At 59.8% G+C, this 56108-nt stretch carries 54 protein-coding genes and 1 pseudogene (2 of these 55 cut by a window edge); 20 read left to right on the top strand and 35 right to left on the bottom strand.

From position 1 onward, the window contains the following. Window positions 1-566 carry the 5' end (the start) of a tetratricopeptide repeat-containing response regulator gene (locus tag CK911_RS09775; protein ID WP_098969787.1) on the bottom strand. Its footprint begins 1081 nt before the window's first position, so the window shows 566 of its 1647 coding nt (coding positions 1-566); its start codon is at window positions 564-566; its stop codon lies off the left edge, out of view. A 175-nt stretch (window positions 567-741) separates the two neighbouring features. Then, on the bottom strand, window positions 742-1782 hold the full coding sequence (locus CK911_RS09770; RefSeq protein ID WP_098969786.1) for an FAD:protein FMN transferase: 1041 nt from the start codon (window positions 1780-1782) through the stop codon (window positions 742-744). A gap of 335 nt (window positions 1783-2117) precedes the next feature. Between CK911_RS09770 and azu the strand changes: the two genes are divergently transcribed. After that, the gene (gene azu / locus CK911_RS09765; protein WP_042018827.1) at window positions 2118-2558 is read left to right on the top strand and encodes an azurin; all 441 of its coding nucleotides are present in this window, start codon (window positions 2118-2120) and stop codon (window positions 2556-2558) included. 117 nt (window positions 2559-2675) lie between these two features. Here azu and CK911_RS09760 read toward each other — a convergent pair whose 3' ends face one another. The 7 genes from CK911_RS09760 to alr all read right to left on the bottom strand — a co-directional run bounded on the left by CK911_RS09760 (window position 2676) and on the right by alr (window position 9606). Further along, the gene (locus CK911_RS09760; RefSeq protein WP_098969785.1) at window positions 2676-3233 is read right to left on the bottom strand and encodes a HutD family protein; all 558 of its coding nucleotides are present in this window, start codon (window positions 3231-3233) and stop codon (window positions 2676-2678) included. Between the two features lie 85 nt (window positions 3234-3318). Further along, entirely contained in the window at window positions 3319-3978 is a 660-nt protein-coding gene (locus CK911_RS09755; RefSeq protein ID WP_098969784.1) for a YceH family protein, read from the bottom strand. 138 nt (window positions 3979-4116) lie between these two features. After that, entirely contained in the window at window positions 4117-6255 is a 2139-nt protein-coding gene (locus tag CK911_RS09750) for a diguanylate cyclase (RefSeq protein ID WP_098969783.1), read from the bottom strand. Further along, complete coding sequence (locus tag CK911_RS09745) at window positions 6252-7439, bottom strand: extracellular solute-binding protein (protein ID WP_098969782.1); 1188 nt, start codon at window positions 7437-7439, stop codon at window positions 6252-6254. The genes CK911_RS09750 and CK911_RS09745 overlap by 4 nt, the downstream gene beginning before the upstream one ends. A gap of 162 nt (window positions 7440-7601) precedes the next feature. After that, window positions 7602-7817 carry a YdcH family protein gene (locus tag CK911_RS09740; protein ID WP_068977520.1) on the bottom strand — a complete coding sequence of 72 codons (216 nt, stop codon included), beginning with the start codon at window positions 7815-7817 and terminating at the stop codon, window positions 7602-7604. 160 nt (window positions 7818-7977) lie between these two features. Continuing rightward, window positions 7978-8247 (bottom strand): transposase DNA-binding-containing protein, encoded by a 270-nt coding sequence (locus tag CK911_RS21650; RefSeq protein WP_367576401.1) that lies wholly within the window; start codon window positions 8245-8247, stop codon window positions 7978-7980. Between the two features lie 132 nt (window positions 8248-8379). Beyond that, the gene (gene alr, locus CK911_RS09730; RefSeq protein ID WP_098969780.1) at window positions 8380-9606 is read right to left on the bottom strand and encodes an alanine racemase; all 1227 of its coding nucleotides are present in this window, start codon (window positions 9604-9606) and stop codon (window positions 8380-8382) included. A gap of 173 nt (window positions 9607-9779) precedes the next feature. On the opposite strand from alr, the gene CK911_RS09725 reads away from it, so the two are divergent. Continuing rightward, on the top strand, window positions 9780-10229 hold the full coding sequence (locus tag CK911_RS09725) for an isoprenylcysteine carboxylmethyltransferase family protein (protein ID WP_098969779.1): 450 nt from the start codon (window positions 9780-9782) through the stop codon (window positions 10227-10229). Window positions 10230-10321: 92 nt separating this feature from the next. Here the strand turns inward: CK911_RS09725 and tapW are convergent, their stop codons facing one another. Together tapW and CK911_RS09715 are read right to left on the bottom strand one after the other, a co-directional pair. Then, the gene (tapW, locus tag CK911_RS09720) at window positions 10322-11461 is read right to left on the bottom strand and encodes a type IVa pilus ATPase TapW (RefSeq protein ID WP_042018838.1); all 1140 of its coding nucleotides are present in this window, start codon (window positions 11459-11461) and stop codon (window positions 10322-10324) included. 58 nt (window positions 11462-11519) lie between these two features. Then, complete coding sequence (locus tag CK911_RS09715) at window positions 11520-11876, bottom strand: DMT family protein (protein WP_005353120.1); 357 nt, start codon at window positions 11874-11876, stop codon at window positions 11520-11522. A 113-nt stretch (window positions 11877-11989) separates the two neighbouring features. On the opposite strand from CK911_RS09715, the gene CK911_RS09710 reads away from it, so the two are divergent. The 3 genes from CK911_RS09710 to CK911_RS09700 all read left to right on the top strand — a co-directional run bounded on the left by CK911_RS09710 (window position 11990) and on the right by CK911_RS09700 (window position 14609). Beyond that, window positions 11990-12721, top strand: a complete 732-nt coding sequence (locus CK911_RS09710) for an ABC transporter substrate-binding protein (protein WP_098969778.1) — start codon at window positions 11990-11992, stop codon at window positions 12719-12721. 99 nt (window positions 12722-12820) lie between these two features. Continuing rightward, window positions 12821-13828 (top strand): vitamin B12 ABC transporter permease BtuC, encoded by a 1008-nt coding sequence (gene btuC / locus CK911_RS09705; protein ID WP_098969777.1) that lies wholly within the window; start codon window positions 12821-12823, stop codon window positions 13826-13828. Continuing rightward, window positions 13815-14609, top strand: coding sequence for an ATP-binding cassette domain-containing protein (locus CK911_RS09700; protein WP_172954097.1), 795 nt, complete (start codon window positions 13815-13817; stop codon window positions 14607-14609). Before btuC ends, CK911_RS09700 begins: the two co-directional genes overlap by 14 nt. Window positions 14610-14631: 22 nt before the next feature. On the opposite strand, the gene aac(6') is transcribed toward CK911_RS09700, so the two are convergent. Continuing rightward, window positions 14632-15096, bottom strand: a complete 465-nt coding sequence (gene aac(6') / locus CK911_RS09695) for an aminoglycoside 6'-N-acetyltransferase (protein WP_253860407.1) — start codon at window positions 15094-15096, stop codon at window positions 14632-14634. Further along, complete coding sequence (locus CK911_RS09690) at window positions 15097-16161, bottom strand: 3-deoxy-7-phosphoheptulonate synthase (RefSeq protein ID WP_098969776.1); 1065 nt, start codon at window positions 16159-16161, stop codon at window positions 15097-15099. A gap of 144 nt (window positions 16162-16305) precedes the next feature. On the opposite strand from CK911_RS09690, the gene CK911_RS09685 reads away from it, so the two are divergent. Next, on the top strand, window positions 16306-16686 hold the full coding sequence (locus tag CK911_RS09685) for a diacylglycerol kinase (RefSeq protein ID WP_098969775.1): 381 nt from the start codon (window positions 16306-16308) through the stop codon (window positions 16684-16686). A 179-nt stretch (window positions 16687-16865) separates the two neighbouring features. On the opposite strand, the gene serA is transcribed toward CK911_RS09685, so the two are convergent. From serA to CK911_RS09665, 4 genes are all read right to left on the bottom strand, one after another. Continuing rightward, on the bottom strand, window positions 16866-18098 hold the full coding sequence (gene serA, locus CK911_RS09680; RefSeq protein WP_098969774.1) for a phosphoglycerate dehydrogenase: 1233 nt from the start codon (window positions 18096-18098) through the stop codon (window positions 16866-16868). A gap of 207 nt (window positions 18099-18305) precedes the next feature. Continuing rightward, window positions 18306-18959 carry a ribose-5-phosphate isomerase RpiA gene (gene rpiA, locus CK911_RS09675; protein ID WP_098969773.1) on the bottom strand — a complete coding sequence of 218 codons (654 nt, stop codon included), beginning with the start codon at window positions 18957-18959 and terminating at the stop codon, window positions 18306-18308. Between the two features lie 161 nt (window positions 18960-19120). Then, window positions 19121-19717: a 5-formyltetrahydrofolate cyclo-ligase gene (locus tag CK911_RS09670; RefSeq protein ID WP_098969772.1), complete on the bottom strand. Its 597-nt coding sequence runs from the start codon at window positions 19715-19717 to the stop codon at window positions 19121-19123. Between the two features lie 132 nt (window positions 19718-19849). Then, window positions 19850-21184 (bottom strand): Na+/H+ antiporter NhaC family protein, encoded by a 1335-nt coding sequence (locus CK911_RS09665; RefSeq protein WP_098969771.1) that lies wholly within the window; start codon window positions 21182-21184, stop codon window positions 19850-19852. A gap of 331 nt (window positions 21185-21515) precedes the next feature. Here CK911_RS09665 and dapB point away from each other — a divergent pair, with 331 nt between their 5' ends. Then, on the top strand, window positions 21516-22328 hold the full coding sequence (gene dapB / locus CK911_RS09660; RefSeq protein ID WP_098969770.1) for a 4-hydroxy-tetrahydrodipicolinate reductase: 813 nt from the start codon (window positions 21516-21518) through the stop codon (window positions 22326-22328). Between the two features lie 334 nt (window positions 22329-22662). On the opposite strand, the gene CK911_RS21195 is transcribed toward dapB, so the two are convergent. Then, entirely contained in the window at window positions 22663-22989 is a 327-nt protein-coding gene (locus CK911_RS21195; RefSeq protein WP_157774551.1) for a hypothetical protein, read from the bottom strand. Here CK911_RS21195 and carA point away from each other — a divergent pair. The 3 genes from carA (at window position 22981) to CK911_RS09645 (ending at window position 28808) form a co-directional block, all read left to right on the top strand. Next, window positions 22981-24117: a glutamine-hydrolyzing carbamoyl-phosphate synthase small subunit gene (gene carA / locus CK911_RS09655; protein ID WP_098969769.1), complete on the top strand. Its 1137-nt coding sequence runs from the start codon at window positions 22981-22983 to the stop codon at window positions 24115-24117. The genes CK911_RS21195 and carA overlap by 9 nt on opposite strands. A 16-nt stretch (window positions 24118-24133) precedes the next feature. Then, entirely contained in the window at window positions 24134-27358 is a 3225-nt protein-coding gene (carB, locus tag CK911_RS09650) for a carbamoyl-phosphate synthase large subunit (RefSeq protein WP_098969768.1), read from the top strand. Window positions 27359-27656: 298 nt separating this feature from the next. Further along, complete coding sequence (locus tag CK911_RS09645) at window positions 27657-28808, top strand: DUF1615 domain-containing protein (protein ID WP_098969767.1); 1152 nt, start codon at window positions 27657-27659, stop codon at window positions 28806-28808. Window positions 28809-28865: 57 nt separating this feature from the next. Here CK911_RS09645 and CK911_RS09640 read toward each other — a convergent pair whose 3' ends face one another. The 3 genes from CK911_RS09640 to CK911_RS09630 all read right to left on the bottom strand — a co-directional run bounded on the left by CK911_RS09640 (window position 28866) and on the right by CK911_RS09630 (window position 31554). Beyond that, window positions 28866-29723, bottom strand: a complete 858-nt coding sequence (locus CK911_RS09640) for a nuclease-related domain-containing protein (RefSeq protein ID WP_098969766.1) — start codon at window positions 29721-29723, stop codon at window positions 28866-28868. A 27-nt stretch (window positions 29724-29750) separates the two neighbouring features. Beyond that, complete coding sequence (locus CK911_RS09635; RefSeq protein WP_052443811.1) at window positions 29751-30212, bottom strand: hypothetical protein; 462 nt, start codon at window positions 30210-30212, stop codon at window positions 29751-29753. Between the two features lie 418 nt (window positions 30213-30630). Then, window positions 30631-31554 (bottom strand): autotransporter domain-containing protein, encoded by a 924-nt coding sequence (locus CK911_RS09630; protein WP_253860418.1) that lies wholly within the window; start codon window positions 31552-31554, stop codon window positions 30631-30633. Window positions 31555-31818: 264 nt separating this feature from the next. Here CK911_RS09630 and CK911_RS09625 point away from each other — a divergent pair, with 264 nt between their 5' ends. Next, complete coding sequence (locus CK911_RS09625; RefSeq protein ID WP_172953994.1) at window positions 31819-32694, top strand: OmpA family protein; 876 nt, start codon at window positions 31819-31821, stop codon at window positions 32692-32694. 84 nt (window positions 32695-32778) lie between these two features. Here CK911_RS09625 and gloA read toward each other — a convergent pair. The 9 genes and pseudogenes from gloA to CK911_RS09580 all read right to left on the bottom strand — a co-directional run bounded on the left by gloA (window position 32779) and on the right by CK911_RS09580 (window position 43434). Next, window positions 32779-33191, bottom strand: a pseudogene (gene gloA / locus CK911_RS09620) (lactoylglutathione lyase). A 55-nt stretch (window positions 33192-33246) separates the two neighbouring features. Then, entirely contained in the window at window positions 33247-33888 is a 642-nt protein-coding gene (nth, locus tag CK911_RS09615) for an endonuclease III (protein ID WP_068977504.1), read from the bottom strand. A gap of 13 nt (window positions 33889-33901) precedes the next feature. Beyond that, window positions 33902-34654: an electron transport complex subunit E gene (locus tag CK911_RS09610; RefSeq protein WP_162511880.1), complete on the bottom strand. Its 753-nt coding sequence runs from the start codon at window positions 34652-34654 to the stop codon at window positions 33902-33904. Between the two features lie 24 nt (window positions 34655-34678). Beyond that, window positions 34679-35311 (bottom strand): electron transport complex subunit RsxG, encoded by a 633-nt coding sequence (gene rsxG / locus CK911_RS09605; RefSeq protein WP_098969763.1) that lies wholly within the window; start codon window positions 35309-35311, stop codon window positions 34679-34681. A 43-nt stretch (window positions 35312-35354) separates the two neighbouring features. Next, window positions 35355-36407, bottom strand: coding sequence for an electron transport complex subunit RsxD (rsxD, locus tag CK911_RS09600; protein WP_098969762.1), 1053 nt, complete (start codon window positions 36405-36407; stop codon window positions 35355-35357). Window positions 36408-36418: 11 nt separating this feature from the next. Beyond that, a complete protein-coding gene (rsxC, locus tag CK911_RS09595; RefSeq protein WP_098969761.1) occupies window positions 36419-38944 on the bottom strand; it encodes an electron transport complex subunit RsxC in 2526 nt (841 codons plus the stop codon). 2 nt (window positions 38945-38946) lie between these two features. Further along, window positions 38947-39525, bottom strand: a complete 579-nt coding sequence (gene rsxB, locus CK911_RS09590; RefSeq protein WP_042018875.1) for an electron transport complex subunit RsxB — start codon at window positions 39523-39525, stop codon at window positions 38947-38949. A gap of 2 nt (window positions 39526-39527) precedes the next feature. Continuing rightward, window positions 39528-40109: an electron transport complex subunit RsxA gene (gene rsxA, locus CK911_RS09585; RefSeq protein ID WP_005337600.1), complete on the bottom strand. Its 582-nt coding sequence runs from the start codon at window positions 40107-40109 to the stop codon at window positions 39528-39530. Window positions 40110-40290: 181 nt separating this feature from the next. Then, the gene (locus tag CK911_RS09580; protein WP_098972571.1) at window positions 40291-43434 is read right to left on the bottom strand and encodes a DUF3427 domain-containing protein; all 3144 of its coding nucleotides are present in this window, start codon (window positions 43432-43434) and stop codon (window positions 40291-40293) included. A 154-nt stretch (window positions 43435-43588) separates the two neighbouring features. On the opposite strand from CK911_RS09580, the gene CK911_RS09575 reads away from it, so the two are divergent. Then, the gene (locus tag CK911_RS09575; protein WP_098969760.1) at window positions 43589-44056 is read left to right on the top strand and encodes a hypothetical protein; all 468 of its coding nucleotides are present in this window, start codon (window positions 43589-43591) and stop codon (window positions 44054-44056) included. Between the two features lie 163 nt (window positions 44057-44219). Next, on the top strand, window positions 44220-44588 hold the full coding sequence (locus CK911_RS09570; protein ID WP_005347086.1) for a VOC family protein: 369 nt from the start codon (window positions 44220-44222) through the stop codon (window positions 44586-44588). A 117-nt stretch (window positions 44589-44705) separates the two neighbouring features. Here CK911_RS09570 and CK911_RS09565 read toward each other — a convergent pair whose 3' ends face one another. Next, the gene (locus tag CK911_RS09565; protein WP_098969759.1) at window positions 44706-46286 is read right to left on the bottom strand and encodes a carboxylesterase; all 1581 of its coding nucleotides are present in this window, start codon (window positions 46284-46286) and stop codon (window positions 44706-44708) included. A 345-nt stretch (window positions 46287-46631) separates the two neighbouring features. Between CK911_RS09565 and CK911_RS21585 the strand changes: the two genes are divergently transcribed. Both CK911_RS21585 and rluF read left to right on the top strand, forming a co-directional pair. After that, complete coding sequence (locus CK911_RS21585) at window positions 46632-46754, top strand: hypothetical protein (RefSeq protein ID WP_263053669.1); 123 nt, start codon at window positions 46632-46634, stop codon at window positions 46752-46754. Then, a complete protein-coding gene (rluF, locus tag CK911_RS09560) occupies window positions 46744-47778 on the top strand; it encodes a 23S rRNA pseudouridine(2604) synthase RluF (RefSeq protein ID WP_098969758.1) in 1035 nt (344 codons plus the stop codon). Before CK911_RS21585 ends, rluF begins: the two co-directional genes overlap by 11 nt. A 68-nt stretch (window positions 47779-47846) precedes the next feature. Here the strand turns inward: rluF and CK911_RS09555 are convergent, their stop codons facing one another. Continuing rightward, the gene (locus tag CK911_RS09555; protein ID WP_098969757.1) at window positions 47847-49088 is read right to left on the bottom strand and encodes a cyanate transporter; all 1242 of its coding nucleotides are present in this window, start codon (window positions 49086-49088) and stop codon (window positions 47847-47849) included. A 174-nt stretch (window positions 49089-49262) separates the two neighbouring features. On the opposite strand from CK911_RS09555, the gene CK911_RS09550 reads away from it, so the two are divergent. Further along, a complete protein-coding gene (locus tag CK911_RS09550) occupies window positions 49263-50105 on the top strand; it encodes a LysR family transcriptional regulator (RefSeq protein WP_098969756.1) in 843 nt (280 codons plus the stop codon). Window positions 50106-50162: 57 nt separating this feature from the next. On the opposite strand, the gene rsmS is transcribed toward CK911_RS09550, so the two are convergent. Both rsmS and CK911_RS09540 read right to left on the bottom strand, forming a co-directional pair. After that, entirely contained in the window at window positions 50163-50318 is a 156-nt protein-coding gene (gene rsmS / locus CK911_RS09545) for a pleiotropic regulatory protein RsmS (RefSeq protein ID WP_098969755.1), read from the bottom strand. 109 nt (window positions 50319-50427) lie between these two features. After that, entirely contained in the window at window positions 50428-50895 is a 468-nt protein-coding gene (locus tag CK911_RS09540; protein ID WP_021230653.1) for an acyl-CoA thioesterase, read from the bottom strand. A 148-nt stretch (window positions 50896-51043) separates the two neighbouring features. Between CK911_RS09540 and CK911_RS09535 the strand changes: the two genes are divergently transcribed. Together CK911_RS09535 and CK911_RS09530 are read left to right on the top strand one after the other, a co-directional pair. Then, on the top strand, window positions 51044-51682 hold the full coding sequence (locus CK911_RS09535) for a tellurite resistance TerB family protein (RefSeq protein ID WP_068977493.1): 639 nt from the start codon (window positions 51044-51046) through the stop codon (window positions 51680-51682). Window positions 51683-51836: 154 nt separating this feature from the next. Then, a complete protein-coding gene (locus CK911_RS09530; RefSeq protein ID WP_172953993.1) occupies window positions 51837-52295 on the top strand; it encodes a GNAT family N-acetyltransferase in 459 nt (152 codons plus the stop codon). A gap of 52 nt (window positions 52296-52347) precedes the next feature. Here CK911_RS09530 and CK911_RS09525 read toward each other — a convergent pair whose 3' ends face one another. Next, window positions 52348-53775, bottom strand: a complete 1428-nt coding sequence (locus CK911_RS09525; RefSeq protein WP_098972569.1) for a PLP-dependent aminotransferase family protein — start codon at window positions 53773-53775, stop codon at window positions 52348-52350. A gap of 122 nt (window positions 53776-53897) precedes the next feature. Here CK911_RS09525 and CK911_RS09520 point away from each other — a divergent pair, with 122 nt between their 5' ends. Continuing rightward, window positions 53898-55469, top strand: a complete 1572-nt coding sequence (locus tag CK911_RS09520) for a cytochrome ubiquinol oxidase subunit I (protein ID WP_098969753.1) — start codon at window positions 53898-53900, stop codon at window positions 55467-55469. Beyond that, on the top strand, window positions 55469-56108 hold the 5' portion of the coding sequence (gene cydB, locus CK911_RS09515) for a cytochrome d ubiquinol oxidase subunit II (protein WP_068977490.1). 500 nt of this gene lie beyond the right edge of the window; the window shows 640 of its 1140 coding nt (coding positions 1-640); it begins with the start codon at window positions 55469-55471; its stop codon lies off the right edge, out of view. The genes CK911_RS09520 and cydB overlap by 1 nt, the downstream gene beginning before the upstream one ends.

Below are 56108 nucleotides of genomic sequence, written 5' to 3'. Positions count from 1 at the left end.
TGATCCAGCTTGAGGTGGGTATCGGCCTGCACGCAGCGGCAGTAGTTGGCAAAACGGGGCACCGCATCGGCCCGCTCGGCGCAGGCGGTGATCAGGGCAGGCAGATTGTTCTCGGCCAGTGCAGTAAACACCGTGGCCAGGGCGTTGTGCCGGGCGAGGGCGCGTTTGAGGCGAAACGAGAACTGCTCCTGGGAGAAGGGCTTCATCAGGTATTCGTCGGGTTCGGCCTCCAGCGCGCTCAGCACCATGGCGCGGGAGCTGTCGCCGCTCACCATGATCACCACGCTCTGGGGCGGGATCAGGCTCTTGTCGCGCAGGCTCTCCAGCAGCTGGCGGCCATTTTCGCCGATCCCCAGATCGTAATCGATGAGATAGATGTCGAAACTGCCCTTCTGGCAGCGGCGTCGCGCATCCTCGGCAGTATTGGAGTAGGTGATGTTACTGATACCCAGATTGATCAGCATCGCCTTCATCATCACCTGAAACGAGCGCTGCTCATTGACCATCAGAATGCGTTGGGGCTTGGCTGGGCTCTTTTTTTCTGGCTCTTGTTCAGGTGTCTGCATCTGTCTGGGTCGAGGCGCTGCGGGCGGATGGGAGAAAGTGTGCCACCAAAGCGCCCGCAGAGGCAATTGGCCAAGTAGCTGATTGCATACGACACATCATGTTCCGGCGCATCCAACGAGAAGGCCCCGCTGACGGGGCCCCCTGTTCACGCGCTTTTTTCTGCCCGCATCTCTATCAGTTTTTCGCCAAATAGGGGGCAAATTGCGGGGTGTACTCGGCTTTGAATCCCTGTTCGGTTTTGATGATGAGATAGACCGCCAGTTTGTGCTGTTTGGCAAATGCCATCCCCGCTTCGGGCCCCATCACCATCAGGGCGGTATCGAGGGCGTCGGCCTCCAGCGCGGTCGGGGTGATGACGCTCGCCGAGACCAGCTTGTGAGTGACCGGTTGGCCTGTAGCGGGGTCGATGATATGGGAGTAGCGCTGGCCATCCATCTCGTAGTAGTTGCGATAGCTGCCCGCGGTGCTGAGCGCCATGCCGTTGGGGATGACGATATCGGAAAACGCCCCCGGCTGATCGGAGGGTTCGACGATGGCTACTTTCCACGGCGAGCCCTTGCTGTTGTTGCCCTTGCTGCGCACCGCACCGGCCACTTCGATCAGGTAGTTGTGTACCCCCTTGTACTCGAGCAGGGCGGCAATCTCGTCGGAGGCGGCCCCTTCACCGAGGGTGGATAGGTCGAGATAGAGATCCGGGATCGCTTTCTCTAGCAGGAAGTGATCCCCCTGCGGGGTCAGGGTCAGTTTGTTGATCCCCACCTTGTGGCGGGCAGCAGCGATGGCCGCTTCATCGGGCCGCTTGACCGGGCGTTTGTCCGGGCCAAAACCCCACAGATTGACCAGTGGCCCCACGGTCACATCCAGCTTGCCGTCGGTCAGCCGACCGGCATCAATGCCCTGCTGGACTATGATGGCCATGGCGGGCGGGACGGCAAACGGGGTGTTGGCTGGCCCCTGATTGAAACGGGAGATGAGCGAGCCCGGATCGTAGGTGGAGATCTCCTTGTTCATCCGGGCCAGCAGACTCTCTACGTCGCTTTTGAGGGAGGGCTCCCCACCGGGGTAGCTATCGCTCAGGGTTACCACATAGTAGGTACCCATGGTCTTGCCCTGAATACGGGTCTGGGCAGGCGGGGTGGGTTGGCAGCCGGCCAGCGCCAGCAGCAGGGTCAGCAGCAGGCCGCGCAGGGCCGCCACGGGGGTTATCGCAATCATCCGGCGCTCTCATCTGGAGAAGGTTCATATCGGGGCGCTAGCTTAGCCAAGGGGCGCCCGTCGGGCGAGCTCTGATAGGAGCAATCGGAGGGAAAAGAGCAGAAAAAATTAAACAGTTTTGAACCTGTGGCAGCAGTGGATCGTATCGTCCATCCAGAGGAGACTGATCGAAGAGTACGGCACCGTCTGGTGACCTGGCCCGCAGCTTTGGCCAAAAGCCATAGCCGATTGAAGACAATTGAGTAAAATGAAGGTCGATTTAGACGGCATCTTTGCGAAGCGCTAACCGCATCCGCCAAGTCGTTGCCATCCATTGCCAATCAAAGGAGAAGATGATGAAAAAGGCGATTACCCTGCTGTTTCTGAGTACCCTGGCTGCCCCCGTGCTGGCGGATGAGTGTGCACTGGTCATCGAAGGCAATGATGCCATGCAGTACAACCTCAAAGAGATGAGCGTGCCGGCTACCTGTAAAGAGGTGACGGTCACCCTGAACCACACCGGCAAGTTGCCGGCTGCTGCCATGGGCCACAACTGGGTGCTGGCCAGCACTGCCGACTATCAGACAGTGGCGACTGCGGGGATGAGCGCCGGTGCCGAGAACGGCTATCTGCCCAAGGACGATCCCCGTGTGCTGGCTCACACCAAGCTGATCGGCGGCGGCGAGAGCAGCAGCGTTACCTTCAAGACCGACGGTCTGGCGGGCAAGGATCTCACCTTCTTCTGCTCCTTCCCCGGCCACTTCGCCATGATGAAGGGCTCCTTCAAGGTCAACTAAGGCGGTTACCGGCATCGAGCCGGTTGCCTGAATAGCAAAAGCCGGGATTGCCCGGCTTTTTCATCTCTGTTGCTTGCGTTTGGCGTGGGGTGGCATGGCTGCGAGCCGACGCCAGCGCTATTTGGCCTGCAGGGTAAAGAAGGCGATGGCGGTCTTCTTCTGGCATTCGAAGTGAATGCTCTCTTCCCCGGTCACCACCAGCGTCTCGTTGATGGCCACCTCTTTGCCCTGCACGGTCAACTGGCCGCTCAGCAGGTGGCAGAGGTAGGTTTTCTCGGGTTCCAGCGTGAGGGTCAGCGGGAAGGGGAGGTTCAGCACCCGCACGTTGGCGCTTATGCGATCCGGGTGGTAGATAAGCCCCAGATCGGTCACCTCTTTTTTCAGCAACTCGCAGTGGGTCTCCTCATCGCCGCTAAAGTGCGCCGCCTCGAAGGTGGCGTAGGGGTGGCCGTTGAGCACAAAGCCTGCCCCGCTTACCGGCAGCAAAATGCGCTGATAACCGGGAAAGGGGGAGAAGGGGCCCGCACTCTTGATGGGGGCCGAGCTCAGTCGGTAGTCAAAGTCGAGTTTGGCAAGGCTGCTCCCTTTGGGGGAGATGAGGATCTGGCTGGTGGTGCCCTGCTGGTTTTTCCAGGGCATCTTCTGGTGGTCAGACTCTTTAATCAGGGAGATCACGGGCACTTCCTCACGATGAAAAAACGCAGGGAGCCGGGGACATCAGCCCCGGCTCCCTGATAGAGATTGGCGATGGTAAACGCGATCAGCCCTGACCATCCAGTGCCGCCAGCCGCGCTTCCATGGCGGCGAGGCGGCTCTTGAGCTCGCTCACCTCCTGCTCCAGCTCGCTCAGGCGATCGGCGGCAGGGGAGGCATAGGCCGCCGCGGGGGCCGCATCCATCATCGCCTGAATATCCACGTCGCCGCTAAACAGGTGGGCGTAGCGGGATTCGCGCTTGCCCGGCTCGCGCGGTAGCTTGACCACGAAGGGGCCCTGTTCGATGAGCTGGGCAAGTGTGGCATCCACCTCGGTGACATCATCGAAGCTGCAGAGGCGGTTGGTGCGCGAACGCAGTTCACCCGGGGTCTGCGGGCCGCGCAGCAGCAGCTCGCAGACGATGCCGAGTTCCTGAGTGCTGAACTTGAGCTCGCCAAATTCGGTGTTGCAGAATCTGTGCTGGTAGCGGGGCACCCGGGCGTTGAAACCGGCGGTGTTGACCACCAGCCGCTTGCGGATCAGCTCGTCTATGACGGCGCGGATATCGAGTTCGGAGAGCTCCAGCACCGGCTCGCGGTTGCTCTTCTGGTTGCAGGCGTTCACCAGCGCATTGAGGGAGAGGGGATATTGATCCGGGGTGCAGATCTCTTTTTCAATCAGGCAGCCGATGACACGGGCCTCCAGCGGGCCAAGTACTAACTCCATTTCCTACTCCCTATCACATCGCGATTTCAAGAGCCCCTATCTTAGCCATGGCCCGCGCTACGTCTAGCGTTGCGCGCCATTTTTGCGAGGTAATCAGGGCGTTGGCGAAAGGCTCGCCAACCACAGTGCCGGTGCTCGTCACGGCTGGCCGTGGTAGAAGCGTGCTTTATCGGCATACATGGCTTCGTCTGCCACCCTGCTGAGTTCGGTCAACGGGGTCTGGTCGCTGCTGCTCCAGCCGATGGCAAAGCGCAGCGGAAAGCGGTGCTCACCATGCTGTACAGTGGTGCTCTGCTGGCTCGCCTCCAGTCTGGCAGCCAACTGCTGACAGGCGAGATGATCTGCCTCCGCCAGCAACACGAACTCATCGCCGCCGATCCGGAAGATCTGCTCATCCTGACGGCAGAGGGTACGCAGCTGTTGAGCCATATGATTCAACAGGGCATCGCCGGCTTCGTGACCATATTGATCATTGGTACGCTTGAGGCCGTTGAGATCGAGCATAAAGAGGGCGAGATGGCGCTCGGGATGGCGTGCCAGCACCGCCTGATAGTGCTGAAATGTCTCTTCGAATGCTTGCCGGTTGGGCAGCCCGGTGAGGTTGTCGGTGCGAGCGACCCGCGCCAGTTCATCGGTGAAGAGGCGTCCCTCTATGCCCACCGCCAGCTGTTTGACAAATAGCCGCAGGATAGCTCTGTCTTCGGTTTCCAGTCCCTCTGCACTGACCATCAGATAGCCGAATCTGACACCGCTCTGACTGCCAGGCAGGGTCATGATCTTCCAACGCTCCTGCTGCCACAAACATTCGGAATATTTGGCATCCTCATCCATCAGCTGGGCCAGTTTTTCCTGAAATATTCCGCGCATGGCGATATCAACCCCCTGGGTCAGGGCGTAGCACTCTTGCCCGTCTTGGCGGATCACCAGTCCCCAGCTATGCCCGGGATAGAGCTCGGAGATCTGCAGCAGGGCTGAGCTGGCCAGCTCGGCGATATCCAAATCCAGCTGCTGGTGCAGGCCAAACTGCAGCCAGGATTGCAGGATATGGCGGCTACGCGCTTCCCGGCTCAGGGCCAAGCGCAGCGCTGTGGTCTGCGCGGCGACCTCTTGCTCCAGCTCGTCGTTGAATCCGACCAGTCGCTGGTTGAAGGTCTCCTTCTCGCTATTGGCGAGCTGCAGCTGTTGGTTCTGCTGATAGAGTGCGCGCACCTGAGCCGAGATGGTGTAGGCCATCTCCTGCAGCAGTTGTCGCACCTCGTCATACTCGACAAAGCGCAGCGGCGCCTGCCGTTGCTGATAGTTGCCCTTGCCATAACTACGTACCAGCTCAGCCAGCGAGCGCAGTGGTCTGGTCAACCAGCGAGTGAGCCAGACACAGCTGATGACCACCAGTAACAACATGACGGCGATACTGCCGGTCAGCAGTTGTTGGGATTTGTTGAGTTCGCTGACCCTGTCGGCGTTATAGCTGTAAAGGGTGATGGTGGGGGTGAGATCCTTCTCCAGCTGGGGCCAGCTGATGATCAGGGGCTGCGCCATCTGGCTTGGTGCCCGGTCATCCACCGCCTTGTCACCATGGTGGATGCCTTGGTAGAGACGAGACGCTCCCTGCGAAATCACCAGATACTCGCTTCCTTTGAGATAGGGCTCCAGCAGGTGGGCCATCTGTCGCCAGGGGAGGATAGCCATCACGAAGCCAGAGGGGGTCTGCATTACGCCAGCGCGCTGGTGGTTGCGATAGATGGGGGCCACCAGCGCCAGCCCACCGCTGTGCTCCTGCTCCATGTTGCCGACCAGCACGGGATCATCAACGGGCAGCAGCAGATGCTTGCCCTGTTTGGCCTCGCGGGTCTTGCTCCAGGCCATCAGCTGCGGCATCAGGTTGCTCGCTTCGAGGTGAGATGCCTGACCATGGATGTACTCCACCACCTGTCCCTGGTCATTGATCAGATAGGCCGAGGTCAGCAGGCTGTTGGACTTGATGAAGGTGGCCAAAGCCAGCCGGGCATGGCTGGAGAAGAGGAAGTTGTCGAGGGCCTGATGGAGCACCCGATCCTGGCTGAGCTGGTTGATCTGGGTGCCGGTCAGCTCGCTGCGAAAGCGCGCCTCGCGGGTCATGCTGGTGAGGGCACGCTCCAGTTGTGACTGTTCGCTCTGGGCGATGATCTGGTGCTGGCGGATCAGCAGTACCGTGCTGGCCAGCAGGGCGGGTAGCAACGCAACGGTAAACAGGATGATGATGAGGGCTGGGCCCAGACGAAAGGTGCGGCGATTCATGGTGACGTGACCTGCCGATATTGTTGATCTGCCAGTTGTTGCATATAGCGAGCAGTTTCGGGGGCGCCGAGCCCCTCCTTGAAACGCTCGAATCCCTTGTCCATCGCCTGCCAGGCAATAGACATGGCGCTGTCAGAGGGCATGGGAATGGTGACAGTGAACTGTTCCAGCAGCACTTTTGCCAGCGGGGTTGGGTGGCGGCTAATGGTGGTAAAGGCCTGCTGATTGACCGGTAGCAGTGCCCCCTGTTGATAGATGAACTGCTGGATATCCTGGCGCTGGATAAAGGTCAGCAGTGCCTGGATGGCATCCCGTCGATCCTTCTCCTCCATCGCTTTGCGGGAGGCGGTTATCACATAAGCACCACTCATGGAGTACATGGGACGGGTTTGCCAGTTTGGCAGCAGGGCAACTCCCAGCTGATCCCCCATGTTTTTCACCAGGTCATTGAAGGCCCAGTCCCCGTTGATGAGGTAGGCGCTCTTACCTTCATTAAAACGGGTGAGGGCGGTGTCATAGTCGCAGTCGGGGTCGATCCATTGCTCGCTGGCAACCGTGCGGTAGGCCTCCAGCGCTTGCACCATGGCCGGGGTATCGAGGGTGATGCGCCCCTTGCTGACCGGTGTACCACCAAAGGTGTGTAAAAATGCGGCGAAATAGTACATGTCGTTATATGGCCAACTGACGGGGTAGACCCCTTTGGCCTTGAGAGCCGGTGTGATGGCGGCCAGTTGCTGCCACCGGGTCACTGGGGCTGATACCAGCGCCTTGTTGTAAAACAGCATCAGATGGTTGCCCTGCATCATGGGCATACCCCAGCGCCGGGCATCGAGAGTGACATAGTGCAGAGCATTGCTCATCAGTTCGGATGAGAACCACTCATCAGGGATGGGCGATAGCCGCATCTGCTGATAGAGGCCGATAAAATCGGAAGGAACCAGCATCAGGTCGGGCAACCCTTTGGCCTGGGCCGCCAGCAGAATATCTGCCTTGATCTTGTCGGGCTCGAACTGGAGTGCCCGGACCTGGTGGCCGCTCTCCTGATTGAAGCGGGCTATCACCTGATCAATGACATAACCGGCCTGCTGGGAATGCCATAACTCCAGCTGCTGGGCTCGCAGAGAGTGGCAGCAAGAGAGCAGGCAAAGCAGCAACAGATGATAAAATGGCCGTTTTTTACGCATGCTATCATCGCCCTTATTGATTGCATCCCAAGGCAAAAATGTAACAAACAACGGACGCTGTCGATAGCGCTGTGGGTCAACTAATTGACAGGAATAACAAAAAGCCCGGCTCTTGAGCCGGGCTGGGGGATAAATTGCTTATCCGGGTAATCTTCGAGGCATCTAGTGTGGATGTTGTTTGAGGATGTCGTATATCTCCTCTTTCAGTTTAAGTTTCTGTTTTTTCAGATCCTTCACCTCAGAGCTAAAGTCGCTGGCGTGGTGCTTTTCCAGTTTCTTAATCTCCTCATCCAGGTCGTTATGCAAGTCAAACTTTTTCTGGAAATGGACATCACTGCTCTTCAGTTTAGAGATGAGATCTCTGTACTCCGGGAACATGTAATGGAACCTCCTTGGTTACGCTTGTCTGTGCCTGTAACACCAAGCTACCCCTTAGTGACCGGGATAAATGTGATCACGATCGGATTTAGGGGTAATCATTTGAAGTATTTGGGAGGATTTTTTTAACCTGTTGAATCAAAACAAGATAAGCGATTTATCAATCTGAAAGGCGAGCCAAACTGTGCGGCAAGTCACCACAGGGGATGCTCCGGCGTGAGGGCGCATGATCAACAAAAGGGCCCGTTGGCTGTCTCTTGATCACATCTATGGATGCCCAAGAGAGTGCGCCAGCAGGGCGAGACTGCGGCTCTGGTTGGTGAGCAAGGGCGGTGGCGAACGGGACCTTCCTTCTGGTGTGTCTGGGGTCGTTGAAGTTGGCGTGGTCAAACTGGGCCTGAGGCCATTGAGCAGGTTGAGTGAGGGGCATGTTAGAACCTTGATGGGGCGCTGACAGGTTCAGATCACGGAAGGGAACACAGTTCAAAAAAATCCCCAAGCGATGCTCGGGGATTTTTGTATAAGAGACAGGCCCGCGGGAGCCCTTATTCATGTCGCGTTATCAGCGTTTGATCTTCTTGGGGTTGGTGTAGCCCCAGATGGTGTACATATCCGCCAGCAGGGCGCCGTTGTACTCCTCCAGATCCGCCTGTTTCACCTCGGCCTCACCCTGACGACCAAACAGCACCACCTCATCGCCGGGTTTCACCCCTTTGAGATCGGTCACATCCACCATGATGGTGTTCATGGAGGTCTTTCCGACCACCGGCATCTTCTGACCCTGGATCAGAACATAAGCTTTGTTGCTCAGCGCACGGCGATAGCCATCGGAGTAACCCAGCGGCAGGTTGGCGAGCCAGGAGTCACGCTTGAGGGTAAAGGTGCGGTCATAGCCGACGGTGTTGCCCGCCGCATAGTGGTTGACCGAGGCGACCTGGGTCTTGAATGCCATCACCCGCTTGTATTCGGTGTAGGAGGGGATGGAGTCGCCGTAGAGCAGGCCGCCCGGGCGCACCATGTCGAAGTAGGCGTCCGGCACGGCCAGGGTGGCGAAGGAGTTGGCGGCATGGATGGTGATCTTGCTGCGATCCAGCTTGCCCGCTTCCAGCAACCACTGGGAGTCCAGTTTGAACTGGGCCAGCCCCATCTTGACGTCCTCTTTCTCCTCCACCGGGAAGTGGGTCATGATGCCGACCGGGGTGATCCCCTTGAGCTTGAGCATGGCCAGCGCATCCTGCTTGGCATCGGCCAGACGCAGGTCGATACCGTTGCGGCTCATACCGGCGGAGTTGAGCGCGACATGCACCGGAATAGTGGTGTGGTGGCGCTGGGCGATGTCGGCGATGCCCTGGGCACTCACCAGACTGCCGATCAGCTCTTCCATTTTGTAGGGCAAGGCCTGTTCCACTTCGGCCGGGGTGGCGGCACGCACCCGCATCAGACGACCGGTAAAGCCCTTCTCGCGGGCGACGCGCGCCTCTTCGTTGCTGGCGATGCCGATGCAGGGGATATTGGCTTTGACCACGGAGGGGACCAGCAGGTCGATGCCATGACCATAGGCGTCGGCCTTCATGATGGCGCAGATCTGCGGGCCCTTGTCGCCGAGGCGATCCTTGAGGGTCTGGATATTGTGTTCAAAGGCACCCAGATCCACTTCTAACCAGGCGTTGCTGGCGGTCTGCTCCTGACCGTTGCGATGATCTGTCGCAATGGGCAGGTAGGGAGCCGCAATGGCTTGGCCCGCGAGCAGGCCGAAGATCAGGGTAGCCAATAGCGTTTTCTTATGCATGGTGATTCCTTTTTGTTGTTCGCGTTGGATAGTGTGGATGAGAGCGTCAATATTGGCTGTGGTTTCACCACAACCTGTTGTTATTATTATGATCTTTGTCACTTTAAACAGGCGCTGACCGATTGCGAGTCTACCGCAACAAGGCATCAGCCGACACTCGTCAGGGGAAGAAAATGGTCAATCTTGAGTTACGTTTGCCACCACCACTGATCTTCCTGCTCTGTGCAGGAACCATGTGGTGTCTAGGGGGAGAGGGGCAACCCGGAGTATGGGTCATGGTACTGATGGCCGCGCTTTTTGTGGCAGGAGCCATCATGGGCTTTGGTGCCCTGCAACGGTTTCGCCACCACCAGACAACGGTCAGCCCCACCAAGCCCCAGCACACCAGCCATCTGGTGACCTGCGGTGTCTATCGCCTCAGCCGTAATCCCATGTATCTGGGGCTGCTCTGCTGGTTGGCCGCCTGGGGCTGTTATCTCGGTGGAGTATGGGTCTGGTTGGGGCCGATCATGCTGGTGGTTTGGTTGACTCGTTTTCAGATCATGCCGGAGGAGCGGTTGCTGCGCGCCCGCTTTGGCGACGAGTATGCTCGCTACTGCCTGCGTGTTCGCCGCTGGTGTTGATCGGTAGTTGAGCTGCAGTTGATCGGTAGGCGTGTGTCTCGAGAAAAGCGGTAGCCCCCCGAGCCGATTAAGGCTCGGGGGGCAGGCTGGCACTAGAAGTGATCGTTTTTCTCGTCTTTGGTGGGTTCGAGGCTCCAGCCGGTGGCATCGCTGCTGCTGGCAATCTGCCCCTTCTCTTTCCACAGCTTGATCTTGAGGCGCAGGTTGTTGGCCGAATCAGCGTTCTTAACTGCTTCTTCCTCCTCAATCACCCCTTCAACCACCAGATCGAACAGGGCGCTGTCGAAGGTGACCATGCCGAGGGCCTTGGATTTTTCCATCACCTCTTTGAGGCTGCCAAATTCGCCGCGCTTGATCATGTCGCGGATGGTGTGGGTGCCCAGCATGATCTCCACCGCTGCCCGGCGGCCGCCATCGGTGGTTTTCACCAGCCGCTGGGAGACAAAGGCCTTGAGGTTGTTGCCCAGATCGTTGAGCAGTTGCGGGCGGCGCTCCTCGGGGAAGAAGTTGATGATGCGATCCAGCGCCTGGTTGGCGTTGTTGGCGTGCAGGGTGGAGATGGCAAGGTGGCCGGTTTCGGAGAAGGCCAGCGCATGTTCCATGGTCTCGCGATCGCGGATCTCGCCGATAAGGATGACGTCCGGCGCCTGACGCAGGGTGTTTTTCAGGGCGGCGTGGAAGCTGCGGGTATCCACGCCAACTTCCCGCTGATTGATTATGCTCTTGCGGTGGCGATGAACGAACTCCACCGGATCTTCGATGGTGATGATGTGGCCGCCGCTGTTGCGGTTGCGGTGATCGATAAGGGCGGCCAGCGAGGTGGACTTGCCCGAGCCGGTACCGCCGACAAACAGTACCAGACCCCGCTTCTCCATGATGGTGTCGAGCAGCACGGGCGGCAGTTTCAGGTCTTCAAAGCGGGGGATCTCGGTCTTGATATTACGGGCCACCAGGGAGACTTCGTTACGTTGCTTGAAGATGTTGATCCGGAAACGGCCGATCTGGGGGAGGGAGATGGCAAGGTTCATCTCCAGCTCCTTCTCGAACTGCTGTTTCTGCTCGCCATCCATGATCTCGGCGGCGATCCTGGCCACGTCGCCGGGCGCCAGTGGCGTGTCGTTCAGAGGCCGCATGCCGCCGTGGAATTTGGCGCAGGGAGGGGCTCCGGTTGAGAGATAAAGGTCCGAGCCATCTTGCTGGGCCAGGATCTGTAGCATGTCTCGCAATTCCATTGTTTTGCCTCGTCTATCAAGGAGATGCCATAAGCGGGATGATATTGAGTGTACAGCCTCAGGCACCGGTCAGTTTCTCGCGAAAGACAAAAAAGACTGCACCGAGAATGCAGAGCCCTGCCCAGAGGTAATCCCATTTCAGATCTTCTTTGAGATAGAAGATAGAGAAGGGAACGAATACGGTGAGGGTGATCACCTCTTGCAGGATTTTCAGCTGGCCCACGCTCATCACTGTGTGGCCGATGCGGTTGGCGGGCACTTGTAACAGATATTCGAACAGGGCGATACCCCAGCTCACCAGCGCGGCAATGATCCAGGGTTTATGGTTCATGCTCTTGAGGTGAGCGTACCAGGCGAAGGTCATAAAAACGTTGCTGCACAGCAGCAGACCGATACTGGCGAAAATCGGGTTCATAGGGTTCTCCTTGAAAATCCGGCGCATTTTATCCCTGAACCACGGGTTTTCATACGTGGTGCGGGAGGGTATTTTTAACCAACAGGATCAAGCCGTGCGAGGTATGCGACGGGATGGGCAAGTTATGCGGGATAGTGTTGTTACTGTTATTTGCCATGCCGGCGCGTGCGACCCCGACGCTGACGGTGGCCACCGATCTCTGGCCGCCATTTCGCATCCTGCAAGCGGATGGCCGGTTGCAGGGGCTTGATATGGATATCTTGCGACGGTTGCAACAGGTGAGCGGCATTGAGTTGCAGGTACGGCGGATGCCGTGGGGCAGGGCGCTCAAGCAGATGCAGACCGGTCAGGTCGATCTGATGATTGGGCTCGCCTATACCGCCGAGCGGGCGCAGTTCATCGACTATCTGCAACCTGCCTACTACCAGTGCTGGCCGGCGTTTTATGGTCAGCCGGTCAATGTGGCCCGGATCCACCAATACCGCGATCTGCAGGGGGTGAAGGTGGGCTATGTGCTTAACTCCGTCTACTTTGAGCCCTTCAACTCTGACGGTCGTCTAGACAAACACGGGGTACCCACCGAAGATCAACTGCTGCGCATGGTGCAGCGGGGTCACTTGCCGCTGATGATCGGCACCGACTGTCAGGTGGACTATGCCCTGAGTCAGGGAAATACCAACCGGATAGGCAAGGCGGACTACCGACCCGCCACGCCGGTGACCCTCTATCTGGGGATGAGCAAGCACTCACCTCACCAGTCGCTGCGCCAGCCCTTGCTGGTGGCGCTGCAAAATCTGGTGGCCAGCGGCGAGATAAGCGTGATGGCCAAGCGTTACCAACCTTGACCTTGGGTGGCAAGCCACTGTTATCATGCCCTTTTCCTGCTTCCCCTCGGCGCTGCGACAGGGCCGGGGATGAAGCCTTGTTATTGTCGGGGATCATCCTTGTACCTCTCCCTTATCGCCCGCCAGCAGCGCTGGCAGCGGCGCTGGCTCTGTGGCCTGACGTTGCTGACCCTGTTGCTGTTTCTCTTCTCCCTCGTCTGGGGCGAGTTTGTGCTGCTGCCCTGGCAGCCCCTTGGCGATCTCGAACAGCGTATATTGCTGGAGTTGCGCCTGCCGCGGGCCTTGCTGGCTCTCTTGGCTGGCGCGGCGCTCGCCTGTGGTGGCGCCGTGTTGCAGGTGATGCTGCACAACCCGGTGGCGGAGCCTGGGCTGCTTGGCGTCTCGAGCGGGGCGGGGCTGGCCGCCATGGTGGCGATGGCGGTAGCCAAATCCCTCGGCCTCTATCTGCCCGGCTGGGGGCTGTCGCTGGCGGCCTTCGGTGGCGCCCTGCTGGTGACCATGGTGCTGATCCGGCTGGCTCGCCGCGCCCGTCTCGGCCATGCCCGCTTGCTGCTGTTTGGGGTGGCCATCGGCATTCTCACCAATGCTGCCATGACCTGGTTGATGTATTTTGCCGACGATGGCTCCTTGCGTGAATTCATGTTCTGGATGATGGGCAGCCTCTCTTACGGCAGTCAGCAGTTCGGCTTGTGGTGGCTGGTGTTGCCGCTCACCCTGATTTGGCTCTGCTGGCAGGGCAAGGCGCTGCAACAGCTGCTGTTGGGGGAGACCCAGGCCCGCCTGATGGGAATGGATGTGGACAGGATGCGGGTGCGGTTGGTGCTGGCGGTCTGCCTGCTGACTGGTGTGGCAGTCTCTCTGTGCGGCGTCATCGGTTTTGTCGGGCTGGTGGTGCCCCATCTGCTGCGGCTCTGTGGCGGCAGCGATCAGCGCTTCCTGCTGCCTGCCTCGGCGTTGGGGGGCGGGGCCCTGCTGCTGGCGGCCGATCTGTTAGCGCGCTCGGCACTCAGTGCCGGTGAGCTGCCCATCGGGGTCATTACCGCCTCGGTGGGTGCGCCGCTCTTTATCTATCTGCTATTGAGGCAAGATGCCGATGTCGCCCGCTGATCCCATCTCTGTTGCTCGTGCAACTGTGCCGTTGCTGGAGGCGCGCGCGCTCGCCATTGCAGGGCGGCTCTCCCCCCTCGATATCCGCTGGCATGGCGGCCAGCTGGTGGCACTGCTCGGCCCCAATGGCAGTGGCAAGTCGACCCTGCTCGGCGCGCTGGCGGGGATTTTGCCCGCCGAGGGCACAGTGCTGCTGGGGGGGGAAGTGCTCACTGACCTGAGCTGGCCAGAGCTGGCTAAACGGCGCGCCATGCTACCCCAGCGCCAGCCCCAGCTGTTTCATATTCCGGTGTTTCAGGTACTGAGCCTGGGTCTTGATCAAGGGGTGGCGCCTACCAGACAGAACGAGGCGATCAGGGCGCTGTGCGAGGCGCTGGAGCTGGAGGTTTTGCTGGCCCGGGATTTCAGCCGATTGTCGGGGGGCGAGCAGCAGCGGGTGCTGATTGCTCGCACCCTGTTGCAGGTGTGGCCGAGCCTCAATCCGACCGGCAAGGTGCTGCTGCTGGATGAGCCGCTGGCGGGGCTCGACCTGCATCACCAGCTAGCGCTGTTGCGTTTGCTGAAAAAGCTGGCCGGGCAGGGATTGCTGGTGGTGCTTGCCATCCACGATATCAATCTGGCCATCGACTGGGCCGACCGCATTCTCTGCCTGCAAGGGGGGACTGTGGTGCGTGAAGGGGGCGTCGAGCTGGTGGATGAGGCGCTGCTGGCGCAGGTGTTCCAGATCCGCACCGACCGCATCGAAGCGGCGGGTCGGGTCTGGTTTATGCCGAGCCTGTGAGAAACAAGAAAGGCCCTTGGCGTCAGCCGAGGGCCTTTTTGAAGAATACGACTCGCTCCGTTTCGGCAAAGCCGAGTCGCTGGTGCATCTGCTGCGAGGCAAGATTGTCGATGGCGGCATCGGAGGCCAGTTCGCGGCAACCCAGCTCGCGGCCCCACTGCGCCACCTGAGCGATCAAGGCTTGGGCCAACCCGCGCTGGCGCGAGGCCGGTTGCACATAGACTCCTTCCAGATAGACCACAGGGCTGCTGTTGCAGCCATTCACGTAATCGTGGCGCAGGGCTGCATCGGCAAAGCCCACCGCCTTGCTCTGCTCATCCAGCGCCAGAAAGGCGTTGAGATGTGCATCGGCCAACATATCGGCCCCTTCCTGCAGATGGGTCGAGAGTGCGTGGTGCGGCCATAGCTGCTGGCGCAGGGTTGCCCACTGCGCCAGCAGTGTCTCGTCGAGAGGTACTATTCGCCAGCCGACGTTCGTCATAAGCATTCAGGCCTGCAGCTTGTGAAGGCGCACCTGTGCGGCCTCTGCCAGCATCGCCAGCAGGGTTTCGGTGTCGTTCCACGACAGGCAGGCATCGGTGATGCTCTGGCCAAAGGTGGCGGCGCAGCCGTTCTCCACATCCTGACGCCCTTCCACCAGGAAGCTCTCGGCCATGATACCGGCGATACCGGTACGGCCGCGGCGCAGCTGATCGCAGATATCTTGCGCTACCAGCAGCTGACGACGGTGATCCTTCATGCTGTTGCCGTGGCTGAAATCGACCACCAGACGCTCGGGCAGGCCCACATCAGCCAGCGTTTCGCACGCTTCGTCGACGCTGGCGGTGTCGTAGTTGGGCCTGTGGCCGCCACGCAAAATCACATGACCAAAGGGGTTACCGGCGGTGCGGTAGATGGTCATCTTGCCGTCCTTGTCCGGCGAATAGAAGATGTGGCTGTGCCGGGCGGCGCGCACCGCATCGATGGCGATGCGGGTGTTGCCGTCGGTGCCGTTCTTGAAGCCGACCGGGCAGGAGAGGGCGGAGGCCATTTCACGGTGCACCTGGGATTCGGTGGTGCGTGCGCCGATGGCGCCCCAGGTGATGAGATCGCTAATGTACTGGCCGGTCACCATATCGAGGAATTCGGTGGCGGTGGGCATGCCGATCTCGTTGATGTCGACCAGCAGTTTGCGCGCCAGTTTCAGCCCTTCGTTGACGTCGAAGCTGCCATCGAGGCGGGGATCGTTGATCAGCCCTTTCCAGCCGACGATGGTGCGCGGCTTCTCGAAGTAGGTGCGCATCACGATGCAGAGGCTCTCTTTATACTGCTCACGCAGGGCATTGAGGCGACGGGCATATTCGTGGGCGGCGACGGGATCGTGGATGGAGCAGGGGCCGACGATGACCAGCAGGCGCTGATCGTCTCCGGCCAGAATAGCTTCCACTTCGCGACGGGCATCCAGCAGATTCTGGGCAGTGGTATCGGTGATCGGAAACGCGTGTGCGAGCTCGCTCGGAGTGATCAGTGACTCCAGGCGACGGGTGCGCAATTCATCTGTGTGAATGGACATACAACTCAAGTCTCGAGTGGGTGGTGTCAGCCGCAAGGGGCGAAAAAGCAAAGAGATAAAATAAAGCAAAAGTCCCCTGATTGAAACCTTGGGGGGCTCTGATAGGATGTGAGGCCAAAATCGATTCCAAATGAGGTAGATAGCGTGGCAAAGCCAGGGGCAACCGGGGTCACCCGCATCATCAACGCAACCGGTTACAGCATGAAGGGGCTCAAGTCAGCCTGGATCAACGAGGCGGCGTTTCGCCAGGAGCTGATGCTGATCCTGTTGCTGATGCCGTTGGCCTTCTGGGTTGGCGACTCTCTCAACCAGATCCTGCTGCTGGTTGTGATCAGCTGGCTGGTGGTGATCGTCGAGATCCTCAACTCTGCCATCGAGGCGGTGGTCGACCGCATCGGCGTTGAGCATCACGAGCTCTCCGGCCGCGCCAAGGATCTCGGCTCTGCCGCGGTGTTTATCGCGCTGGCCCTCAATGGGCTGGTATGGGGCGCGCTGGTTGGCCGCAATCTGTTGGGCTGGTGGTAAAGAGTCGGGCTATTCTCTGCGGACGATTACGCTTCGCTAATCGACCCTACTCTCTCCCGATCCCAAGCCTTGCCCCGCGAAGGGCGAAAAGGAGCAAAGCCGCGGAGGTGCGTTGAGCTCAGTACCATAAAAAGCCCGTCATCACGACGGGCTTTTTGCTGCATAGATAAACGGGTTTATCAGTGGAGGATGCGGGCGCGGATGGTGCCGCTGATCTCCTTGAGCTTGGCCAGCGCCTTCTCGCTGTGCTCGGTCTCCACGTCGATCACCACGTAACCGATATGGCTGCTGGTCTGCAGGTATTGACCGGCGATGTTGATCCCCTCTTCGGCGAAGATCTGGTTGATCTGGTTCATCACCCCCGGCTGGTTGCGGTGAATGTGCAGCAGGCGGCTGGAGCCCTTGTGGCCCGGCAGCGACACTTCCGGAAAGTTGACGGCGGAGAGGGTGGAGCCGTTGTCGGAGTATTTGATCAGCTTGTTGGCCACTTCCAGCCCGATGTTCTCCTGCGCTTCATGGGTGGTACCACCAATGTGTGGGGTCAGGATCACGTTCTCCAACCCACGCAGCGGGCTTTGGAACTCCTCGTCGTTGGACTTGGGCTCGATGGGGAAGACGTCGATGGCGGCACCGGAAATATGACCACTCTTGATCATGTCAGCCAGGGCATCGATATCCACCACGGACCCGCGGGCGGCGTTGATCAAGATGGCGCCCGGTTTCATCATCCGCAATTGTTCAGCGCCGATCATATCTTTGGTGGAGGCGGTCTCCGGTACGTGCAGGCTGATGACGTCGGACATATTGAGCAGCTCGACCAGGCTCGGCACCTGAATGGCGTTACCCAGCGAGAGCTTGTTCTCGATGTCGTAGTAATAAACCTTCATGCCGATGCTCTCGGCGATGATGCCAAGCTGGGTACCGATGTGGCCGTAGCCGATGATGCCGAGCTTCTTGCCACGGGCTTCCACCGAGCGGTTGGCCAGTTTTTCCCACACGCCGCGATGGCACTTGGCGTTCTTCTCGGGGATGCCGCGCAGCAGCAGCAGGATCTCACCCAGTACCAGCTCGGCCACCGAACGGGTGTTGGAGAAGGGGGCGTTGAAGACCGGAATGCCGCGGATCTGGGCCGCTTCCAGCTCAACCTGATTGGTGCCGATGCAGAAGCAGCCGATGGCGACCAGCTTGTTGGCGGCATCCAGCACCTTTTCGGTGATCTGGGTGCGGGAGCGCAGCCCGATGAAATGGACGTCGCGAACCTGCTCGATCAGCTCCTCCTCAGAGAGTGAGGTCTTGAGATACTCCACACTGGTGTAACCTGCGCCGCGGAGGGTCTCTACGGTATTGGGATGAACCCCCTCCAGCAGCAGCACCTTGATTTTATCCTTGTCCAACGAAAACGTGGCAGTCATGACGATCCCTCTATGTGTGAAGCGTAAGTGCAGATTTGGTGTGCGAAGAAAACCGTAAAGTAGCAAAAACGTTCGGGAGAGGGAATATTTGTGACGAAAGTCAAATTCTTTGAAGTTATCAACGATTGTTGTAAACATTCGTTTGCAACTTGTTGAGGGGTAAATAAAAACGGCGCCATCAGGCGCCGTGTTTCAGTCGATGGGCGATTATTGGATAACTACGCCGTCCGGGGTACCGATCACTACCACGTCTGCGCCGCGTGCGGCGAACAGGCCGTTGGTGACCACACCAACGATGGCATTGAGCTGTACTTCCAGCCCTTTGGCATCGGTAATGGCCATATCCTTCACATCCAGGATGATGTTGCCGTTGTCGGTGACCACACCTTCACGCCAGACCGGGTTGCCGCCCAGTTTGCGGATCTCGCGAGCCACGTATTCGCGGGCCATCGGGATCACTTCTACCGGCAGTGGGAACTGGCCCATCACCTCAACGGTTTTGGTGTTGTCGATGATGCAGATGAACTTGTCGGCCACGGCGGCGACAATCTTCTCGCGGGTCAGGGCCGCGCCACCGCCCTTGATCATGTCGCGGGTGCCGTTGATCTCGTCGGCGCCATCCACATAGACGGAGAGGGCGTCGATGTCGTTGAGATCATACACTGTGATGCCGAAGCCCTTGAGGCGCTCGGTGGAGGCCACGGAGCTGGATACCGCCCCCTTGATCTCGTCCTTCATGGTCGCCAGCGCGTCGATAAAGTGGTTGACGGTAGAGCCGGTGCCCACCCCGACGATGGTGCCGGGAACCACATACTTGAGCGCAGCCCAACCGGCCGCCTTCTTCATTTCATCTTGAGTCATGATCGTTCCTTAAGAAAAAAGCGGGCGCATTATATCCAACCCTGTACCCCGTCGCGACCTTGTTGCTCACGTTCCGGGGCAAAAAGCAGTGCTTGGTAAATCGTTTGCCTGTTTATTCTGCGTTTGCGCGCACAAAGCCGGGGCAGCCGGCCAAAAACAGCCTATTCAAAGCGCCAGCAGTGGCTCGGGGTGATGATCTGGGGTAGCGGCACGTCCCACTCCTCTTGCGGTACCGCATCCACTTGCTGGCAGTCGTGGGCAATGCCCAGGGGCTTGGGGCCCAGCTTGTGCTCATGCCAGCATGCCAGCGTGCGATCGTAGTAGCCGCCACCCATGCCAAGGCGATTGCCTGCAGCATCGAAGGCGACCAGCGGAGTGCAAATCAGGTCGAGGGTACTGTGGGGCACAACCTGCAGGATATCCAGCTCCGGCTCTTCGATGCCGTAGCGGTTGCGCACCATGGGGCTGGTGGCGGTGTAGTGCAAAAAGAGCAGGTGACCCGGAGTAAAGGGGTGGAGCACCGGCAGGTAGACCTCTTTGTGCTGGGCCCACAGCCAGTGGATGGTGGGCAGGGGGTTGATCTCCCCGTCATTGGCCAGATAGAGGGCAATGCGTTTGGCGGCGAGGATCTCGGGGTGCTGCTTGAACTGGGCCAGCAGCTGTTGGGCTGCCTCTTGTTGCTCGGCCGGACTCAGATTTTTGCGGCGTTGACGAACCAGTTGGCGCAGGGATTGACGTTCGGGTTGGGACTCATGCATGGGGAACCTCTGGTATAGCTGCGCATCGATGGCTTGAACGCGCTCTACCTTAGCACATTCACTCTGGACGTTAAGGGGGGTGACAGGGGCTGCGGTGCAGCCCCTGTTGATGGCATGCCTGCGTCGGATCGGTTACTTGTCAGCCTTGCTGCGCATCTGGTGCTTCACGAACACGGCAATCAGGGCCGCCACAGCCAGCGCCATCGGATAGAAGCTCATGCTCACCACTGCCAGCGGCGACATCGCGAAGATGGAGCCCAGCAGCAGTGCCTGTGCGCCCCAGGGGATCAGACCCTGTACCACGCAGGAGAAGATATCGAGCATGGAGGCTGCGCGGCGCGGGGTGACCCCGTGGTGTTCGGCCAGATCCCGGGCCACCTTGCTGGCGACGATAATGGCTACCGTGTTGTTGGCGGTGCAGAGGTTGGTGAGGCTCACCACCCCGGCGATGCCGAGCTCAGCCGCTTTCTCGTTCTGTTCACCGTTGTGCTCGCGAGTGAAACGGGCAATCAGGGCGCTGATGCGCTCGCTGATCCAGGCCAGCCCACCCTGACGTTCCATCAGGGCGCCGAGGCCACCGATCAGCATGGAGAGCAGGAAGATCTCCTGCATGCCGGTAAAGCCCTGATAGATATCCTTGCTGAACTGACCGATGGCGTAGCCGTTGACCATGCCCACAGTACCGGCTGCCAGAATGCCGATCCCCAGCACCACGAACACATTCACCCCGGTGAGCGCCAGCCCCAGAATGAGCAGATAGGGCATTACCTTGACCAGCTCGATGGCGTTGCCGTTGGCAGGGGCTTCACCCACTGACCCCAGGGTCAGATAGAGCAGGATCACCGCGATGGCGGCAGGAGCGGCAATCTTGAAGTTCTCGCGAAACTTGTCCTTCATCTCGCAGCCCTGACTGCGGGTGGCCGCAATAGTGGTATCGGAGATGATGGAGAGGTTATCGCCAAACATGGCGCCGGAGAGAATGGTGCCCGCCATCAGCACCGGATCGATACCGGCCGCCTGTGCCACGCCAAGGGCAACCGGCGCCACGGCACCTATGGTGCCCATGGAGGTACCCATGGCGGTGGCAATAAAGGCAGAGATCAGGAACAACCCGGGTAGCAGCGCCCAGCCGGGGATGAGCGAGAGACCGAGCGCCACGGTGGCATCAACGCCGCCGGTGGCCTTGGCCACACTGGCAAAGGCGCCCGCCAGCAGATAGATAAGGCACATCGCCATGATGTTGCTGTGGCCGACCCCCTTGAAGAAGGTCTCCAGATTGCTGTTGAAGCCCTCCTTGCCAAGCAGCAGGGCGAGCATCACGGCAGGCAGGGCCGCCACGGGAGCGGGCAGCTGATAGAAGGCGAACTCGACCCCTTGCAGGGTCAGCCAGGTACCGGTACCGATAAAGAGTGCGAGAAAAACCAGGAGTGGCAGCAAGGCCCTGGCACTGGGTTGGATCTGGATCATGTGTTCCTCTGAAATTGAACAATGACCTCCTGTCATGCGCTGCTTTATGCCGTTATCGAAGATAAAAAGGGGAAAACAGGGCGGGCATCCTGCCGCATTGGGAGGCCACAGTAGTGACTCACCCCTTTCTGGTCAAGGTAGACGTCCAGACGGATGGGTGTTTTTGTCTGGTGATTTTGTCACTTTGATTAAATCCGTTAAATGTTCGGATTAAATGAAATATCTCGTTGATTTGTCGGAACGCTTGGTTGACTCACTGTGGGCTTTTCAAAGCAGGCGCAGGCTGGTAAAACGGTCTCTTTCCATAATTAAAAGTGATGAGAGGGTGGAGATGGACAATCCGATCCGTGTGGCCGTGATGGGCTGTAATGGTCGTATGGGCAAGGTGCTGCTGGAGGCCATCACCCATGCCGATGGCGTGGTGGTCGGTGCGGCGCTGGAGCGGCCGGGCTCTGCGGTGATCGGTCTCGATGCCGGTGAGCTCAACGGGCTGGGCCATCTGGGGGTGGCGATCAGCGACAGTCTGGACAAGGTGCGCGATGAGTTTGATCTTATCATCGACTTCACCCGCCCCGAGGTGACCTTGGCCAATCTGGCCTTTGCGCTGGCCCACCACAAGCAGATGGTGATCGGCACCACCGGCTTTGACGAGGCAGGCAAGGCGGCGCTCAAAGAGGCGGGCCAGCAGATCGGCATAGTGTTTGCCTCCAACTATTCGGTCGGTGTCAATCTGGTGTTCAAGCTGCTGGAGCAGGCCGCCAAGGTGATGGGGGATTACACAGATATCGAGATCATCGAAGGGCACCATCGCCACAAGGTGGATGCACCATCCGGTACCGCGCTCTCCATGGGGGAAGTGGTGGCCAAGACCCTGGGGCGCGATCTCAAGGAGTGCGCCGTCTATGGCCGCGAGGGGATCACCGGCGAGCGGGATCGCAACACCATCGGCTTTGCCACCATCCGTGCCGGCGATCTGGTGGGGGAGCACACCGTGATGTTTGCCGATATCGGCGAGCGGGTGGAGATCAGCCACAAGGCATCCAGCCGTCTGACCTTCGCCAATGGTGCGGTGCGGGCGGGCAAGTGGCTTGGTCAGCAGGGTGCCGGTCTATATGACATGCAGGACGTGCTCAATCTGAAGTGATCGACCTGATACATCTGTTGTGAACCACCCCGGCTTGCCGGGGTTTTTACTGTCCAGCGATAGCATTAATGTAAAAATGGCGGTTTTTGTGCTCATTTTGTCTGAGTCGCAGTAAAGGCACTGTTTTGCTTGTTCTGCCAGATCGTCCCTCCCAAAATGTCATCGTCAGGTAACGAAGTTGAGTGGCATTTTGGCTCTCCCTGCGATTTTTTTACAGATCATCGAAAAGACTAAAAATTCAAACAAAGAAAAACGTTTTCTATTTTTTCGGTGCGATCTCTTGCCATTAAAATGGCGTTATTTTCCTTTTTATATTTTTTGTTTAAATTGTAACTCATTGTTTTAAGTTTAAAATTAATCTGATTTTGTTGTTATTGAAGGTTTGGTGGCCTCTTTTGATGGTGATTTTTTCTTTTCTTTCATCAATGGGGGTTGCAAAGGCGGTTAGTGCATAGATAATGGGTAAAGTTGCTTTTTTATTGAATTTAGATGCATTCAATCTGAGAAAAGACGTTGAATTGCCACTTTTTTTAAGTAAAATGCGCCCAATTTGCCAGAAATCTGCCGGTTTTGAGCCCTGTTTGAAACAGGGGTTGAGCCCGCAACACCCAGGTAAGTTGCTGAATTTAAAGCTAAATAACTGGAGGTTGTCTTGAATCACACTGCATTGCTAGTGCTGGAAGATGGAACTGTGTTCAAAGGCGTGTCGATAGGCGCCGAGGGATGTTCCGTTGGTGAAGTGGTTTTCAATACGTCGATGACGGGCTATCAGGAAATTCTCACCGATCCCTCTTATTCCCGTCAGATAGTCACCCTCACTTACCCCCATATAGGCAACACCGGCACCAACAGCGAAGATGAAGAGTCCAGTCAAATCCACGCTCAGGGATTGATCATCCGGGACCTTCCGATACTTGCCTCCAATTTCCGCAATCAGCAATCCCTCTCCGATTACCTCAAGTCTCACAACATCGTTGGCATCGCCGACATCGACACCCGCAAACTGACCCGCATCCTGCGCGAGAAAGGCGCCCTGGCTGGCTGCATTCTGGCTGGGAAACAGGTTGATGAAGCCTATGCCCTCGAACAGGCCCGCGCCTTCCCCGGTTTGAAGGGGATGGATCTCGCCAAAGAGGTAACGGTTGGTGAAGCGTACAACTGGACCGAAGGGAGCTGGCAGCTTGGCAAGGGGCACATCACCCCGGATGCCGACCAGCTCAAATACCACGTGGTGGCCTATGACTTCGGCGTCAAGCGCAACATCCTGCGGATGCTGGTTGACCGTGGCTGCCGCCTGACCGTAGTACCGGCCAAGACCCCGGCCGCCGAAGTGCTGGCGATGAATCCCGATGGCATCTTCCTCTCCAACGGCCCGGGCGACCCCGCGCCGTGCGACTACGCCATCGAGGCCATCAAGACCTTCCTCGGCACCAATACCCCGGTGTTTGGCATCTGTCTGGGTCACCAGCTGCTGGGTCTGGCCTCCGGTGCCAAGACCATCAAGATGAAGTTCGGCCACCATGGTGCCAACCATCCGGTCAAGAGCCTCGATGACAACACAGTGATGATCACCGCCCAGAACCACGGTTTCGCGGTGGACGAGCAGACCCTGCCGGATTGCCTGCGCGCCACTCACGTCTCCCTGTTCGACGGGTCGCTGCAGGGAATCCATCGCACCGACCGTCCGGCCTTCAGCTTCCAGGGTCACCCCGAAGCGAGCCCGGGCCCGCACGACTGTGCCGGTCTGTTCGACCACTTTATTGAATTGATCAAGCAGTATCGCGCTTAAGAGGAAAAGAGAAGCCATGCCAAAACGTAACGACCTACAGAGCATCCTGATCCTCGGCGCTGGCCCCATTGTTATCGGCCAGGCCTGCGAATTTGACTACTCCGGCGCCCAGGCCTGCAAAGCCCTGCGCGAGGAGGGCTACCGCGTCATTCTGGTGAACTCCAACCCAGCCACCATCATGACCGACCCGGAGATGGCCGACGCCACCTACATCGAGCCCATCACTTGGGAAGTGGTGCGCGAGATCATCAAGAAAGAGCGCCCGGATGCCGTACTGCCCACCATGGGCGGCCAGACCGCACTGAACTGCGCGCTGGATCTTGAAAAACACGGCGTGCTGGCCGAGTTCGGGGTCGAGATGATCGGTGCCACCGCTGACGCCATCGACAAGGCCGAAGATCGCCGCCGCTTTGACATCGCCATGAAGAGCATTGGTCTGGAGTGTCCGCGCGCCGGTATCGCCCACAACATGGAAGAGGCGTGGGGCGTGCAGCAGATGGTCGGCTTCCCCTGCATCATCCGTCCCTCCTTTACCATGGGCGGCTCGGGCGGCGGCATCGCCTACAACACCGAAGAGTTCGTCGAGATCTGCGAGCGCGGTCTGGACTTGTCGCCGACCAAAGAGCTGCTCATCGATGAGTCGCTCATCGGCTGGAAAGAGTACGAGATGGAAGTGGTGCGGGATCGCAACGACAACTGCATCATCGTCTGCACCATCGAAAACTTCGATCCCATGGGCATCCACACAGGTGACTCCATCACGGTCGCGCCAGCCCAGACGCTGACCGACAAGGAGTTCCAGATCATGCGCAACGCCTCCATGGCGATACTGCGCGAGATCGGGGTCGAGACCGGCGGCTCCAACGTCCAGTTCGGTATCAACCCGAAAGATGGCCGTATGGTCATCATCGAGATGAACCCGCGGGTGTCGCGCTCCTCTGCGCTGGCCTCCAAGGCGACCGGTTTCCCCATCGCCAAGATCGCCGCCAAGCTCGCCATCGGTTACACCCTCGACGAGCTGATGAACGACATCACCGGCGGTCGCACTCCGGCCTCCTTCGAGCCGGCCATCGACTACGTGGTCACCAAGGTGCCGCGCTTCAACTTTGAAAAGTTCGCCGGTGCCAATGACCGCCTGACTACCCAGATGAAGTCGGTTGGTGAAGTGATGGCCATAGGCCGCAACTTCCAGGAGTCCCTGCACAAGGCGCTGCGCAGCCTCGAGACCGGCAAGACCGGCTTCGACCCCATGGTTGACCTCAATGCCCCTGACTCCCTGACCCGCATCCGCCACGAGCTGCAGGACGCTGGCTGCGACCGCATCTGGTACATCGCCGATGCGTTCCGCGCCGGTCTCTCCATGGACGGCATCTTCAAGCTGACCAAGATTGACCCCTGGTTCCTGGTGCAGATAGAAGATCTCATCAAGCTGGAAGAGCAGGTGAAAGAGCGCGGCATGGCCGGTCTCGACGCCGACTTCTTGCGCGCCCTGAAGCGAAAGGGCTTCGCCGACGCCCGCCTGGCCAAGATCCTCGGCGTGGCCGAGGGCGAGGTGCGCAAACTGCGTGCCCGCCACAACATCTTCCCGATCTACAAGCGGGTCGATACCTGCGCGGCCGAGTTCGCCACCAACACCGCCTACATGTATTCGAGCTATGACGAAGAGTGCGAGGCCAACCCGACCAATCGTGACAAGATCATGATCATCGGCGGCGGCCCGAACCGTATCGGTCAGGGCATCGAGTTTGACTACTGCTGCGTGCACGCGGCACTGGCCCTGCGCGAAGACGGTTACGAGACCATCATGGTCAACTGCAACCCGGAGACCGTCTCCACCGATTACGACACCTCGGATCGCCTCTACTTCGAGCCGGTGACCCTGGAAGACGTGCTGGAAATCGTGCGCATCGAGAAACCCAAGGGCGTTATCGTCCAGTACGGCGGCCAGACCCCGCTCAAGCTTGCACGGGCATTGGAAGCCAACGGCGTGCCGATCATCGGTACCAGCCCGGATGCCATCGACCGCGCCGAAGACCGCGAGCGCTTCCAGTCCGCCGTCGAGCGTCTGGGCCTCAAGCAGCCGGAAAACGGCACAGTCACCGCGTTGGAGCAGGCAGTGCTGACCGCCGAGCGGATCACTTACCCGCTGGTGGTGCGCCCCTCCTACGTGCTGGGTGGCCGCGCCATGGAGATCGTCTATGACGAGACCGACCTGCGTCGCTACTTCGCCGAGGCGGTGAGCGTATCCAACGAATCGCCGGTATTGCTGGACCGCTTCTTGGACGATGCCACCGAGCTGGACGTGGATGCCATCTGCGACGGCACCGATGTGGTCATCGGCGGCATCATGGAGCATATCGAGCAGGCCGGTATCCACTCCGGTGACTCCGGCTGCTCCCTGCCACCTTATACCTTGTCCAAGAAAATTCAGGACGAGATCCGCGAGCAGGTGCGCAAGCTGGCACTGGAACTCGGTGTGGTCGGCCTGATGAACGTGCAGTTTGCGGTCAAGGGCGATGACATCTACCTCATCGAAGTGAACCCCCGTGCCGCCCGTACCGTGCCGTTCGTCTCCAAGGCGACCGGTGCGCCGCTGGCCAAGATTGCCGCCCGCGTCATGGCCGGCCAGAGCCTGAAAGATCAGGGCTTTACCACCGAGATAATCCCGCCTTACTACTCGGTGAAAGAGGTGGTACTGCCGTTCGCCAAGTTCCCTGGGGTTGACCCGCTGCTGGGGCCAGAGATGCGCTCTACCGGTGAGGTGATGGGGGTGGGCAGCAGCTTTGCCGAGGCCTATGCCAAGGCCCAGCTGGGTGCCAGCCATGCGGTGCCGAAAGAGGGGCGCGCGTTGTTGTCTGTACGTCACAGCGACAAGGCGCTGGTGGTGGATTTGGCCGCCAAGCTGCTGGAGCTGGGCTACGAGCTGGATGCCACTCACGGCACCGCAGTGGCGCTGGGTGAAGCGAGCATCAACCCGCGCCTGGTCAACAAGGTGCACGAGGGTCGCCCGCACATTCTGGATCGCATCAAGAATGGCGAGTACACCTACATCGTCAACACCGCCGAAGGGCGAGTGGCGATCCAGGACTCCAAGCAGCTGCGTCGCGCCGCCTTGCAGCACAAAGTGGCTTATACCACCACCATGAATGAGGCGTTTGCCACCTGCATGGCCATCAGCATGGATGCCACCGCCAACGTCAACTCGGTGCAGGAGCTGCATCAGCGCGTGAAAAACCGCTAAGGAGTTTGCAGCGGGCATCAGTCCGACTTGCCAGACGACCAACCCCCGCCAGCGATGGCGGGGGTTTCTTTTTATCCGCAGTTAACGGTTTTGGTCTCATGGCTTACCGGTCAGGTCATGGCTGCTGCATCGCAGACAGCGGATGGCGCGTGGGGCGGCAAAAGTGGGCAAGGGGAGGGCGCAGAGGCGAGCGCGGGTTTCAACTGCCGCAGGCAATCCTCTACAATGGCCTCACTTTGCTTGTCAGTGCAGTGCCACAGGCGCTGCCTGAAGTGGTCAACCCAAAATGGAAATGCTTATGACCGAAGTGCCTTCATGTCGTCTTATTGCCCTCAGTGTTGCCTTGCTGCTGGCCGGTTGTGCCAGTGATCCCGCCTCCGCCCCGACCAAAGAGGCGAGCGTTAGCGCCCCCAAGACACCGCCTGCCATGCAACCGCGCAAACCGGCTGATATGAAGAGCCGCATCGTGACATTTCTGCCCCGCAATGTGGTCGATAAACAGGGGTGGGCCAATGATGTGGTGACGGCGCTCACCACCCAAGGGGTGACGGTCAATGATCACAACGTCTGCTCCGTGCTGGCGGTGGCGGAGCAGGAGGCGACCTATCAGGCCGATCCCGTGGTACCTGGCCTTGGCAAGATCGCCTGGAAAGAGATCAACTCACGGGCGGCCAAGTTGCTGATCCCCGAGTTTATGGTGCGGGCCGCGCTCTCCATCAACTCGCCGACCGGCAAGAGCTATGCTGAGCGCATCGACAAGTTGCGTACCGAACGGGAGATGAGCGAGATCTTCGAGGACATGATCAGCATGCTGCCGATGGGCAAAACCCTGTTTGGCAACCTCAACCCGGTGCATACCGGCGGCCCGATGCAGGTGAGCATCGCCTTTGCCGAGGCCAACGCCCGTGGCTATCCCTATCCCATCAAGGACTCCATTCGCCACGAAGTTTTCACCCGCCGCGGCGGCATCTGGTTTGGCACCAAGCATATCTTCGGTTATCCCGCCGACTACCCGGATACCCTCTACCGCTTTGCCGACTTCAACGCCGGCTGGTATGCCAGCCGCAACGCCGCCTTTCAGGCCGCAGTCAGCCGTTTGAGTGGCAAAACTCTGGCGCTGGATGGGGATCTGATCCGCTATGACTCGGATCTGCCGGGCAACACCGAGCTGGCCGTCTACACCCTCGCCAACCGAGTCAATATGAGTAAACAGGCGATCCACCAGAGTTTGCGCAAAGGGGATACCGCCGAATTTGCCGAGACCGACCTCTACCATCGCATCTTTACCCTGGCCGACCAGCAGGCTGGCAAGCGGCAGCCCCGCGCCATCCTGCCCGGCATTCAGCTAAAGAGCCCCAAGATCACCCGCAATCTCACCACCGCCTGGTTTGCCAAGCGGGTGGATGACAGGGAGCAACGCTGCGTGCGGCAGATGGCGACCATTCGCTAAGAAGCATCAAGGGCGGCTAACTGGCCGCCCTTGATGCTTCCACAGGTGCAAGGAGGTTTATCTCTCCTCTGCTCGTAGCGTGATGATCTGCCGACATGTCGGATAACCGCTGCATCCCCAGAACTGCTCACCCTTGTTGCTGCCGTGGCGTGCTGTTCGTAGCACCATGGCATTGCCACATTTCGGGCAGTGTTGCTGAGTGTGGCTCGCTTCAGCAGGCTCGGGGATCATCTCTCTTGCCACGCTTGCTGGGTTGTTACGGGAAGAGGGCGTGGCAGGTTGGCTGTGACGCGCTTTTAGCTGCGCCACATGCTGTTTATGGGTCTGCCAATTGGCGGCCAGTCGTCTCCGCTGGATGGTGTCGATCACCCGAGTGACCTCGGCTGGGGTCAACACCTGTATGGTGTTGCCCTTGATATAGCGAATAAGCCCGCGGTTCATCACGTTCTCCGGCATCGGAGTTTTAAAGGTGCAGTCGCCAATAAAGTAGATGACCGAGTGGAGTTGCTGATCCGCCAGCCCGAAAAGGGATTTGAGTGTCATCAGATGCAGATAGTTCTGGCGCAGCGGGTTTTGAAAACTGTGCCTGCGGCGATAGAGCTGCTGGGTCCAGCTCTTATGGGCCGGATTACCAAATATCCACCCCTTGATGTTTTTGGTCTCAATGACAAACACCCCGAAGCGCGAGACGAGCACATGGTCGATCTGGGTGGTGCCCTGCGGGGTTGGCAGGGTGACATCCTTGAGCAGGTGGTACTCCCGCTTGTCGAGAAAGAGCCGGATACCGAGATTGATAAAGGCCTCCCCGATCATCCCCTTGAACCAGGGGGTTTTGATCAGGGTGGCAAGCAACAGCAGGGGCAGCAGATACCAGAGCTGGTTCAGCAGAACCGTAATAACGGGTGTGAAGTCCATTTCAACTCGCTTCTTTCAGATGCGCTATTACATCCCAGAGTAGCGATAGGTGCAGCCGCTCAAGTCACCCAGCACGGTTTTTGTGCTCTGTGGGGTAGGGGCAAAACTGGCCATTTTCTTATCGTCGACATAAACATCGAAGGCGCTTGCTTTGGTGATGACCTCAAGAAAGCTTGCCCAAGCATTGTCGCCGTTTCGCCAACCCAATTTCTCCGGTAGCCAGTAGCCGTTGCCATCGATCAGTAGCTCTACTTTGTGGTTGTCTGCAGGTGAGAGATCCTGTCCGTTTGCGAGAACAAAACTAACGCCAGTTAGATCGCCATTATCCGAATAACCGACGTCACAGCTGAGAGTGAAGGTGTCTCCTTGCTCATTCTTGATGACATGTTCCGCAATCCCCTGACCGAAACCGCTACTCCAGATATTAGGGATCGCCATTGCTGCTGGGGTTAGCAGGCTGGCGCTTAGCAACAAGACAATGGAACGCATGATATCTCCTGTACACATGGCAATAGGGCTTCGAACCGAACCATCTTACCAAGCCTATCGGCGTGAATATGTGACTGATTGCACTAACTGTGTGACGACGCAGGATTTTTGCGGGGGGAGGTGATAACCGCCAGGGCGGCGAGCTGTTTAACAGGAGAGTGATAACCAACCAGCATCCAGACAGGTCAGGGGCACGTTATCGAGTATGGCGTCCAACTAAAAAAGCTCGTGATAGGGCTTTGAGTCTGGTAATGGGGGCGTGGCGAGCAGAAGCATACTCGAACCAGCGGTTAGCCTGCTCTCTACTATGTGCCATGGGCGTTGCACTCATTATCTGAATTTACGATGTAGTGGCGATTTGGTTTGCTGTTGCGATATAGCCGGATATTTTTTGCCAGATAAGGCGTGAAATAACGGCTTAAAAACTCATGGCCAGTCCGATGGAATAACCGCTGGTGTTGTGGCTGAACATATAGCGGGCGACCAGACGGGTGCGGCTGACGATGATGTCGTATTTGCTGCTGTCGAGCTCCAGCCCCAGACCAAGGGAGTTGAGGGAGTTGAACCCGAGCAGGCCGCGCTGCTCGCCGAGGTATTCGGTGCGCGCCCCCTCCATCACATAGCGCAGCGGGCGATCTAGCAGCGTCCAGTCAAACACCGGGGCCCGGCGGCGCAGATAGAGGCCGAGGTTCTCCGCCTCGGCGCTACCGCGCACACTCTCCGAGGTGTTGCCAAAGCTCTGCAGGTGCTGGTAGGAGTAACGCACCTCGGCGTCGATATCCTGCGTGTTGGAAAAGAGCTCGTAGTCGAGCATTAGCGAGCCCCCCACTCCGTACATATTGAGCTGGCCATTTTCGAGAAAGTCGAGGGAGTAACCCTTGGTGCGCTCCAGCAGCCAGTTGCCGATCCGCAGATCGCTGGCCATGGTGCCCAGCGAGACGTTGGCGATGGGGCGCAGTACCCAGTGGCCGCCACGCTGGTCTTCATGGAGGGCGATATCCCAGCCGACCCCGCCCGAGGCGGTCACGCTGTTCCATTTGGTCGGGAGGGTGCGGCTCTCGGTGCCGTTGCTCACCACGAACTGGGGATCGTAGCGGCTAAAGCCGATCGCCCCTTCCAGATAGATGGGCACGGCTTCGCTCATGGTGGCGCCGCCACCGATCTGGGTCATGTTGAGGGCGGCAGATTGATTGGTGCCGCTGCCGATATCGAGGTTGCTGGCGGTGATGTCGGGTACCACGGTGAAGGTCATCAGCGAGAGCACCGCATTGGCGCGCTCTTGCGCCCACTCCTGCTCCTGGGTTGCCCCATGGACGGCACTGCCGGATAGCGCCAGCAGCATTGGCAACAATATCTGCAATAAAGAGGAGAAGGGTCGGAGCATGAGCGTGATTCCCGATAAGCGGCGTCTGGTTGCCCTGGCTTTACTGTAGCGAGCTTCCCGCCGGTTGGCACGGGGTAAAGAGGGGGAATGAGCGTCGCTTGCGGTCGGTTGCCGCTAGGGGGCAAGCCTTTGCCACACCGACGGCAGCGCTTTGCAGTTTGTCGCTAAAGCTTGCTGCCTGGCCGCCGATATCTCTGGTGAGATCGTGTGGAGGGCAGGCAATTGAACGCTTGGGTGTTAGGGTTGGTCAGCATATCCGTGAGTATGCAGTTACAGGCTGGGGTTACCGAATTCGGTGCCGGTCTGGATCAATCCGTCTGGCGTTTGACCTCCGATACCCAGATAGAGTGTCGCCTTGAGCACCCCATTCCCAACTGGGGAACGGGGGCCTTTGTCAGCCGTGCCGGGCGCAAGATCAACCTCGACTTCGAGCTCAAGGGCAAGCGGCCGCAGGCCCGCACCGAGACGGTGAGTCTTGGCATCATGCCGCCGATCTGGCGCCCCGGTATCGCGGGGCGGGAAGTGAGCCAGCTGCGCTTCTATCAGCAGTTTGACGGATTAGTTGAAGGGCAAACCGCCTGGACCATGCTCGACGAGCTGGAAGGGGGGAGCATGCCCACCTTCCAGTATCGGGACTGGTATCGCCAGAACCGCGCGGTGCGGGTGTCGCTCTCATCAGTCAACTTTCGGGTGAAATATCAGGCCTTTATCGACTGCCTGAGCGGGCTCTTGCCCTACAGCTTCAACGACATCGCCTTTAGCGTGCTCACCTATGACAAGAACAGCGATCAGCTCTCCATCGCCTCCAAGCGGCGGTTGGCGATGATCAGCGAGTTTATCAAGGCGGACAAGAGCATCGACGTGGTGGTGATCGACGCCTACAGCGACAGCTACGGCGGCCGCTGGCCGAACCAGAAGCTTTCGGAAAAGCGGGCCGATGCCATCAAGAAGGTGTTTGTCGATCTGGGGCTGGAGCCCGGCAAGGTCTCGGTGGAGGGGCACGGCGAGAAGCAGCATGTCTCCTCCAACGAAACCGAACAGGGCCGAGCCAAGAACCGGCGGGTGGTGATCAGCATGGGGCGCAATGGCGAGATCTAGCGCCGCCATCGGCAGCCGGGCATAAAAAAGAGCGCATCTGCGCTCTTTTTTGATCCTGCCATCCTGCAGCGGGAGTCGGGCTGCTTAGACGCTGTCGCCGAGGCCAGTACCGGCATCTTTCTTGGCGATCAGTTCAATCTTGTAACCGTCCGGATCTTCGACGAAGGCGATCACGGTAGTGCCACCCTTGACCGGGCCCGGCTCGCGGGTGATCTTGGCGCCGGCGGCGCGCAGGGCGTCGCAGGTGGCATAGATGTCGTCCGCTTCCAGCGCGATATGGCCGTAGGCAGAGCCCAGTTCGTACTCGCTCACCCCCAGTTGTAGGTCAGCTCGATCACCGCATCATCTTTCTCGTCACCGTAGCCCACGAAGGCCAGGGTGTACTTGTACTCGCTGTTCTCGCTCTTGCGCAGCAGCGTCATGCCGAGTACGCGGGTGTAGAAGTCGATGGAGCGTTGCAGATCGCCGACACGCAGCATGGTATGCAGAATTCTCATTGCTCAGTTCTCCGGGTTGGTGATTCGTATGCCGTGAGGCTAGAAAGTAGATCGGTCAGCTCTCTGGATAGACCTTCTCTTTGTATTCGCACAAGTCTTCGATGATACAGGAACCACAACGGGGCTTGCGAGCCAGACAGGTGTAACGTCCGTGCAGGATGAGCCAGTGGTGGACATCCAGCTTGAACTCGGCGGGCACCACTTTAAGCAGCTTCTCCTCCACCTGATCCACGTTCTTGCCTACCGCAAAGCCGGTGCGGTTCGATACCCGGAAGATATGGGTATCGACGGCGATGGTGGGCCAGCCAAAGGCGGTGTTGAGCACCACGTTGGCGGTCTTGCGGCCGACACCGGGCAGGGCTTCCAGCGCTTCGCGGTTCTCCGGCACCTCGCCGCCATGGCGCTCCAGCAGGATGGCGCAGGTCTTGATGACGTTCTCGGCCTTGGTGTTGAACAGGCCGATGGTCTTGATATAGCTTTTGAGCCCGTCCACCCCGAGATCCAGCATTGCTTGCGGGGTGTTGGCCACCGGATAGAGCTTGTCAGTCGCCTTGTTGACGCTGACATCGGTCGCCTGCGCCGAGAGCAGCACGGCGATCAACAGCTCGAACGGCGAGTTGAAGTTGAGCTCGGTGGTAGGGTGGGGATTGTTTTCCCGCAGCCGCTCCAGGATCTCTCTGCGTTTCTGGTTGTTCATGCCTTGCGTCCGGTCATAGCTCGGTCGCCCGGACGCGGGCCGGGGCAACGTTGCAGTGGGCTACGGTAGCGGCCTGTTTGCGATCACGCCAGTCGTTGATGGCGTTCTTGGCGGCGATCAGCAGCCCCAGCCCGATAAAGCCGCCCGGCGGCAGAATCGCCAGCAGCAGGCTGGCATCGGCGTGGAACAGCTCGATGCGCAGGGACTTGGCCCACTCGCCCAGCAGCAGCTCGGCGCCATCAAACAGGGTGCCCATGCCGATGATCTCGCGCATGCCACCCAGTACCAGCAGCACCAGAGTAAAGCCAAGGCCCATCATCAGGCCGTCGAGAGCCGCCAGCAGCGGCGGGTTCTTGGAGGCATAGGCCTCGGCGCGGCCGATGATGATGCAGTTGGTGACGATCAGGGCGATAAAGATGCCGAGCGCCTGATAGAGGCCATAGGTGTAGGCGTTCATCAGCAGCTGCACGCTGGTCACCAGCGAGGCGATGATCATCACGTAGACCGGGATGCGAATATCCTTCGGCACCCAGTTTCTCACCAGCGAGACGGCGAGGTTGGAGCAGATCAGCACCGCCATGGTGGCAAGGCCCAGCCCCAGCGCATTGGTAAAGGTGGAGGAGACGGCGAGGGTAGGGCACAGACCCAGCACCTGCACCAGTGAGGGGTTGTTCTTCCACAGCCCCTGACTCATCAGCTCCTTGAGCTCGCCCTTGCGGCTCTCCAGCTCGGCAATCGGGGCTGCGCCCGTTTCAATCTGTTCCATCTCGTTCATGATGGCTCGACTCCGTTAGTGCGCCGCCGGACAAGCCGGGGCGTTGCTGAGCAGTTCGGGTTGCTCCTGCTGCAGTTTCAGCAGGTTCTTCACCGCCTTGACCACGGCTCGCGGGGTGATGGTGGCGCCGGTAAAGGCATCGTACTCGCCGCCATCCTTCTTCACCGCCCACTGGGGCTCGTTGTCATGGGTCAGAAATTTTCCGGCAAAGCGGTTGATCCAGTCCGATTTTTTCAGCTCGATCTTGTCACCCAGGCCGGGGGTCTCGTTGTGAGCGAGCACTCGCACGGCGGTGATGGTGCCCTTGGCATCAAAGCCCGCCACGATGCGGATTGCCCCGCTGTAGCCATCCGGCGCGATCGCCTCCAGCGCATAGCCGGTCACCACGCCATGCTTGCTGGCGGTATAGAGGGCCTGCGGCTGATCACTGCCGAGATATTTCCTGCTGGTCACCTGCTTGCAACTGGCCACCAGATCGTTGTCATAGCTCCCCTCCGGCAACAATACCGAGAGGGTCTGCTGCTTCTCCAGCTGCTGCTGGTGGGCGATTTTATCCTTGGTCAGCTCGTTGGTCAGTACCACCAGCGCGGTACAGCCCAGCGCGAACATCGCCAGAATAAGGCCGTTCTTGCGCATGCTCTTTAACATGTCCGGGCTCCGTCAGCTGTGATGGGGAAAGAGGGCAGAAACATCATTGGCGACGAGCTCCATATACCTTCGGACGAGTCAGGCTGTCGATAAACGGTACACAAAGGTTGGCCAGCAGCACGGCGAAGGCAAAGGCATCCGGATAGCCGCCAAAGCGGCGAATGATATAGACCAGCACCCCGATCAGCACGCCATAGACCAGCCGACCGCGTGGCGTGGTGCAGGCACTGACCGGATCGGTGGCGATAAAGAAGGCCCCCAGCATGGTGGCGCCGCTAAAGAGATGGAAGATGGGGGTCGCGGTCGCATCCGGGCTCACCAGATAGCCGAGGGTTGCCGCCGCCAGCAGGGCACCGAGAATCGCGGTGGGAATGCGCCAGTTGATCACCTTCTGTTGCAGCAGGAAGAGGCCGCCCAGCAGATAGCCGAGGTTGACCCAGCTCCAGCCGATGCCGCCCCAACCCTCGAACAGCGGGCCGCTCAGGATCTCGCCGGTGGTGAGCCCCTGAGTCAGGCCGGTTTTCAGGGTATCGAGGGGAGTTGCCATGGTGAGACCATCCACCCCCTGCTTGAGCTGGGCCATGCTGTAGCCGTCGAGGCTAAAGCCAGTGAAGATGGCCGACGCCGCATCGCCAAAGCCTAGGCTGTAGGCGCGCACGCTCTCTGGCGGCAGCCAGCTGGTCATCTGCACCGGGAAGGAGACCAACAGCAGCACATAGGCGACCATGGCCGGGTTGAACAGGTTCTGGCCCAGCCCGCCGTAAAGGTGCTTGGCGACGATGATGGCAAAGGCAGTGCCCACTACCAGCATCCACCACGGCAGCAGAGGCGGCAGGGAGAGACCGATCAGCACGGCGGTGAGCGCCGCACTGCCATCCATCAGGGCAGGCTTGATGGCGCGGCCACGGAGTTTGAGCACCAGCGCCTCGCACAGCAGCGCGGTGACCAGCGCCAGCAGGATCTGGATAAAGGTGCCCCAGCCGAAGAACCAGGTCTGGGCCAGCAAGCCCGGCACGCAGGCCAGGATCACCAGCAGCATCAGGGTTCGGGTCTGTTTGCGGTTATGGGCAAACGGCGCAGTCGCAATATTGAACATGAGTCTGTCGGTTACCTTGTGGTTGTTCGGTCGGCTGACGGTGCATCTTCAGCGGCAGTCTCGGCGGCGCTGGCTGCCTCGGCCGCCAGCTTCTTCGCCTTGGCGCGGGCCACGGCAGCCGCAATGGCCGCTTTTTTCGGATCAACCGGGGCGTCAGCCGCAGGAGCACTCGCTTCAGGCGCGGCAGCGACGGCAAGTGGTTGTTCACTGCTGGCTGCGTCGGTTTGCATCGGCTCAACCGGTGCGCGCTCACCCCCAGCTCCGGCCCTATCTACCTGAGTAGCGGCACTCTCTACCTCAGCACTGGTACTTGCGCTCTGTTGTGCCAGCTTTTTGGCCTTGGCGCGGGCAATGGCTGCGGCGATAGCGGCTTTCTTGGGATCGACCGCTTCGCTTGCAGCCGTATCGCTTTGGCTGGTGGTTACTTCGCTCTTGGCTACCGTCATGTCGCGGGTCTCTGCGCTGGCAGCTGGTTCACTTTCCGCATTCTCGGCTCCGGCCCTTTCACCTTGCTGCGCCAGCTTTTTGGCCTTGGCACGGGCAATGGCTGCTGCAATTGCCGCTTTCTTGGGATCGGCGGGCGCATCGTTTTGGGTGTCTGCGTCGGCTGCCGCGCTGTTATCTGAGCTTACCGGCTCGCCACTGGCTTTGGCTTTTTTGGCCTTGGCACGGGCGATGGCAGCCGCGATCGCCGCTTTCTTGGGATCGGCGGGCGCATCGCTTTGGGTGCCTGCGTCGGCTGCCGCGCTGTTATCTGCGCTCACTGGCTCGCCACTGACTTCGGCCTTTTTTGCTTTGGCACGTGCGATGGCAGCGGCAATCGCCGCTTTTTTGGGATCGCTGGCGGGGTCAACCGCTTCAGCGGCGGCGGTTTCGCTGTTTGCGCTCTCCGCCAGCTTGGCGGCGCGGCGCGCTTCCGCTTCCCGTTTGCGGGCTTCGCGGGCGGCAATCACTGCGCTGTTGTCGGGCACGCCCTCGGCGGTGGCCGCAATGGCGGTGATGGGGGCATCCTGCTTGGCCTTGATACGAGCCAGAGCGGAGGCCACTGGATCTTCCCCCCCTGCGGCCGTCATGGTCTGACGGCGCTGGGCGGCGGCTTCGGCATGGCGCGCTTCGCGAGCCGCTTTCTCCCGCTCGAAACGGGCCTGCTTGGCCTCGAAACGCTGCTTGGCGCGCTCGGCCTTTTCGGCCTCGGTACGGGCTTCGCGAATGTCATCTTTGGCGATCTTGTAGTACTGCACCAGCGGGATCTCGCTTGGGCAGACCCAGGCACAGGCGCCGCACTCGATGCAGTCCATCAGGTTGAGCTTCTCGGCCTTGTCATACTCCTTGGCCCGGCTGTACCAGTAGAGCTCTTGCGGCAGCAGGGTGGCAGGGCAGGCATCGGCACAGGCACTGCAACGGATACAGGCTTGCTCCGGGCCGGGGGCGGGCAGTTCGGCCTGCGTCGGTGCCAGCAGGCAGTTGGTGGCTTTGACTACAGGCACCATGGCGTGGGGCAAGGTAAAGCCCATCATGGGGCCCCCCATGATCACCCGCTGCTCCGCTTCCGGTTGCAGCTCGAAACGCTGCAATAGCCAGCGCACCGGCGTACCGAGGCGTACCCAGGCGTTGCCGGGTTTTTTGAAGCTGTCGCCGGTAAGGGTGACGATCCGCTCGATCAGCGGCTCGCCGTCGATGATGGCGCGCTTGATGGCAAACACGGTGGCCACGTTGAGCACCATGATGCCGATATCGACCGCACGGCCCCCCTTGGGCACCTGACGGCCGGTGAGCAGCTCGATGGTCTGCTTGGCACCGCCGGAGGGGTACTTGGTTGGCACCGTTTTGACCAGCACATCCTCGTCGGTGGCGTGGCGGGTCAGCTGCTCGATCGATTCTGGCTTGTTGTCTTCCACCCCGATCAGGGTGAGTTTCGGTTTGAGCAGGTGCTTGAGCACCCGGATGCCATCCATGATCTCGCCTGAGTACTGCTGCATCAGCCGATCATCGGTGGTGATATAGGGTTCGCACTCCAGCCCGTTGACGATCAGGATCTCGGTGAGCTGGCCGCGGCCGTCGAGTTTGCTGTGGGTCGGGAACACGGCGCCGCCAAGGCCCGCTACCCCCGCCTGCTGGATGCGCTCAAGCAGCTCGCCCCGCTCCAGATTCCAGTAATCGGCTTTGCCATTGCGCTCGCCCCAGGCATCTTCGCCATCAGGGGTGAGGATGACGCAGAGATCGCCGAGCCCGGAGGGGTGGGCAACCGTGTGGTTGCCAATCTCGGTGATGGTGCCCGAGGTGGAGGCATGCACCGGCACCGTGCGCCCTTTGGCGTAACGGGTCAGCGGCTGCCCTTTTTTGACCTTGTCGCCCACCTGCACCAACAGATCGCCGGCGGGGCCAGCGTGCTGGCGCAACGGAATAATGAGGCGCGGCGGCAGACCGGCGTCCACCACCGGGCTCTGACTCGATTGCAGCTTGTTGTCGGCGGGGTGAATGCCACCGTGAAAGTCCCAGATATTCCCGGCTTTGATGCGTTCAAGTAAAGACTGCATGGTTACTCCAACATCTTGACCGGAATCTTGCCCGGAACATGCACGTTATTGAGATCCCACTTCCAGTTATCGACCGTGGTGGGCAGCGGGATCATCTCGATGCAGTCGGTCGGGCAGGGGTCAACACAGAGATCGCAACCGGTGCACTCGTTGGCAATCACGGTATGCATCGCCTTGGTGGCGCCGACGATGGCATCCACCGGACAGGCCTGAATGCACTTGGTGCAGCCGATGCACTGATCTTCGTGGATAAAGGCGACCTTTTTGACTGGCACGGTGGCCTCGTCACTGCCCCCCAGTGGCTGGGGCTCGACCCCCATCAGATCGGCAATTTTGCGCATGGTGGCCTCGCCACCGGGTACGCACTTGTTGATCTGATCGCCGTTGGCGAGCGCCTCGGCGTAGGGTTTGCAGCCGGGATAGCCGCACTGGCCACACTGGGTCTGGGGCAGCAGGGCATCGAGCTGATCGACGATGGGGTCTGCTTCCACATGAAACTTGACGGCGGCAAAGCCCAGGATAATCCCGAACGCCAGCGCCAGCAGGGTGAGCACCAGAATGGCAAAGAGAATATGGATCATGGTTATATCTTGATAAGGCCGGTAAAGCCCATAAAGGCCAGCGACATCAGACCGGCGGTGATCATGGCAATCGACACCCCGCGAAACGGCGCGGGCACATCGGCGGCGACCAGACGCTCGCGCATGGCGGCAAACAGGATCAACACCAGCGAGAAGCCGGTGGCGGCGCCAAAGCCGTAGATCACGCTCTGGATAAAGTCGTGTCGCTCATTGATGCTGAGCAGCGCCACCCCGAGCACCGCGCAGTTGGTGGTGATCAGCGGCAGGAAGATCCCCAGCAGGCGATAGAGGGTCGGGCTGCTCTTGCGCACCACCATCTCGGTAAACTGCACCACCACGGCGATCACCAGAATAAAGGCGAGGGTGCGCAGATAGGCGATATCCAGCGGCAGCAGGATATAGTGCTCCACCAGATAGGAGCTGGCACTGGCGAGGGTCATCACGAAGGTGGTCGCCAGCCCCATGCCGATGGCGGTTTCCAGCTTGCCCGAGACCCCCATAAAGGGGCAGAGGCCGAGGAATTTCACCAGCACGAAGTTGTTAACCAGCACGGTGCCGATCAATAAAAGCAGGTACTCAGTCATCAATTACCGTCACTGAAAGTCGGGTTATCCGGGTTTGAAGGCGGCCGGTATTATCTGATGTTAGGGCAAGTTAAACAACCGCAAGGCCGCATGGTTATTATGCAACTGGATAATTTAGCCGTGGTTCTGGGGCAGAACCCGGTGGGTTTTGCGTCATCTTCCCACCGGGCGACGCTCCCTACTAACCAACGGCCAGCTTGGCGGCCTCTTTCCACATGAATGGCGGCATCGGGGTTGTGAGACGCCATTTAATGTTCATCGGTTGGCTGCCGCTATGGGATACGTACTCCACCTCGCCAAAGTTCACAAAGCCAAGGGTGCGGCCAAATTCATCTTTGCTCTGCTCACGGACGAACAAAAACAAGCGCTTACCTTCTGCTCTGTGCTGAATGTAACTCAGGCCTTTACCGCGTTCGGGGCGAGCGCTGTTTTGGCTCTGCCAATGGAACAGTGACTCGTTGATGGCGTAGTCGTGATAACGGGTGGTGGGGGAGAAGTGCTGCTCCGTTTTGTTCAGGGTCACGAACAGCAACTCGATATTTTGCTCTGCGATGACATACACCCCCTCGCGCGCAGTGGGTTGTTGCGCGAAGGTGGTCGCGCCAAAGCCAACCAGTACCTGCTCTCTGGCATAGCGAGCATGCAGTTGCAGCGGATTGCCGGGAAGGTCTGGCATGGCGCTTTGTTCGTGCTGCACCCGGTTGATCAGCATGGGCAACAGGTCTGCCAGCTCGGCCCTTAACTCTGGTTGATTAAGTTGTTTCAGGCTGTGCGCCAAGGCGCTAAAGCCTGCGTTGGGGCCGCTCTGTTGCCAGAAGTCGTAATGGCACATCAAGGCCATGCGTTCATCGTGCTCGGCCGTTAAGGTAAAGGCGCTTTCCACCAAGGTTTGTAAGAAGTTCAAGTAATGGAGCGCATCGCAGCCCAATAGCCGGGTTTTGATGGCCCGGGTGTAGAGGGTAGATAACTTCTCATTGCTCATTTCAGAAACGGTATGGTTGTGTGCTTGTTTGACTAAGGATCTCCAATTGCCGCGCTTGTAGATCTCCTCAAGGCTGATATGAGGGTAGAACTTCAAAAAATTCGCCAGCGTCAGCGGTAAATCACAATCTTGTGAGAAACGGCGGATCAGGCCCATGAGGCGCGAGGTATTGAGGGTCGCCCTCTTGATATTGCTCAGAATGAACTCTTGGGTCTGTTTTGAGAGTTCGATGCGGCAACCCAAGGGGGCATGGGGAAAGCCTTGTTTGATTTCGTGGCTGATCGCCTTATTGGTTTTACCCACTAGTGCTCGGAATTTCTGAGCAAAGTCATACTCCGCGCGAGCATTGCCAACGAAATCCAACACGGTGCAGCACTCTTTATTGCTCGCCAGCCGTAGGCCGCGTCCTAATTGCTGCAAAAAGATAGTGAGGCTTTCCGTTGGTCGTAAAAACAGCAAGGTATCAACTTCCGGGATATCGACCCCTTCGTTGAAGATGTCTACTACGCAGAGAATATTGATAACCTTGTTGCGCAAAGCGTGTTGTTTGCTATACCGCTCGTCTCGGTTATCGCTTGTGAGGATGTCTGCCTTGATGCCCTTTAGTAAAAATGCCTTGCACATAAAATCGGCATGTTCACGGCTCACACAAAATGCCAGCGCCTTGATATTGGTAATATCGGTGACGATCTCATCGAGGCTCTGGACTATTTTCTGCACCCGCTGCTGATTGTGGGTGTAGATATTGGTGAGCTCACTAATGTCATAGCGGCCATTTTTCCAAGCGACTTGGCGCAAGTCAGTATCATCATCGATACCAAAATATTGGAATGGACAGAGATGGCGACGATTAATGGCCTCTGGCAAGCGGATCTCTGCTGCGATCACACCACAAAAGTCAGCGAGAATATCACCGCCATCATGGCGCTCTGGCGTTGCGGTCAATCCCAGCAAAATGTGAGGTTCAAAGGCGGCGAGCAGACCACGATAAGTGGCCGCCGCAATATGGTGAACCTCATCGATGACGATGTAATCGAAATAGTCTGGGCTAAGACGCAACGTAGCCAGTTGATTATTCAAGGATTGCACCGAGGCAAACAGTTGATGATAGTGGGTTGGCACGGCGCCACCGACTAACAGTTCGCCAAAATTGGATTGCTTAAGCACTCCGCGGTATGAGGCCAATGCTTGGCGCAAGATCTCTTCTTTATGAGCGACAAACAGAAACTTGGCATCGGGTTTGGTTTTTAGAAAACGCGCGAAATCAAAGGCGGAGATCAGGGTCTTACCTGTACCGGTGGCCGCAACCACCAAGTTACGAAAGCGCTGGTGTAAAGCGCGCTCCATTGCCAATTGCTCAAGGATCTCCTGTTGATGGGGAAACGGCGTGATATCAAAGAAATAGGCAGGACTATTTTTGTCACCATCCCCACGGGCCTCTTGCAGCGCATGCTGTAATTTTGTACGGCTTTCGAGCTTGCCATCAAACAGCTCAAAATCATCGGATTCCCAATAGGTTTCAAAGGTACTCAGGGATTTCTCGATAATATGCGGGATCTCTTGCGAGGTGATTTTTAGGTTCCACTCTAAGCCACTGGTGAGGGCAGAATGAGAGAGGTTAGATGAACCTATATAGCCGGTATGAAAGCCAGTATTTCGGCAAAAGAGATAGCTCTTGGCATGCAACCGCTCGCGCTGGGTGTTATAGCTGAGTTTGACTTCGGTGTTGGGCAGACTGGCTAAAAATTCGACTGCCTTGGCGTCGGTTGCCCCCATATAAGAGGTGGTAATCACTTTTAATTGGCGGCCGCTGCGGGTGAACTCCTCCAGCTCATGACGGAAAATACGGATACCTGCCCATTTGATAAATGAGACCAGCCAGCAGATACTATCTGCCGATAATATCTCCCGTTTAATCTCGGACTCCATCGACAAACCCGCATTGCTGCCGCAGAACAGCTCACTTTGCGTTAGACCGGTCAGAGGGAAAACATCTTCGGCATATTGCTTTAAATTGGCTGAGATGGGGTTATCCAACTGGTAGAGCGCGGTCAGAATTTTTCCCTGACTATCGATGAGGTTCTCGCCAATAAAGTCTGGGTCTTGGGTGCGATCCTTTAGCCAAAGCAATAACTGGTTAGCCAGTTCAATTTGCCGTTGCAGCTGATCCTCTCCAGTGACCGAACCCACCGCATACTCCAAAACCCGGCTCAGAAATCTGGATAACCAGACTGCCGCTTCGGCAGGTTCAAGCTGGCGTTCCCCTACGTAAAAACGCTCGCGGTCGAGTCGAGATGTCAGCAGTTGAGTAATGAGTTGTTCATAAATACCGCATTGTTGCATCGCACACTGGCCTTGAACGTTGTACATGAGGGTGGCGAGAAGAGTATCATTTTTTCCAACCAAATCAGTAAGCTGTTGTCGCCTGTTACTCGTTTGAAAATCGCCCCGGTTTTCGGTAATAGAGCCCGGCAGTGACAACCACAGGGAGGTGGTGATGGATCCGGTTTCCTATCTTTTTTCGGCTTATCTCAATCTGGTACAGCAGCAGGTTGCGGATATCTATGGCACCGAGGCCAAGACGCTGGTGGTGCAGTATGAGGGGGAGTCGGTCCCGTTCTCTTTTCAGCTGTGGCAGATCCAGCAGCCGAGCGTTTGCCGTCCTTATGAGCAAGATGTGCGGCGTTTTAGCCAGTGCACGGTCAAGGCGTCCGCCCTGTTTCACAAGCTGTGCGACGACCTGACCCGGCAGGATGACAGCAGCTGGCAACTGCCCAAGTTTCGCACCATGTACTGCTCGGCGGCTATCAGCTATCGGCCCCTTATCGCCGAAATTGGGGATGCCAAACAGAGTCCGGCCAAGCTGGCTGAGCGCGCCTGTAATCAGGCGATTCTGGCGGCGATGGATAGCGAAGATGAGACCCTTCAGGCCCAGCGTGACAAAGCGTGCGCTGCGGTGCAGTAACGCGAATTTATCTGACCAGACCATTTGCGCTCGCTTTGCGCGCCACGGCACACATGGGCTTCCCCTTGCCGGGTATGATGGGGTTACCCGCCGTGGCGGCAACAGTCGGATGCTTGCGGGTATATGCCGGTCACATCAGCCAGATCACCACCAGGAGGTAACCATGATCAGCCATATCGACCATCTGGTATTGACGGTCAGTGATATTGAACGGGCCGTGGCATTTTACAGCTCGGTGCTCAATATGGAGGCCATCACCTTTGGTGCAGGGCGCCGGGCGGTAGGGTTTGGCAACCAGAAGATCAATCTGCAACTGCTGGGGCAGGAGCCGCGCAACCGGGCGCAGGTGGGGTCGGGGGATGTCTGCCTAATCACCCGCTGGCCGCTGGAGCAGGTGATGGCACAGCTTGCCTGTCACGGGGTGGAGATTGTCGAGGGGCCGGTGACCAAAAGCGGGGCCTGTGGGCCGATAGAGTCAGTCTATTTCCTCGACCCGGATCAGAACCTGATTGAGGTCAGCATCTACCCCTAATCCCCCCTGAGCCATCACCCCCATCGCCATCATCAATAGAAAGGGGCCGTTAATTGACGGCCCCTCTCTCGTATCGCTATCGTGCCGGTGGCGCTTTGCCGATGTGCCAGAGACGCCCTAGAAAGGCGCGCTGCTCTCATCGCTCTCCTGTAAAAACTGCTCCAGCTCGGCCTGATAGGCCGCATCATGTTGACCACTGCTGGCAGGGATTACGACGGCAGGTCGGGCGACGGGAGGGGCGGTGAGGGTCTCCATTACCCGCTGCTGCAGATAGGGGTAGAAGGGGTTGGAGGAGGTGCGGGTGAGGGCGCCGGGGTTGACGATCAACACCCCGCGCTCGCCACGCAGGGCCAGACCGCCAAGATTGATGCCGTATTGCTCCCGCTGCTCCGGGCGCGCCGCCATGCCATAGAGGGGGTCGTCCATCGGGAAGGGGAGCGCCACGTGGGAGAGGGAGTAGATCTCCTTGGGATAGTCGATACCCAGCGGGCGGACTTGCTCAGGCTGGTCGGCGGTAGCCAGCGTTCTGGCCTGCGTCGCGGGGGAGGCGGGCTCGACATTGCCCACCACGGTGAGGCGATAGTGCTGGGGGGCGTTTGGCAGCAAACGGTGCAGCGCCAGCTCGGAGGCCGAGCTCATCAGCGGGCCAAACAGGGTGCTGCGGTTGATATCAAACAGCACCAGTTCGCTGCCGTTGGCCGGCAGGTAGTGGTAGAGATCGGCAATGATGGAGCGGGTGCTGACGGTGTAGTCCATCACCGACTGGAAGGTGAGGGTGGGCGGAAACGCCGCCAGCTTGCCACTGGCGGCCAGCTGGCGTACCTGCTGCTGGATGGCGTGAGTCAGGCGGTAGGACTGGCGCGCGCCATTGACCGGAAACGAGTTGTACTTGAACGGGTTGAACTCCGGCATGGTGTCGAGCCAGGCGGCGTTGGCAAAGGCGGGCAGCAGAGCGGGCACGGCCTTGAGCCCGGCGAAGCGGGCAAAGCGGGTCACCCCGATCATCGGGGAGATCAGCACCAGCCGATCCGGTTTTGCCAGCGCACCGCTCTGGTCTGTCAGCGCATCGAGCGCATATTTCACCGCCAGCGCGCCGCCGTTGGAAAAGCCCACCAGATGCAGCGGCCGCTTGCCCGGTGCCAGCAATCTGGCCTCCCGCACCGCCAGTCGGGTGGCGGCCAGCCAGGTCTCCCAATCCACATCCACCAGTCCGGCGGGCACAGTGCCGTGGCCGGGGATCCGCAGCCCCAGCGCGATAAAGCCCTGCTGCTGATAGCGTCTGGCCAGATGGCGCAGGCTGTAAGGGGAGTCGGTCAGGCCGTGCAGCAGCACCGCCACCCCTTTGACTTCCCCCTCGGGACGCAGCAGGTAGGAGCGGTTCCAGTTCTCCTGAAAGCGGGCGGGATTGATGGGGGAGTCCTGATAGTAGCGATTGCTGGCCAGTTGCTGCTCAGGCGGCGTCTTGGCAACCACCTCGGTGGCCACCAGCTCGAACAGCTGCGCTTCGCGGGCCAGATAGGCTTGCCAGTCGCTGCTATCGAGCTCATCGGCACTGAGTTCGGGGGGCACAACTGTGTGCCACAGCTGCAGCGGCGCTGCCTGCCAGGCGAAGTAGGCGATCACCGCCCATGCAGTCAGCAACAGCAGCAACAGGGTCAGCAGAGCACGGCGGATGAGGCGGCGAGTGTGAGCCAGCATGGCGCAATCCTTGGCGATAGAGGTGAAGCCGCATCTGGGCGGGCGAGTTCGGCGCAGCACCCAAGGCGCTGATAACCGGCTTAAAGCCTAATGGAAACAAGGTGATATGTATAGTTGATGGCGACTGGCTGCGCCGGAGTCGGGCGCCTGCTCCCGCCAGCAACGTCAGGCTGGCAGCGCCGGGGTTGTGTCGTGTGCTTTGTGTCGGCTTGAGCTTATCACCGGATGCCTGCCCGATAGCCGTTGCCCTGCAACTATCTGCCCCTGAAAGGGGCCAATTATGCTACTGTAGCGGCGTTTTTTGCGGGTTAGGCTGGCATTAGCCTTTTTTGAAGATGGAATGGTATGCAGAACTTTGATGCAGTGAATTGGCTGATCCAGCAGACAGCCTTCCCAGCGTGGCTGACGCTGGCAAATGGACAACAGGATGGGGCCAAGGCCCTGTGGCAGGTGACCCATGCTGGCTAATGAATCCATGCGTCTGAACAAGTACATCAGCGAGAGCGGCATCTGCTCGCGCCGTGAAGCCGACCGCTTTATCGAGCAGGGCCAGGTGTTTATCAATGGCAAGCGGGCCGGGATCGGCGATCAGGTGCAGGCTGGCGATCTGGTCAAGGTCAATGGTCAGGTGATCGAGGCCCGTGAGGCGGACAGTCTGGTGTTTATCGTGCTCAACAAGCCGGTGGGCATCGTCAGTACCACAGAGGCGGGCGAGAAGGACAACATCGTCGATTTCGTCAACCACAGCACCCGGGTCTTTCCCATCGGGCGGCTCGACAAGGATTCGCAGGGTCTGATCTTCCTCACCAACCACGGCGATCTGGTCAACAAGATCCTGCGGGCGGGCAACGATCACGAGAAAGAGTATCTGGTGACCGTCGACAAGCCGGTGACCGACGAGTTTGTGCGCGGCATGGCGGCCGGGGTGCCGATCCTCGGTGCCGTTACCAAGAAGTGCAAGGTGAAGAAAGAGGCGCCGTTTGTCTTTCGCATCACGCTAGTGCAGGGGCTGAACCGCCAGATCCGCCGCATGTGCGAGTACTTCGGCTTTGAGGTAACCAAGCTGGAGCGTATTCGCATCATGAACGTCAGCCTCAAGGGTGTGCCGGTGGGTGAGTGGCGCGATCTGACCGACGACGAGCTGATCGAGCTGTTCAAGCTGATTGAGGACTCCTCCTCCGAGGTGAAACCGGCTAAAGGCGACAAGCCCAAGGTGGCCAAGGCCCCGGCCGGACAAGCTGGCAAATTGGCACCCGGCAAGAAGCCCCGCCGCGATGACGATCACGAGATCGGTGGTCGCCCCAATGTGCCGGGCCCGGATGCTTTCGAGAATAAGAGCCCGGTAGGCAAGGGTGGCGCGGGTAAAGGGGCTGCCAATAAAGGCGGTGCCGGAAAAGCGGCCGCAGGTAAAGGGGCCCCCAACAAGGGTGGCAAACCGGCGGCAGGCAAGCCGCGCACCGCTAACGCCGGGCGGCAGAAGAAGGGGCGCTGAGTTGCAACCCTGAGTGGCGTCAGCCTCACCTTGTTATCCCCAACACGGTTATCCCCAACACACCGGCCTCAGGCCGGTGTGTTGTTTTGGGCCGTACTGCTGCCCGTGGCCGCAGGCGCGGGCAACCTCATCACCTTGGCATAGCCGCGCGGATCCAGGCGCAGCACCAGTAGGCTCATCAGCAGCAAGCCTCCCAGTTGCCACTGCCAGGCGGCCGCAAAGTCGCCGAAATGGTGATAAAGCCGCGCCGCCACCCAGGGGCCGGTGGCCGCCAGCATAAAGCCGAATCCCTGCATCAGGGCGCTCAAGGTGCCCACGCGGCGCGGGTCGGGCAGGTGATCCAGTGCAATCACCATGATCAGCGAAAAACTGCCGCCAAGGCCTGCGCCACACAGCATGCACCAGAGCATGGGGGCCGCCTGTGGCGCCAGCCAGAGACCGGCAAATCCCGCCAGTTGCATGGCGATGGCAAGGCCCATCCAGGGTCGTCGGTCCATCTTGCGGGCGGCCAGCAGCGGCAGGCCGAGGCCGCTGGCGGTCTGGGCCAGTGCCAGCCAGGCGACCAGCTCGCCCGCCTGCGCGGCGTTCCACCCTTGCGCCATATAGGCGGGGGCCAGCCAGGCAACCACTATGCCGTAGCCGCTGTTGATGATGCCAAAGCAAATGATCAGCAACCAGCTGCGGGGCAGGGCAATCAGCCGTTGCTCGCCGTGGGGAATTGCGACCGCGGCGGCGCGCGGCAGACGGACTTTCCACCCTAACCAGATGAGGGCCAGCAGCACCGGCAGGCTCCAGAGCGCCAGTGCCCGCGACCAGTCGAGGCTGGCCGCCAGCCTTGGTGTTAGGCTGGCCCCCAGCGCCCCGCCCCCCATCATGCAGGCGGAGAAGATCCCCATCACCAGCGGCACCTTGTGGGCGAACGCCTGCTTGATCAGCGCCGGCAGCACCCCCTGCACCAGCGCCGACCCCAATCCACAGAGCGCCGCACTGGCAATCAGCAAGGCGCCGCTCTGGGCATCGAAGCGCATGGCGCTGCCAATGCAGAGCAGCAGCAAGGCCGCCCCCAGCAGTTGGCGTGGACTGGCGTGCCGACGCAGGCTGGGGGTGAGCAGCACGCCAATCCCGATCAGCCACAACGGCAGCAGGGTGAGCCAGGCGAGGGTGTCCATCCCCAGCGCCAGACGCTGGTCAATGGCTTGGGCCAGCGGGCCGATGGCGGTGAGAAAGGGGCGCAGGTTCAGGCCAATCAGGATCACCAGCACCAGCAGGGCGGTGTGGCCTGCGGGTTGATCCGTATTTCGTTGATTCATCGGGTGCAGTTTCCGGTTCTGGGAGAGACAGAGAGCATTCGGGACGCGGAACAATCGGGGCAGAACATGGCAGATCACCGTCAAAGGGGCGAAACGCCAGCCTAACGGGGTCGAAAGTCATTTGGAAATTAAATGATAGAATGAGTTCCAGTGGTTTTATAAATGGAGCGCCCTATGCTGGATCCCTTGTTACTGCGCAGTTTTGTCGCCATTATCGACACCGGCAGCTTTACCCGCGCCGGTGAACGGGTCCATCTGACCCAATCCACCATCAGCCAGCAGATCCGTCGCCTTGAGCAGCAGCTCGGGTGTCCGCTGCTTGATCGCGCTGGCCGTCAGGTGGTGGCGACGGCGGAGGGGGAAAAATTGCTGGGGCTGGCCCGCCGTATTCTGGCGCTGCTGGCACAGGCCGAGGAGCAGGTGACCGAGGGGAGCGTGGCGCTCAGCCTTGGGGTGCCGGAGGATTTCGCCGCCGGCGCCATTACCCCAGTGCTGGCCGCCTTTGCCCGCGACTACCCCGAGGTGCGGCTGGAGGTGCAAAGCGGCCTGAGCCACGAGATCTGGCAGCGTTTCGAGGCGGGAGAGCTGGATCTGGCGCTGGTCAAGCAGACGCGGGGGCAGGGTTCGCCCCTTGCCCGCTGGCGCGAGCCGCTGGTTTGGGTCGACAGTCGCGACTGGCCCGCCCGGGAGCGGGAGCCGCTACCGCTGGTGGTGTTCCCAAGCGAAGGGCTCTATCGGCGCCAGATGACCGAGGCGCTCGATGGCCTTGGGCGGCGTTGGCGCATCGCCTATGTCAGCGCCAGCCTTGCCAGCTTGCAGGGGGCGGTGAGCGCAGGCATTGGTGTGAGCTTGCTGCCCAAACGGTTGATGCCTGCCGATCAGGTGGCCCTGACCCAGTGGCCCAAGGTGGCGCCGGTGGAGCTGGCGCTCCATGCCGGGGTTGGCGGGGGCGAGCCGCTCACTCGCTTGAGCACGGCCCTGATCGCCCTTTGCGACGAGGTGATGGGGCCGCAGTGAGTGGTTCTGTAGGGACAAATTGACGCCAGAAAAGGCGCCACAAAATGCGAGGGCAGATCAGTGATCCTGCCCCTCCGCCAGCTTGCGCTCGTAATCCTGTTTCACAATGGCCAGCGCCGCCAGCACCAGCTCGGGGGCAAGCCCGTTGGTTTCCAGTAGTTCAATCAGATCCACCGCGAGTTTCACCTCGGGCGGGGCAGTTTCCAGTGACATTCGGTGTGGCCTCGGTTGGTTCGGGTTACGGGAATAAGCGGGGAGTATACAGGGGCGCCGCCGTTGGCCGAAAGCGCCCCGCTGTGTCGGGGAGGGAGGTTGTGCAGGATCAGAGGTGCTGGCGCATCTCCTTGTCGATCTCCTCACGCAGGGCAATCAGCTTTTTGGCGTACTGCTGCAACTGCAGATCGCTCTCGCTCACCGGTTGCCACTGGGGCACCGGGGTCGGTTTGCCCTGCTCATCCATCGCCACAAAGATGATGATGCAGTGGGTGGTCTTGTGACGCTCGGTGTCGGTGGGGTGGCGGCTGTAGACATCCACCGCCAGATGCATGCTGGTGGTGCCGGTGTGGATCACCTGGGCGTGCACCTCCACCAGCTGGCCAATCTGGATGGGGCGCAAAAAGCGGATCCCCCCCACATAGACGGTCACCGCATAGCCGCCACACCAGCCAGCGGCGCAGGCATAGCCCGCCTGATCGATCCACTTCATCACCATGCCGCCGTGTACCTTGCCGCCGAAATTGACGTCAGAGGGCTCGGCCAGAAATTGCAGGGTCAGCTCGCGATTTGGCACAGTCACATCCTTATTGCCTGAAGAGTTTCCCTGAGCTTTGCCCCATCGGGCAGCCCGGTCAAGGGTTCATCCCCGATTCAGGAGGGTAGGGTCACTATCTTGTTTTACGTATCCCGATTTCAGATTTCTTACCCGCAGGAGTGACACCATGAAACAGATGCTGGAACAGTTGCTGGGGGCAGGCAAAGGCTTGCTCAACGACGGGGGCGACAAGCGCAAGGGGCAGATGCAGGGGGCGCTGGCCGGTGGCGCGCTCGGTCTGCTGCTGGGCAATAAAAAAGTGCGCAAATATGGCGGCACAGCGGCTGCCGTGGGCGGCGCCGCCGCCCTTGGCGGGCTGGCCTACAAGCTCTATCAGGATTGGCAGGCCAAGCAGTCTGATCCGGCCCAGCCGACCCATCCCATCAGCGCGCTGGAAGGCAATGCGCTGGATGCCCGCGCCACCCTGCTGGTGCGCGCCATGGTGGCTGCGGCCCGGGCCGACGGCCATATCGATGGCGCCGAGCGCCAGAAAATTCAGGAGTACCTGACCGAACAGGGCCAGAGCGATGCGGCCCGCTGGATTGACGCCGAGCTGGCGCGCCCCCTCGACCCCCACGCGCTGGCGCGGGAAGTGACCGACATGGAGCTGGCCACCGAGGTCTATCTCGCCTCCCTGCTCGCCATCGAGGTGGATCACTTTATGGAGCGCGGTTATCTCGACGAGCTGGCACGCGCCCTCAAGCTCGATGACAACCTCAAAGGAAGCATCGAGCGGCAGGTGGCCCAACTTAACGCCCCCGCCTGATACCCCTCACCGCCATGGATTGCCGATAACGCCCCGCTCAAGGGGCGTTGTTGTTTCTGCTGCTCGTCAAAAGATGCGGATGAGCCTATTTGGATTGCGGGGCATAACCCCTAAGATGGCGCAGAGTTATCAGCATTTTTGCAAGGAGCAACCGTTGGAGATACGCAAGGCAAGCGAACTGGATATCGACGCCATTGTCGAGCTGAACCGGCAGATAGGAGAGATCCACCATGAGCACTACCCCGAGGTGTTCTGCCCCCCGTCACCAGAGGAGCGGGCATTTTTACTGAGTGCCATCGGCGCGGAAGGGCGTCTATTCTGCGTTGCCGAGCAGGATGGCATGGTGGTGGGCTTTTTGACTGCGCGGATCGACATCAATGAGAGCGTGCCGTTTCTCACCCGTGCGCCGATTTGCCGCATCGGCTCCGTGGTGGTGGATGAGCAGCACCGCTCCCGCGGGATTGGCAAGGCGCTGATCGCCCATTGCGATGAGTGGGCCAAGACCCTTGATGCTCACCAAATCCGGCTGGAGGTGATGGCCTTCAACGAGCGCGCCAAAGCGCTCTACGAGGCGCTGGGCTTCAAGGTGCAGTCGCAGATCATGGCCAGATGATCAGTTTTTGATGGCGAGCCAAGGCGCGTCACTCCCCAACTACAAAGGCCCGTTACGGGCCTTTGTTCGTTTCGCCAAGTTGAACGGAGATAAGTGAAGCCAGCCGGGTGAGGGCTTGCTCCAGCTGCTCGCTCCAGGGATGGGAACTGTTGAGGCGTAGGCAGTGGTTGTGCTGCCCCTGACTGGCAAAGAGCGCGCCGGGGGCCACTGAAAAACCGCTGCCAAGGGCCTGGGCGTGCAGGGCGCGACTGTCGAGGTGGGCGGGAAACTCCAGCCAGAGGAAGTAGCCGCCATCGGGGGAGGAGATCCGCACTTCGCCCGGCAACAGCCGCAGCAGGGCCGCCCGCATCTGCTGCTGGCGCTGGGCCAGGGTGTGGCGCAGGCGGCGAAAGTGGGCATCGACCCCGCCTTGGCGCAGCATCTCGGCCAGCGCCAGCTGGCTCGGTACATTGGTGGAGAGGGTGGACATCAGTTGCAGCCGCTGCACCCGCTCGGCATGGGGTCCCGCCACTACCCAGCCGACCCGGAAGCCCGGCGCCAGACACTTGGAAAAGGAGCTGCAAAGCAGGCTGTCGCCGCGCTGATCCCAGTGCCAGATCGGCTTGGGGCGCTCGCGGCCAAAGTAGACCTCGGCATAGACGTCATCTTCCACCAGCGGCACCCCGTGGCTGTTGAGCAGCGCCATCAGCCGCGCTTTGTGGCCATCCGGCATGGTGTGGCCCAGCGGGTGCTGCACATTGCCCATCAGCCAGCACGCCTTGACCGGCATGCGAGTGAGGGCGTCGGCCAGCAGTTCGAGATCGATACCCACCCCCGGGATGACCGGGATCTCCACCGCCTTGAGTTTCAGCCGCTCGATAGCCTGCAGGGCGCCATAGAAGGTGGGGGACTCCACCACCACCCAGTCACCGGGCTCGGTCAGCACCTGCAGACTGAGGGAGAGCGCCTCCAGGGCGCCGGCGGTGATGATGATCTCCTGCGGATTGACCGCCACCCCGTCGCTGGCGTAGCGCTGGGCGATGGCACGGCGCAGCGCCTCGTTGCCAGGGGGAAGGTCGGCCACCGTGCTGAAGGGATCGAGCTTGCGCATGCAGCTGGCCAGCGCCCGCCCGAGCTGGGGGTGGGGGAACAGGGTCGGGTCGGCCACCGACATGCCAAGGGGCACCAGCTCACGCGACTTGCTCGCCTGCAACACTTCGAATACCAGATCGTTGATATCCACCGAGCCGCTGTAGTGGGTCTGGCTCGGGGTGTGCTGCACCACCTTCGGCGAGGCTGCTTTGACGTAGTAGCCGGACTGGGGGCGGGCGAGGATCCGCCCCTGACTCTCCAGCAGTTGATAGGCCTGTAACACCGTCATGGGGCTGAGCCCGTGGGTCTTGCAGCTCTGGCGAATGGAGGGGATGCGCTCCCCCGGTTGCCAGATGCCATCGTCGATCTGGCTTTGCAGGCGGTCGGCCAACTGCTGGTAAAGGGACATGATCTGGATCAACTGTTATAGGTGTAATTCAATATAACTGCATCTGTTATAGGTGTCATGCTCCGTGGTGTACTTGTCAGACACGAAACGTGTAGAGCAAATACAACAAAAGAGAGTGACGCATGATCAATCCGGATGACGTGGTCAGCCTGTCTCGCCTGCAATTTGGCGCCACGGCTCTGTTCCACTTCCTGTTTGTCCCCCTCACGCTGGGGTTGTCCTGGATCCTGGTGATCGCCGAGTCGGCTTATGTGATGACCGGCAAGGTGATCTATCAGGACATCACCCGCTTCTGGGGCAAGCTGTTTGGTATCAACTTCGTCATGGGGGTCACCACGGGGATCACCATGGAGTTTCAGTTCGGCACCAACTGGGCTTATTACTCCCAATATGTGGGGGACATCTTCGGCACCCCGCTGGCTATCGAGGGGCTGATGGCCTTCTTCCTCGAATCGACGCTGGTGGGGCTCTTCTTCTTCGGCTGGGACAAGCTATCCCGCGGCAAGCACCTGCTGGTGACCATGCTGGTGGCGCTCGGCTCCAACCTTTCGGCGCTGTGGATCCTGATCGGCAACGGCTGGATGCAAAACCCGGTGGGGGCCGAGTTCAATCTGCTGACCCAGCGGATGGAGCTGGTGGATATCGCCGCCGTGCTGTTTAACCCGGTGGCGCAGGTGAAGTTCGTTCACACCGTCGCAGCGGGCTATGTGGCGGCCTCCATGTTTGTGATGGGGGTGAGCAGCTGGTATCTGCTGCGCAAAACCGAGGTGCAGTTTGCCCTGCGCTCTTTCGCCATTGCCTCCGGTTTCGGGCTGGCGGCCATCCTCTCGGTCATCGTGCTGGGGGATGAGTCGGGCTATCGCACCGGTGAGGTGCAGAAGGTGAAGCTCGCTGCCATCGAGGCGGAGTGGGAGACCGAGCCAGCGCCTGCATCATTCACCCTGTTCGGCTTTCCGGATCAGGCTGCCGAGACCACCCACGCCGCCATCAAGATCCCGTATCTGATGGGGATCATCGCCACCCGCTCCATCGACGAGGCGGTGACCGGTCTCAAGGATATCAAGGTGCAGAACGAGGCGCGCATTCGCAGCGGCATGGTGGCAGCAGAAGCCCTCGACCAGATCCGGCGCGGTGATGACAGCCCGGCCAACCGCGCCCGCTTCGAGCAGCACGGTAAGGATCTCGGTTACGGCATGCTGTTGACCCCCTATGCCAGCAATATCGCCAAGGCCGGTGAGGCGGAGATCGCCAGGGCGGTGGATGACTCCATCCCGCCAGTGGCGCCGCTGTTCTGGGGCTTTCGGGTGATGGTGGGGCTCGGCGTCACCATGCTGGGGCTGATGGTGGTGAGCTTTGTCCAGCTCTGCCGCAACCGGCTGCAAAGCTCGCCACGGCTGCTCAAGACCCTGCTCTGGAGCATTCCACTGCCCTGGATTGCCATTGAGGCGGGCTGGCTGGTGGCCGAACTTGGCCGTCAACCCTGGACCATCAGTGACGTGCTGCCAGTCTCGGCCTCGGTCTCTTTGCTCCAGCCGGGCCAGCTCTGGTTCAGCCTGATCGCCATCTGTTCTATCTACACCCTGCTGCTGGTGGTGGAGCTGTTCCTGCTGCGCCATGTGATCCGCAAGGGGCCCGCCATTCTCCATACCGGCCGTTACGCTGGTGAACAACCCGAACTTGCGAGGATCGCCTGATGGATTACGCAACCCTGAAACTCATCTGGTGGGGGCTGGTGCTCTTCATGATGGTCGCCTTTATCGTGATGGATGGCTTCGATCTCGGTATCGCCATGCTGCTGCCGGTGGTGTCGAAAGACGATGCAGATCGGCGACTGGTGATCAACAGCGTGGGGCCGGTGTGGGAGGGTAATCAGGTGTGGCTGATCGCCGGTGCCGGTGCTCTGTTCGCCGCCTGGCCGCTGGTCTATGCCGCCGCCTTCTCGGCGCTTTATATCCCCATGGTGGTGTTGTTGCTTGGGCTCTTTCTGCGCCCGGTCGGCTTTGACTATCGCAGCAAGCTGGCCGATCCGGTGTGGCGTCGCTGGTGGGATCGCGCATTGGTGGCCGGTGGTCTGGTGCCAACCCTGATCCTGGGCGCAGCCATCGGTCTGGTGATGGAGGGGCTGCCGTTTCGTTTCGACGAGGGGCTGCGGTTGCACTACGGGGCGTTCAATTTCCACTGGGGCTGGCTGCTCTCGGTGCTCGCCACCGCGATATCTCTGTTGCTGCTCCATGGAGCCAGCTTTTTACAGGCCAAGGTGACGGGCACCCCAGCGCTGCGCTCACGGGGGCTGGCCATCTTGTTAGCCCCGCTGGTGACCCTCTGTTACCTGC

Source organism: Aeromonas sp. CU5 (assembly GCF_002586745.1).
GTDB classification, from domain to species: Bacteria; Pseudomonadota; Gammaproteobacteria; order Enterobacterales; family Aeromonadaceae; genus Aeromonas; species Aeromonas sobria.
This window is presented reverse-complemented; position numbering and strand designations above follow the sequence as displayed.

What these genes read in the sequence shown, in the direction of transcription:
- serA (WP_098969774.1), bottom strand. Translation starts at nt 18,098, where the DNA reads ATGACTGCCACGTTTTCGTTGGACAAGGATAAAATCAAGGTGCTGCTG.
- CK911_RS09755 (WP_098969784.1), bottom strand. Translation starts at nt 3,978, where the DNA reads ATGGAGTTAGTACTTGGCCCGCTGGAGGCCCGTGTCATCGGCTGCCTG.
- rsxC (WP_098969761.1), bottom strand. Translation starts at nt 38,944, where the DNA reads ATGCAGTCTTTACTTGAACGCATCAAAGCCGGGAATATCTGGGACTTT.
- CK911_RS09580 (WP_098972571.1), bottom strand. Translation starts at nt 43,434, where the DNA reads ATGCAACAATGCGGTATTTATGAACAACTCATTACTCAACTGCTGACA.
- CK911_RS09700 (WP_172954097.1), top strand. Translation starts at nt 13,815, where the DNA reads ATGTCGCCCGCTGATCCCATCTCTGTTGCTCGTGCAACTGTGCCGTTG.
- CK911_RS21650 (WP_367576401.1), bottom strand. Translation starts at nt 8,247, where the DNA reads ATGCCCCTCACTCAACCTGCTCAATGGCCTCAGGCCCAGTTTGACCAC.
- CK911_RS09570 (WP_005347086.1), top strand. Translation starts at nt 44,220, where the DNA reads ATGATCAGCCATATCGACCATCTGGTATTGACGGTCAGTGATATTGAA.
- rsmS (WP_098969755.1), bottom strand. Translation starts at nt 50,318, where the DNA reads ATGTCACTGGAAACTGCCCCGCCCGAGGTGAAACTCGCGGTGGATCTG.
- rsxG (WP_098969763.1), bottom strand. Translation starts at nt 35,311, where the DNA reads ATGTTAAAGAGCATGCGCAAGAACGGCCTTATTCTGGCGATGTTCGCG.
- CK911_RS21585 (WP_263053669.1), top strand. Translation starts at nt 46,632, where the DNA reads ATGCAGAACTTTGATGCAGTGAATTGGCTGATCCAGCAGACAGCCTTC.
- CK911_RS09575 (WP_098969760.1), top strand. Translation starts at nt 43,589, where the DNA reads ATGGATCCGGTTTCCTATCTTTTTTCGGCTTATCTCAATCTGGTACAG.
- dapB (WP_098969770.1), top strand. Translation starts at nt 21,516, where the DNA reads ATGGACAATCCGATCCGTGTGGCCGTGATGGGCTGTAATGGTCGTATG.
- carB (WP_098969768.1), top strand. Translation starts at nt 24,134, where the DNA reads ATGCCAAAACGTAACGACCTACAGAGCATCCTGATCCTCGGCGCTGGC.
- alr (WP_098969780.1), bottom strand. Translation starts at nt 9,606, where the DNA reads ATGCATAAGAAAACGCTATTGGCTACCCTGATCTTCGGCCTGCTCGCG.
- rsxA (WP_005337600.1), bottom strand. Translation starts at nt 40,109, where the DNA reads ATGACTGAGTACCTGCTTTTATTGATCGGCACCGTGCTGGTTAACAAC.
- rsxD (WP_098969762.1), bottom strand. Translation starts at nt 36,407, where the DNA reads ATGTTCAATATTGCGACTGCGCCGTTTGCCCATAACCGCAAACAGACC.
- CK911_RS09610 (WP_162511880.1), bottom strand. Translation starts at nt 34,654, where the DNA reads ATGGAACAGATTGAAACGGGCGCAGCCCCGATTGCCGAGCTGGAGAGC.
- CK911_RS09535 (WP_068977493.1), top strand. Translation starts at nt 51,044, where the DNA reads ATGAAACAGATGCTGGAACAGTTGCTGGGGGCAGGCAAAGGCTTGCTC.
- CK911_RS09725 (WP_098969779.1), top strand. Translation starts at nt 9,780, where the DNA reads ATGGTCAATCTTGAGTTACGTTTGCCACCACCACTGATCTTCCTGCTC.
- CK911_RS09520 (WP_098969753.1), top strand. Translation starts at nt 53,898, where the DNA reads ATGATCAATCCGGATGACGTGGTCAGCCTGTCTCGCCTGCAATTTGGC.
- CK911_RS09740 (WP_068977520.1), bottom strand. Translation starts at nt 7,817, where the DNA reads ATGTTCCCGGAGTACAGAGATCTCATCTCTAAACTGAAGAGCAGTGAT.
- CK911_RS09670 (WP_098969772.1), bottom strand. Translation starts at nt 19,717, where the DNA reads ATGCATGAGTCCCAACCCGAACGTCAATCCCTGCGCCAACTGGTTCGT.
- rsxB (WP_042018875.1), bottom strand. Translation starts at nt 39,525, where the DNA reads ATGATCCATATTCTCTTTGCCATTCTGGTGCTCACCCTGCTGGCGCTG.
- azu (WP_042018827.1), top strand. Translation starts at nt 2,118, where the DNA reads ATGAAAAAGGCGATTACCCTGCTGTTTCTGAGTACCCTGGCTGCCCCC.
- CK911_RS09555 (WP_098969757.1), bottom strand. Translation starts at nt 49,088, where the DNA reads ATGAATCAACGAAATACGGATCAACCCGCAGGCCACACCGCCCTGCTG.
- CK911_RS09710 (WP_098969778.1), top strand. Translation starts at nt 11,990, where the DNA reads ATGGGCAAGTTATGCGGGATAGTGTTGTTACTGTTATTTGCCATGCCG.
- CK911_RS09665 (WP_098969771.1), bottom strand. Translation starts at nt 21,184, where the DNA reads ATGATCCAGATCCAACCCAGTGCCAGGGCCTTGCTGCCACTCCTGGTT.
- CK911_RS09550 (WP_098969756.1), top strand. Translation starts at nt 49,263, where the DNA reads ATGCTGGATCCCTTGTTACTGCGCAGTTTTGTCGCCATTATCGACACC.
- rluF (WP_098969758.1), top strand. Translation starts at nt 46,744, where the DNA reads ATGCTGGCTAATGAATCCATGCGTCTGAACAAGTACATCAGCGAGAGC.
- CK911_RS09745 (WP_098969782.1), bottom strand. Translation starts at nt 7,439, where the DNA reads ATGCGTAAAAAACGGCCATTTTATCATCTGTTGCTGCTTTGCCTGCTC.
- CK911_RS09565 (WP_098969759.1), bottom strand. Translation starts at nt 46,286, where the DNA reads ATGCTGGCTCACACTCGCCGCCTCATCCGCCGTGCTCTGCTGACCCTG.
- CK911_RS09635 (WP_052443811.1), bottom strand. Translation starts at nt 30,212, where the DNA reads ATGCGTTCCATTGTCTTGTTGCTAAGCGCCAGCCTGCTAACCCCAGCA.
- CK911_RS09715 (WP_005353120.1), bottom strand. Translation starts at nt 11,876, where the DNA reads ATGAACCCGATTTTCGCCAGTATCGGTCTGCTGCTGTGCAGCAACGTT.
- tapW (WP_042018838.1), bottom strand. Translation starts at nt 11,461, where the DNA reads ATGGAATTGCGAGACATGCTACAGATCCTGGCCCAGCAAGATGGCTCG.
- rpiA (WP_098969773.1), bottom strand. Translation starts at nt 18,959, where the DNA reads ATGACTCAAGATGAAATGAAGAAGGCGGCCGGTTGGGCTGCGCTCAAG.
- CK911_RS09645 (WP_098969767.1), top strand. Translation starts at nt 27,657, where the DNA reads ATGACCGAAGTGCCTTCATGTCGTCTTATTGCCCTCAGTGTTGCCTTG.
- CK911_RS09750 (WP_098969783.1), bottom strand. Translation starts at nt 6,255, where the DNA reads ATGAATCGCCGCACCTTTCGTCTGGGCCCAGCCCTCATCATCATCCTG.
- nth (WP_068977504.1), bottom strand. Translation starts at nt 33,888, where the DNA reads ATGAACAACCAGAAACGCAGAGAGATCCTGGAGCGGCTGCGGGAAAAC.
- CK911_RS09690 (WP_098969776.1), bottom strand. Translation starts at nt 16,161, where the DNA reads ATGTCCATTCACACAGATGAATTGCGCACCCGTCGCCTGGAGTCACTG.
- CK911_RS09525 (WP_098972569.1), bottom strand. Translation starts at nt 53,775, where the DNA reads ATGTCCCTTTACCAGCAGTTGGCCGACCGCCTGCAAAGCCAGATCGAC.
- CK911_RS09630 (WP_253860418.1), bottom strand. Translation starts at nt 31,554, where the DNA reads ATGCTGCTGGCGCTATCCGGCAGTGCCGTCCATGGGGCAACCCAGGAG.
- CK911_RS09770 (WP_098969786.1), bottom strand. Translation starts at nt 1,782, where the DNA reads ATGATTGCGATAACCCCCGTGGCGGCCCTGCGCGGCCTGCTGCTGACC.
- CK911_RS09640 (WP_098969766.1), bottom strand. Translation starts at nt 29,723, where the DNA reads ATGGACTTCACACCCGTTATTACGGTTCTGCTGAACCAGCTCTGGTAT.